Annotated in this window: 52 protein-coding genes, 1 tRNA gene and 1 pseudogene; 30 read left to right on the plus strand and 24 right to left on the minus strand. The window is 57.4% G+C overall.

The annotated features are described in order from the left end of the window. Positions 1-193: 193 nt before the first annotated feature. From JIO00_RS01265 to JIO00_RS01280, 4 genes are all read left to right on the plus strand, one after another. Positions 194-697 carry a polysaccharide deacetylase gene (locus JIO00_RS01265; RefSeq protein ID WP_200667467.1) on the plus strand — a complete coding sequence of 168 codons (504 nt, stop codon included), beginning with the start codon at positions 194-196 and terminating at the stop codon, positions 695-697. A gap of 260 nt (positions 698-957) precedes the next feature. After that, positions 958-2,892 (plus strand): RecQ family ATP-dependent DNA helicase, encoded by a 1,935-nt coding sequence (locus JIO00_RS01270; protein WP_102593426.1) that lies wholly within the window; start codon positions 958-960, stop codon positions 2,890-2,892. 231 nt (positions 2,893-3,123) lie between these two features. Further along, complete coding sequence (locus JIO00_RS01275) at positions 3,124-4,350, plus strand: 3-hydroxyacyl-CoA dehydrogenase (protein ID WP_077747509.1); 1,227 nt, start codon at positions 3,124-3,126, stop codon at positions 4,348-4,350. Between the two features lie 173 nt (positions 4,351-4,523). Continuing rightward, complete coding sequence (locus JIO00_RS01280; protein WP_010464723.1) at positions 4,524-4,955, plus strand: acyl-CoA thioesterase; 432 nt, start codon at positions 4,524-4,526, stop codon at positions 4,953-4,955. A gap of 68 nt (positions 4,956-5,023) precedes the next feature. Here the strand turns inward: JIO00_RS01280 and JIO00_RS01285 are convergent, their stop codons facing one another. From JIO00_RS01285 to JIO00_RS01300, 4 genes are all read right to left on the minus strand, one after another. Further along, positions 5,024-5,512 carry a glycine zipper domain-containing protein gene (locus tag JIO00_RS01285; RefSeq protein WP_010464721.1) on the minus strand — a complete coding sequence of 163 codons (489 nt, stop codon included), beginning with the start codon at positions 5,510-5,512 and terminating at the stop codon, positions 5,024-5,026. Positions 5,513-5,872: 360 nt separating this feature from the next. After that, positions 5,873-8,221: an FdhF/YdeP family oxidoreductase gene (locus tag JIO00_RS01290; protein ID WP_102593429.1), complete on the minus strand. Its 2,349-nt coding sequence runs from the start codon at positions 8,219-8,221 to the stop codon at positions 5,873-5,875. After that, on the minus strand, positions 8,218-9,057 hold the full coding sequence (gene fdhD / locus JIO00_RS01295; RefSeq protein ID WP_154502599.1) for a formate dehydrogenase accessory sulfurtransferase FdhD: 840 nt from the start codon (positions 9,055-9,057) through the stop codon (positions 8,218-8,220). Before fdhD ends, JIO00_RS01290 begins: the two co-directional genes overlap by 4 nt. Before the next feature lie 93 nt (positions 9,058-9,150). Then, entirely contained in the window at positions 9,151-10,038 is an 888-nt protein-coding gene (locus JIO00_RS01300) for a LysR family transcriptional regulator (RefSeq protein WP_200667468.1), read from the minus strand. A 137-nt stretch (positions 10,039-10,175) separates the two neighbouring features. Between JIO00_RS01300 and lysM the strand changes: the two genes are divergently transcribed. Then, complete coding sequence (lysM, locus tag JIO00_RS01305) at positions 10,176-10,616, plus strand: peptidoglycan-binding protein LysM (protein WP_010464714.1); 441 nt, start codon at positions 10,176-10,178, stop codon at positions 10,614-10,616. 86 nt (positions 10,617-10,702) lie between these two features. On the opposite strand, the gene yrfG is transcribed toward lysM, so the two are convergent. Continuing rightward, positions 10,703-11,320: a GMP/IMP nucleotidase gene (gene yrfG / locus JIO00_RS01310; protein ID WP_200667470.1), complete on the minus strand. Its 618-nt coding sequence runs from the start codon at positions 11,318-11,320 to the stop codon at positions 10,703-10,705. A 136-nt stretch (positions 11,321-11,456) separates the two neighbouring features. Here yrfG and nudE point away from each other — a divergent pair. Beyond that, positions 11,457-12,024, plus strand: a pseudogene (nudE, locus tag JIO00_RS01315) (ADP compounds hydrolase NudE). After that, complete coding sequence (gene cysQ / locus JIO00_RS01320) at positions 12,021-12,848, plus strand: 3'(2'),5'-bisphosphate nucleotidase CysQ (RefSeq protein ID WP_154502602.1); 828 nt, start codon at positions 12,021-12,023, stop codon at positions 12,846-12,848. Before nudE ends, cysQ begins: the two are co-directional and overlap by 4 nt. Positions 12,849-13,018: 170 nt before the next feature. Here the strand turns inward: cysQ and JIO00_RS01325 are convergent, their stop codons facing one another. The 7 genes from JIO00_RS01325 to rfbB are packed head-to-tail and all read right to left on the minus strand — an operon-like array spanning position 13,019 to position 20,113. Continuing rightward, positions 13,019-13,474, minus strand: a complete 456-nt coding sequence (locus tag JIO00_RS01325; protein ID WP_154502605.1) for a YiiD C-terminal domain-containing protein — start codon at positions 13,472-13,474, stop codon at positions 13,019-13,021. A gap of 40 nt (positions 13,475-13,514) precedes the next feature. After that, positions 13,515-14,909, minus strand: coding sequence for a sigma-54-dependent transcriptional regulator (locus JIO00_RS01330; RefSeq protein WP_200667471.1), 1,395 nt, complete (start codon positions 14,907-14,909; stop codon positions 13,515-13,517). After that, on the minus strand, positions 14,906-16,714 hold the full coding sequence (locus tag JIO00_RS01335) for a sensor histidine kinase (RefSeq protein ID WP_010464701.1): 1,809 nt from the start codon (positions 16,712-16,714) through the stop codon (positions 14,906-14,908). The genes JIO00_RS01330 and JIO00_RS01335 overlap by 4 nt, the downstream gene beginning before the upstream one ends. Before the next feature lie 36 nt (positions 16,715-16,750). Continuing rightward, positions 16,751-17,620 carry a dTDP-4-dehydrorhamnose reductase gene (gene rfbD / locus JIO00_RS01340; protein WP_200667472.1) on the minus strand — a complete coding sequence of 290 codons (870 nt, stop codon included), beginning with the start codon at positions 17,618-17,620 and terminating at the stop codon, positions 16,751-16,753. Further along, a complete protein-coding gene (gene rfbC, locus JIO00_RS01345) occupies positions 17,617-18,162 on the minus strand; it encodes a dTDP-4-dehydrorhamnose 3,5-epimerase (protein ID WP_102593434.1) in 546 nt (181 codons plus the stop codon). Before rfbC ends, rfbD begins: the two co-directional genes overlap by 4 nt. Next, the gene (gene rfbA / locus JIO00_RS01350) at positions 18,159-19,034 is read right to left on the minus strand and encodes a glucose-1-phosphate thymidylyltransferase RfbA (protein ID WP_042932450.1); all 876 of its coding nucleotides are present in this window, start codon (positions 19,032-19,034) and stop codon (positions 18,159-18,161) included. Before rfbA ends, rfbC begins: the two co-directional genes overlap by 4 nt. Next, positions 19,031-20,113: a dTDP-glucose 4,6-dehydratase gene (rfbB, locus tag JIO00_RS01355; protein WP_102593435.1), complete on the minus strand. Its 1,083-nt coding sequence runs from the start codon at positions 20,111-20,113 to the stop codon at positions 19,031-19,033. Before rfbB ends, rfbA begins: the two co-directional genes overlap by 4 nt. 176 nt (positions 20,114-20,289) lie before the next feature. Between rfbB and JIO00_RS01360 the strand changes: the two genes are divergently transcribed. From JIO00_RS01360 to JIO00_RS01375, 4 genes are all read left to right on the plus strand, one after another. After that, positions 20,290-23,202, plus strand: a complete 2,913-nt coding sequence (locus JIO00_RS01360) for an aminotransferase (RefSeq protein ID WP_200667473.1) — start codon at positions 20,290-20,292, stop codon at positions 23,200-23,202. 296 nt (positions 23,203-23,498) lie between these two features. After that, on the plus strand, positions 23,499-24,377 hold the full coding sequence (gene aguB, locus JIO00_RS01365; RefSeq protein WP_077747518.1) for an N-carbamoylputrescine amidase: 879 nt from the start codon (positions 23,499-23,501) through the stop codon (positions 24,375-24,377). Positions 24,378-24,381: 4 nt separating this feature from the next. Continuing rightward, positions 24,382-25,488, plus strand: a complete 1,107-nt coding sequence (aguA, locus tag JIO00_RS01370; RefSeq protein ID WP_145309138.1) for an agmatine deiminase — start codon at positions 24,382-24,384, stop codon at positions 25,486-25,488. 245 nt (positions 25,489-25,733) lie between these two features. Then, a complete protein-coding gene (locus JIO00_RS01375) occupies positions 25,734-25,946 on the plus strand; it encodes a hypothetical protein (protein ID WP_010464685.1) in 213 nt (70 codons plus the stop codon). A gap of 206 nt (positions 25,947-26,152) precedes the next feature. On the opposite strand, the gene JIO00_RS01380 is transcribed toward JIO00_RS01375, so the two are convergent. Then, positions 26,153-28,246 (minus strand): TonB-dependent receptor, encoded by a 2,094-nt coding sequence (locus JIO00_RS01380; RefSeq protein WP_083375265.1) that lies wholly within the window; start codon positions 28,244-28,246, stop codon positions 26,153-26,155. A 254-nt stretch (positions 28,247-28,500) separates the two neighbouring features. Between JIO00_RS01380 and JIO00_RS01385 the strand changes: the two genes are divergently transcribed. The 6 genes from JIO00_RS01385 to JIO00_RS01410 all read left to right on the plus strand — a co-directional run bounded on the left by JIO00_RS01385 (position 28,501) and on the right by JIO00_RS01410 (position 33,086). Beyond that, positions 28,501-29,115, plus strand: a complete 615-nt coding sequence (locus JIO00_RS01385; protein ID WP_077747521.1) for a DsbA family protein — start codon at positions 28,501-28,503, stop codon at positions 29,113-29,115. Between the two features lie 233 nt (positions 29,116-29,348). Further along, positions 29,349-30,635 carry an OprD family porin gene (locus JIO00_RS01390; RefSeq protein WP_010464680.1) on the plus strand — a complete coding sequence of 429 codons (1,287 nt, stop codon included), beginning with the start codon at positions 29,349-29,351 and terminating at the stop codon, positions 30,633-30,635. Positions 30,636-30,867: 232 nt separating this feature from the next. Then, the gene (locus JIO00_RS01395; RefSeq protein WP_102593439.1) at positions 30,868-31,617 is read left to right on the plus strand and encodes a 2OG-Fe dioxygenase family protein; all 750 of its coding nucleotides are present in this window, start codon (positions 30,868-30,870) and stop codon (positions 31,615-31,617) included. Between the two features lie 46 nt (positions 31,618-31,663). Then, on the plus strand, positions 31,664-32,077 hold the full coding sequence (locus tag JIO00_RS01400; protein ID WP_169857613.1) for a GNAT family N-acetyltransferase: 414 nt from the start codon (positions 31,664-31,666) through the stop codon (positions 32,075-32,077). Then, complete coding sequence (locus JIO00_RS01405; protein ID WP_010464674.1) at positions 32,074-32,790, plus strand: AzlC family ABC transporter permease; 717 nt, start codon at positions 32,074-32,076, stop codon at positions 32,788-32,790. The genes JIO00_RS01400 and JIO00_RS01405 overlap by 4 nt, the downstream gene beginning before the upstream one ends. After that, positions 32,769-33,086 carry an AzlD domain-containing protein gene (locus JIO00_RS01410; RefSeq protein ID WP_010464672.1) on the plus strand — a complete coding sequence of 106 codons (318 nt, stop codon included), beginning with the start codon at positions 32,769-32,771 and terminating at the stop codon, positions 33,084-33,086. The genes JIO00_RS01405 and JIO00_RS01410 overlap by 22 nt, the downstream gene beginning before the upstream one ends. Here JIO00_RS01410 and JIO00_RS01415 read toward each other — a convergent pair. Beyond that, on the minus strand, positions 33,003-33,929 hold the full coding sequence (locus tag JIO00_RS01415) for a LysR family transcriptional regulator (protein WP_042932449.1): 927 nt from the start codon (positions 33,927-33,929) through the stop codon (positions 33,003-33,005). The genes JIO00_RS01410 and JIO00_RS01415 overlap by 84 nt on opposite strands. 475 nt (positions 33,930-34,404) lie before the next feature. Between JIO00_RS01415 and JIO00_RS01420 the strand changes: the two genes are divergently transcribed. From JIO00_RS01420 to JIO00_RS01435, 4 genes are read left to right on the plus strand one after another with little or no spacing between them, the layout of a single operon-like run. Next, complete coding sequence (locus tag JIO00_RS01420) at positions 34,405-35,418, plus strand: 2-keto-3-deoxygluconate permease (RefSeq protein ID WP_077747522.1); 1,014 nt, start codon at positions 34,405-34,407, stop codon at positions 35,416-35,418. Then, positions 35,415-36,695 (plus strand): four-carbon acid sugar kinase family protein, encoded by a 1,281-nt coding sequence (locus JIO00_RS01425; RefSeq protein ID WP_200667474.1) that lies wholly within the window; start codon positions 35,415-35,417, stop codon positions 36,693-36,695. The genes JIO00_RS01420 and JIO00_RS01425 overlap by 4 nt, the downstream gene beginning before the upstream one ends. Before the next feature lie 5 nt (positions 36,696-36,700). Beyond that, positions 36,701-37,702: a 4-hydroxythreonine-4-phosphate dehydrogenase PdxA gene (gene pdxA, locus JIO00_RS01430; protein ID WP_102593442.1), complete on the plus strand. Its 1,002-nt coding sequence runs from the start codon at positions 36,701-36,703 to the stop codon at positions 37,700-37,702. A gap of 55 nt (positions 37,703-37,757) precedes the next feature. Then, a complete protein-coding gene (locus tag JIO00_RS01435) occupies positions 37,758-38,537 on the plus strand; it encodes a DeoR/GlpR family DNA-binding transcription regulator (RefSeq protein ID WP_145309143.1) in 780 nt (259 codons plus the stop codon). Positions 38,538-38,681: 144 nt separating this feature from the next. Here the strand turns inward: JIO00_RS01435 and JIO00_RS01440 are convergent, their stop codons facing one another. Next, positions 38,682-38,978, minus strand: a complete 297-nt coding sequence (locus JIO00_RS01440) for a DUF3077 domain-containing protein (protein ID WP_010464659.1) — start codon at positions 38,976-38,978, stop codon at positions 38,682-38,684. An 869-nt stretch (positions 38,979-39,847) separates the two neighbouring features. Between JIO00_RS01440 and JIO00_RS01445 the strand changes: the two genes are divergently transcribed. The 6 genes from JIO00_RS01445 to JIO00_RS01470 all read left to right on the plus strand — a co-directional run bounded on the left by JIO00_RS01445 (position 39,848) and on the right by JIO00_RS01470 (position 43,626). Then, a complete protein-coding gene (locus JIO00_RS01445; RefSeq protein ID WP_200667475.1) occupies positions 39,848-40,453 on the plus strand; it encodes a GAF domain-containing protein in 606 nt (201 codons plus the stop codon). Next, positions 40,450-40,677: a hypothetical protein gene (locus JIO00_RS01450; protein WP_102593444.1), complete on the plus strand. Its 228-nt coding sequence runs from the start codon at positions 40,450-40,452 to the stop codon at positions 40,675-40,677. The genes JIO00_RS01445 and JIO00_RS01450 overlap by 4 nt, the downstream gene beginning before the upstream one ends. Positions 40,678-41,088: 411 nt before the next feature. Then, positions 41,089-41,310 carry a tautomerase family protein gene (locus JIO00_RS01455; protein WP_010464654.1) on the plus strand — a complete coding sequence of 74 codons (222 nt, stop codon included), beginning with the start codon at positions 41,089-41,091 and terminating at the stop codon, positions 41,308-41,310. Next, the gene (locus tag JIO00_RS01460) at positions 41,307-41,963 is read left to right on the plus strand and encodes a DsbA family oxidoreductase (protein ID WP_200667476.1); all 657 of its coding nucleotides are present in this window, start codon (positions 41,307-41,309) and stop codon (positions 41,961-41,963) included. Before JIO00_RS01455 ends, JIO00_RS01460 begins: the two co-directional genes overlap by 4 nt. Before the next feature lie 43 nt (positions 41,964-42,006). Beyond that, positions 42,007-42,717 (plus strand): SDR family NAD(P)-dependent oxidoreductase, encoded by a 711-nt coding sequence (locus tag JIO00_RS01465; protein ID WP_145309145.1) that lies wholly within the window; start codon positions 42,007-42,009, stop codon positions 42,715-42,717. A gap of 66 nt (positions 42,718-42,783) precedes the next feature. Continuing rightward, positions 42,784-43,626, plus strand: coding sequence for an oxidoreductase (locus JIO00_RS01470; protein ID WP_200667477.1), 843 nt, complete (start codon positions 42,784-42,786; stop codon positions 43,624-43,626). A gap of 152 nt (positions 43,627-43,778) precedes the next feature. Here the strand turns inward: JIO00_RS01470 and JIO00_RS01475 are convergent, their stop codons facing one another. Then, positions 43,779-43,985 carry a hypothetical protein gene (locus tag JIO00_RS01475; protein ID WP_042932964.1) on the minus strand — a complete coding sequence of 69 codons (207 nt, stop codon included), beginning with the start codon at positions 43,983-43,985 and terminating at the stop codon, positions 43,779-43,781. Positions 43,986-44,731: 746 nt separating this feature from the next. Here JIO00_RS01475 and JIO00_RS30035 point away from each other — a divergent pair. Further along, positions 44,732-45,256, plus strand: a complete 525-nt coding sequence (locus JIO00_RS30035) for a DUF4365 domain-containing protein (RefSeq protein WP_191650605.1) — start codon at positions 44,732-44,734, stop codon at positions 45,254-45,256. Beyond that, complete coding sequence (locus JIO00_RS01485; protein WP_154911940.1) at positions 45,253-46,362, plus strand: hypothetical protein; 1,110 nt, start codon at positions 45,253-45,255, stop codon at positions 46,360-46,362. The genes JIO00_RS30035 and JIO00_RS01485 overlap by 4 nt, the downstream gene beginning before the upstream one ends. 1,227 nt (positions 46,363-47,589) lie before the next feature. Here JIO00_RS01485 and JIO00_RS01490 read toward each other — a convergent pair. Then, positions 47,590-49,941 (minus strand): ATP-binding protein, encoded by a 2,352-nt coding sequence (locus JIO00_RS01490; RefSeq protein WP_154911941.1) that lies wholly within the window; start codon positions 49,939-49,941, stop codon positions 47,590-47,592. Between the two features lie 283 nt (positions 49,942-50,224). On the opposite strand from JIO00_RS01490, the gene JIO00_RS01495 reads away from it, so the two are divergent. Beyond that, on the plus strand, positions 50,225-50,821 hold the full coding sequence (locus JIO00_RS01495; protein ID WP_224795495.1) for a BRCT domain-containing protein: 597 nt from the start codon (positions 50,225-50,227) through the stop codon (positions 50,819-50,821). A gap of 178 nt (positions 50,822-50,999) precedes the next feature. Here the strand turns inward: JIO00_RS01495 and JIO00_RS01500 are convergent. The 7 genes from JIO00_RS01500 to JIO00_RS01530 form a co-directional block, all read right to left on the minus strand. Beyond that, positions 51,000-51,075: transfer RNA gene (locus JIO00_RS01500), tRNA-Thr, on the minus strand. Between the two features lie 78 nt (positions 51,076-51,153). After that, complete coding sequence (locus tag JIO00_RS01505) at positions 51,154-51,978, minus strand: FkbM family methyltransferase (RefSeq protein WP_200667478.1); 825 nt, start codon at positions 51,976-51,978, stop codon at positions 51,154-51,156. Between the two features lie 343 nt (positions 51,979-52,321). After that, on the minus strand, positions 52,322-53,551 hold the full coding sequence (locus JIO00_RS01510) for a methyltransferase (protein WP_200667479.1): 1,230 nt from the start codon (positions 53,549-53,551) through the stop codon (positions 52,322-52,324). Then, positions 53,532-54,221: an ABC transporter permease gene (locus tag JIO00_RS01515; protein ID WP_010464640.1), complete on the minus strand. Its 690-nt coding sequence runs from the start codon at positions 54,219-54,221 to the stop codon at positions 53,532-53,534. The genes JIO00_RS01510 and JIO00_RS01515 overlap by 20 nt, the downstream gene beginning before the upstream one ends. After that, positions 54,218-54,913 (minus strand): ABC transporter permease, encoded by a 696-nt coding sequence (locus JIO00_RS01520; protein WP_010464638.1) that lies wholly within the window; start codon positions 54,911-54,913, stop codon positions 54,218-54,220. Before JIO00_RS01520 ends, JIO00_RS01515 begins: the two co-directional genes overlap by 4 nt. A gap of 78 nt (positions 54,914-54,991) precedes the next feature. Next, entirely contained in the window at positions 54,992-55,738 is a 747-nt protein-coding gene (locus JIO00_RS01525; RefSeq protein ID WP_200667480.1) for an ABC transporter substrate-binding protein, read from the minus strand. A gap of 13 nt (positions 55,739-55,751) precedes the next feature. After that, positions 55,752-56,525: an ABC transporter ATP-binding protein gene (locus tag JIO00_RS01530; RefSeq protein WP_007897462.1), complete on the minus strand. Its 774-nt coding sequence runs from the start codon at positions 56,523-56,525 to the stop codon at positions 55,752-55,754. Positions 56,526-56,751: the final 226 nt, after the last annotated feature.

The following is a 56,751-nucleotide window of genomic DNA, read 5'->3' on the forward strand; positions in this document are numbered from 1 at the left end:
GGGATTTGTAGGGGATTTACTTGCGTTGTGGCTTTTTGCCTACGTGTACCCCGAGGCTTTTTTCAGCAAATCCCCTAGAGGTCGAATTTCCTACGTGTTTGTCAGGCGCAACGCAGCAATCCTCTGTATGGTGCGCGCCAGAATCTGTAGGACGTTTCGAAAACGTCTGTTCAATGCTTAAAGGGAATTAGGTATGCAATGGCTACGTATGGCCTCGATTTTGTTGCTGTGGGCAGGTGTTTGTCGTTTGGCGGGTGCAGTTGACACGGATAACTCTTTGATCCTCGCCAATATGGATCGCACCGGTTGGCCAGATGCGATGACAAGCCAGGCCAATGTGGACACTGCGTCCCGCGCCGAAGTGTTGATGTTCGGTAAGGCGCTGCTGGCCAGCGAAATGCTCGACGAACAAAGTCTGAAACAGCGACTGGGCGTGCAGGATGTAAAGCTCAAGTCGGTCAGGCGAGTGCGTGACGGGTTGTGGGATCGGTTACTGATCACCTACCGCGGCGCCAGTCAGAACTGCGACGGCGAATCCTTCTGCCCTCGCGTGCGAAGCGTCGCCGATTTGCGTCAGTTGGCGGCGGCGTTCACGGGGGAAATCAGCCCGGCCCATGCGGTTTGGGTGAGCAAGAGCCAAACCGTTCACGAGCAAGCGCTGAATGATCAATTGCGTGTGGCGGTGTTGGTGCCCTGAGGGCTCTCGAAAGTCTTGCGGAGACTGCTCTGGTCTTTTCGCGAGCAGGCTCGCTCCCACACTATTTTGAAATGCATTTCCCTGTAGGAGTGAGCCTGCTCGCGATAGCGATCTGAACGCTGCCCAACCCTCATGCCTTGCCGTGTCCAGGTTGCATCCGCTGTATCATCCCGTATCGTTTTGGTCCCCGACCTTTTCTCGACTCGCTGCGTTTGCCGGCTAGGCTTTGGGCTTCGCAGCGGTCAACGGAGTGACAGCTTATGCACAACACCCTGGAACAGGTTTTCGGTTATCCACAGTTTCGGCCCGGCCAGGAGGCGGCGGTCAGCGCGGTGTTGGCTGGGCGTTCGGCAGCGGCGATTTTTCCCACCGGCTCGGGCAAGTCCCTTTGTTATCAATTGCCGGCGCTTTTGCTGCCGCACCTGACGCTGGTGGTCTCGCCACTGCTGGCGTTGATGCAAGATCAGTTGGCCTTCTTGCAGCGCCACGGTATTGCGGCGGGCAGCATCGATTCGGCCCAGAGTCGGGACGACGCAAGTGATGTGATGGCCCGGGCCAGGTCCGGCGAACTGAAGATTTTGATGATCTCTGTGGAGCGCCTGAAGAACGAGCGCTTTCGCAATTTCCTGCAGCAGGTGCCCATCTCGTTGTTGGTGGTGGACGAGGCGCACTGCATCTCGGAGTGGGGCCACAATTTCCGTCCCGACTATCTCAAGCTTCCCGACTACCAGCGCCAGTTCAACATTCCGCAGGCGCTGCTGCTGACCGCCACTGCGACGCCCAAAGTGATCGCGGACATGGAGGCCAAATTCGCCATCGCACCCGAAGACGTGGTGACCACCGGTTTCTACAGGCCGAACCTCAATCTGCTGGTCGAGCCGGTACGCGGTCAGGACAAGCGCCGACGTCTGGTCGAATGGATGAGCGAACGTCCGGGCCAGCCGAGTATCGTCTACGTCACCCTGCAAAAAACCGCCGAGCACATCGCCGAACACCTGGGCCGTAACGGCATACAGGCCGAGGCCTATCACGCCGGTTTGCCCCACGAACAACGCGAAGCCATTCAAAAACGGTTCATGGGCGGGCAGTCCAATTGCATCGTCGCCACCATTGCCTTCGGGATGGGGATCGATAAGAGCGATATCCGCAACGTCGTGCATTTCGACCTGCCCAAATCCATCGAAAACTACAGCCAGGAAATCGGCCGTGCCGGGCGTGACGGGCAACCGTCCGACTGCCTGGTGCTGGCCAATCGCGACAGCCTCAACGTGCTGGAAAACTTCGTCTACGGCGACACGCCGGAACTGGACGGCATTCGTTGTGTGCTCGATGAGATGCAAGCTGCCGCGCCAGAGGGGCAGTGGGAGTTTCTGTTGGGGCCCTTGTCGGACCAGAGCAACATTCGCCAATTGCCGCTGAAGACTTTGCTGGTGCAACTTGAGCTGCGTGGCTTGATTGCTCCGCGTTACGCCTATTACGCCGAATACCGCTTCAAGTATCTGCAAGAGCCGGAAGCCTTGCTGGCCCGCTTCGAGGGCGAGCGAAGAGACTTCGTTGCAGCCATCATTCAGACTTCCAGCCGTGCGCGGACCTGGGCTACGGTGAATTTCGACGCGCTCTATGAACAGCATCAGGCCGAGCGTAACCGGGTGGTCAAGGCCCTGGATTATTTCCAGGAGAAAGGCTGGGTCGAGCTGGAAAGCAAGCAGATGACCGAGGTCTACAGCCTGCTGCAAGCGAATGTCGACAGTCAGGCACTGAGCGCCGAACTGCACGCCTATTTCACCCAGCACGAACGTACCGAGATTGCTCGGATTCACGCGATGCTGGATCTGTTTGCCACCGACCACTGCCTGGGCTATCGCCTGGCCGAGTACTTCGGCGATGAAAACGCGCCTCGTCAGTGTGGACATTGTTCGGTGTGTCATGGGCACGTGGCGCGACTGCCATCGCCGCCGGAATTGCCGGCGCTTGTGGATAAAAACTTTGAAGCGCTGTGCGATGATTTTATCCACAGGCATGAACAGCACACCGGCAATGTGCCGTCGGCTGAACGCGTAACGCGGTTTTTGTGCGGGATCAGCGTGCCGCTGTTTACCAAGCTCAAGGCGCGTTCGATATCGGGATTTGCGGCGCTGGAAAATTATCCGTATGCCGACGTGCGGGAGTGGGCTGAACAACATCTCGCAGGCTGAACTGCGCCCCCCTGTAGGAGTGAGCCTGCTCGCGATAGCGGATTGTCAGCCGCTGTCGTTGTTGAATGTACTAACGCCATCGCGAGCAGGCTCACTCCTACAGGGGGCTCCAGTGTCTGGCTGAGGTAGATCCATCCGCTGAATGTTGCTCATCACAGGAATAAATTTCAAAAATGCCCAGCGGCTGACTATGGTGAGGACTGTCTTTGGATCGCCAACAAGAGAGCAAACATGAGCCAGACACCGTTCAACATTCAGCGCGCCGCCGTGATTGGTGCGGGCACCATGGGCCGTGGCATTGTCATGTGCCTGGCCAATGCCGGGGTGCCGGTGCAATGGGTCGATAACAACCCGCAGATGCTGGAACAGGCGCTGATTACCGTGGCGGACACCTACGCGCACAATGTGCGCCAGGGTCGCATCGATCAGGCCGAGGCGGATGCGCGCATCGCTCGGGTCACGGCAGCGGCTGATTATGCGGCGATCCGCGAGGTTGATCTGGTGATCGAAGCGGTTTACGAAAACCTTGAGCTCAAGCAAAAGATCTTTCGCGAACTGGACGGGCTGCTCAAACCCGAAGCCATTCTGGCCAGCAACACTTCAGCGCTGGATATCGACGCCATCGCCGCGGCGACTCGCCGTCCGGCTCAGGTCCTGGGGCTGCACTTCTTCAGCCCGGCGCACATCATGAAATTGCTGGAAATCGTTCGCGGTGCGCAGACTTCGCCCGCCGTACTCGATGCGGCGCTGGAGCTGGGCACGCGCATGGGCAAGGTCAGCGTGGTAGCGGGCAACTGTGAGGGTTTCATCGGCAACCGCATGCTCAATACCTACGTGCTTGAAGCGCGCAAGATGCTGCTTGAGGGCGCTTATCCCTATCAGGTGGATGCGGCGTTGCAAGGCTTCGGTTTTGCCATGGGGCCGTTTCGCATGTACGACGTGGTGGGCGTCGACCTGGGATGGCGGGCTCGGGAACTGGCAGGCACAGGCCAGGATGCGCCTGAGGTTCAGGTGGATAACCGTCTGTGCGAACTGGGGCGATTTGGTCAGAAGAGCGGCAATGGCTATTACCACTATGAGCCGGGCAGTCGACAGGCTGAACACGATCCTGAAGTCGATGCGCTGGTGCTAAATGTCAGCGAAGGGCTTGGCTTCCAGCGTCGGGAGATAAGCCCTGAGGAGATTCTTGAGCGCTGTCTGCTGGCACTGGTCAATGAAGGCGCGAAGATCCTTCAGGAAGGTATTGCGGGGTCGGCGCACGACATTGATCTGGTGTACCTCAACGGTTATGGCTTCCCGGCGGACAAGGGCGGGCCAATGGCGTGGGCGGATCAGCAAGGGCTGGCGGATATTCATCAGCGTTTGATGGCGCTGGAGACTCGCCAGGGCGATCACTGGAAGCCGGCACGGTTGATTGGTGAGTTGGAGTTGATGGGTAAAGGGTTTGCTGACAAGTAATTGATGCAGCGCCTGTGCCGGCGCTTTCGCGAGCAGGCTCGCTCCCACAAGGGATCTCGGTCGCCCACAAATTCTGTGTTCACAGAAGATCAAATGTGAGAGCGAGCCTGCTCGCGATGAATACAGCGCGGTATTCGCCTTAGACTGGCAATCCAACTCCAGGAATCGACACGATGTCCAACCCGATGCCCCAACGCACCGACTACCCGCACTTCCAGCCCATCACCACCCGCTGGCACGACAACGACGCCTACGGTCACGTCAACAACGTCACTTACTACAGCTTCTTCGACACGGCAGTGAACACCTACCTGATCGAAATCGGCGGCCTGGATATCCATGACGGCGAGGTGGTGGGTTTTGTGGTGAGTTCATCTTGCGATTATTTCGCCTCCATCGCCTTTCCGGAGCGGATCGAGATCGGTCTGCGGGTGGGCAAGTTGGGTAACAGCTCGGTGCAGTACGAACTGGCGGTATTCAAGGCCGGGGAAGACGAGGCCTGCGCGGCGGGGCGCTTCGTGCATGTGTTTGTGGATCGGACGTCGAATCAGCCGGTGGCGATCCCTGCCGGATTGCGTGGTGCATTGGAGCGTCTGGTGGTTTGACGGACAAAAAAAATCGCAGCCCTTGGGCTGCGATTTTTTATCTATCGGTCAGCGAAGCCGTTCAGGCCTCAATGATGACGATAGTGCTTGTTATGTTTGCGATGACCGTAGGCATGACCTCGGCCCGGGTGGCCGTCACGGTAGTAGCGACGATCATCACGGCCGCCGCGATAGGAGCGACGATCATCGTCTTCATCGCTCTTGTTGCCCATGTAGTTACCCAGCGCGCCACCGGCGCCGCCGCCTGCTGCGGAGCCGATCAGGCTGCCGGTGGTGCCGCCCATGCTGCGGCCGACCACGTTACCGCCTGCTGCGCCCAACGCACCACCAATGGCGGCTTCGCCACGGCTGCGTTTGTCTGCGCCGACTGCGCTACCACCCGCGCCGCCCAAGGCCGCGCCAATGGTGGAACCAGTATTACCGCCAAGCGACTGACCGACGACCGAGCCAAGAACCCCGCCCAATGCGCCGCCCACACCTGCTTCGGTGGTGCCTCCGGCAGAAGCGAAGCCACTGACCAGGCCAAGGGACAACAAGAGAATCGAGGAGAACTTCATAGAGGAACCTCAAGGGGATGACGGCGCGATCCTGAGGCTGTGTCGGGGTTGTGACAATCGAAATCCGACGAGTAACACGACTTGAGCACATTTCTATAAGTTGCTGTTTTTTGGGCGGAACTTAACGGTTTTTCGCCGGTCTTTAGCTACTTCGGATAGGCCGTTTTTGTGAAAAAGCGGCCTTTTTTGTGGGCGATTGGAAAGTACCGAGAGGGGCCCGATCATGTGTTGTCATGTCGGGACGCCTTCGCGGGCAAACCTCGCTCCTACAGGATTCGTGTCATGTACAAAAAAAATGCGTAAGACACCGATCCTGTAGGAGCGAGGCTTGCCCGCGAAGAGGCCAGACCTGCCGTCCCGTTAAGCCGACTTGGCCAAAATCAACCCGGTCTCACTCGCCATTTCCAGACGGATCGCCACAAACTTCGACGTCGGCGTATGGCTGCCATCCCCGGTGCTTTCCAGCGGCACCAGCGGATTCACTTCTGGATAGTAAGCAGCCGCCTGCCCCGCAGGAATATCAAACGCCAGCAGCGTAAAGCCCTTCACTCGACGCTCACGTCCATCATCCCAGATCGAAACGATGTCAGCCTTCTGCCCAGGCTTGAACCCCAGACGAATGATGTCCGCTTCATTGACGAACAACACATCCCGCTGACCCTTCACGCCACGGTAACGGTCATCCAGCCCATAAATCGTGGTGTTGTACTGATCGTGAGAACGCATCGATTGCATGATCAGGTCCGGCAACACGCCCGTGGCGCGGGTGCGTTCGTGCACCAGGTCCTTGGGCAGGGCGTTCGGGCGGAAATTGGCGCGCCCGGACGGGGTGTTCCACTTGCGTGCACCGGCGCTGTTGCCGAGGTAGAAACCGCCCGGATTCTTGATCTTCTCGTTGAAGTCGCGAAAGCCCGGAATGGTATCGGCGATCAGATCGCGAATGCGGCTGTAATCGGCCACGAGCCAGTTCCAGTCCACCGGTCTGCTGCCCAGGGTCGCGGCAGCGATGCCGGCGATAATCGACGGCTCCGAGCGCATCTGGTTCGACAGTGCCTGCAACTGGCCGTTGGAGGCGTGGACCATGCTGAACGAATCTTCGACGGTCACCGCTTGCGCGCCTTCGGCCTGGATATCGATGTCGGTACGGCCCAGGCACGGCAGAATCAGCGCATCTTTACCGTGGGCCAAATGGCTGCGGTTGAGCTTGGTGCTGATCTGCACGGTCAGGTCGCAATTGCTCAGGGCCTGGAAGGTGCGCGGGCTGTCCGGGGTTGCCTGGGCGAAGTTGCCACCCAGACCGATAAAGACTTTGGCGCGGCCTTCGGCCATGGCATGAATCGCCTCGACCACGTTATGACCGTTTTCACGCGGCACCTTGAACTGGAAGCGCCGCTCCAGGGAATCGAGGAACGCCACTGGCGGACGTTCGTTGATGCCCATCGTCCGGTCACCCTGCACGTTACTGTGGCCACGCACCGGGCACAGGCCGGCGCCCGGCCGGCCGATGTTGCCGCGCAGCAGCATCAGGTTGGCGATTTCCTGGATGGTTGCCACTGAGTGGCGGTGCTGGGTGATGCCCATGGCCCAGCACATGATGACGTTCTTGCCTTTGGCGTACATGCGCGCCGCTTGCTCGATTTCCACCAGGGGCAGGCCGGACTGCTCGACGATCTGCTCCCAGGAAGTGTCGTCGACGGTGCCCAGGTATTCCAGGACGTTGACGCTGTGCTCATTGAGGAAATCGTGGTCGAACACGGCCGGCTCACCCGCTTTCTGCGCGTCGCGCTCCCATTGCAGCAGGAATTTCGCCATGCCACGCAGCACCGCCATATCGCCGCCCAACGCCGGGCGGAAGTAGGCGGTGTTGGTCGGCTTGTCGCCGTTGGTGAGCATTTCGATCGGGTGCTGCGGGTGCTGGAAGCGTTCCAGGCCCCGCTCTTTCAACGGGTTGATACAGACCACCTGCGCGCCGCGTTTCACGGCTTCGCGCAATGGTTCGAGCATCCGCGGATGGTTGGTGCCCGGGTTCTGGCCCCAGACAAAAATCGCGTCGGCGTGTTCGAAGTCGTCGAAGGTCACGGTGCCTTTGCCGACACCGACACTTTGCGCCAACGCCACGCCGCTGGCCTCGTGGCACATGTTCGAGCAGTCGGGGAAGTTGTTGGTGCCGTAGGTGCGCACGAACAATTGATAGAGGTACGCCGCTTCGTTGCTGGCGCGGCCCGAGGTGTAGAACTCGGCCTGATTCGGGCTCGACAGGCCCTGCAAATGTTTGGCGATCAAGGCGAACGCCGCTTCCCAGCTGATCGGCTTGTAGCGATCGGTTTCGGCGTCATAGCTTAATGGCTCGGTCAGGCGACCCTGATACTCCAGCCAATAGTCGCTCTGTTCCAGCAACGAACTAACGCTGTGTTTAGCAAAGAAAGCGCCGTCGACACGCCGTTTGGTCGCTTCCCAGTTCACCGCTTTGGCGCCGTTCTCGCAGAACGCCACCATGCCGGCTTCGTTGGAATCGCCCCAGGCGCAACCGGGGCAGTCGAACCCGCCGTTCTTGTTGGTTTTGAGCATCATGCGCAGGTTTTTCAGCGCGTTGTCACTGGTCAACCAGGCCCGGGCAACGCTGGCCAGTGCGCCCCAGCCACCGGCCGGGCCTTTGTAGGGCTTGTAGCGAGGGACGGGTTTCTGGTCGGCTTGACGGTGTTGACTCACGCTTGATTCTCCAATGCCGGGCTGTAGACCCGCGGCGCATTCTTCTGGGGCAGATGGATGAGGTTGAGGTTGTGGCGACGGGCCCATTGCACGGCAAGGCCCGTGGGCGACGACAGGCTGACCAGGGTCTGGATGCCGGCGCGCAATACTTTTTGAATCAATTCGAGGCTGCAACGGCTGGTGACAATCGCCAGGCCGCCTTCAGTCGGGATCTTCTGGCGGATGAGCCCGCCAATCAGTTTGTCGAGGGCGTTATGCCGGCCGATGTCTTCACGGCCCAGCAGCAATTCCCCCTGACCGTTCATGAACACCGCCGCATGCACTGCGCCGGAGTACTGACCAAGAGGCTGGAACGCACCGATGCGCTGGCGCAAGCCATCGAGCCATTCGGCGGGGGGCAAGGGCGCGCCGGGCAATACCTTGAGGTCTGGCAACGCCTGTTCAACCGCTTCCACGCCGCAGAGCCCGCAGCCGCTGGTGCCGGCCATTTGCCGACGCTGCTGCTTGAGGTTCCAGAACGCGCGGTTGGCGATGGTCACTTGCGCGTATTGCGCCGAGCCCGAGCCGCTGAGTTGCAAGTCATAGATGTCAGAGGCGTCTTCGATGATGCCGCTGCCGAGGCTGAAACCGACGATGAAGTCTTCAAGGTCCGTCGGCGTTACCAGCATCACCGCCTGACTGATGCCGTTATAAGCGATCGCCAACGCGACTTCTTCGGCGAGCGCGGTGCTGGCCGATTCGGTTTGTTGAAGGTCGCTGTAACTGTAGGTCTGGCTGGCGGCGGGTGCGGGCGCTTCAGAGGCGGGCGCCGCGCAGGCAGGGCGCTTGGCTTTCATGGGCATCACCGACGGTTTAGTCAGCTTTAAGCCTAGGCGCGTCAACATGTCGCGTCTAATCGCTTATACCGATCTACCGATAGATGACATCGATCAAGAAGCTGTCAGCGATTTCTGATAGATCGCAAAGCAGGCTTCGGCCAGCGCCGAACGCGGGGCGCTGCGACGCATGATCAGCCCAAGCCGGGCAAGGGTCTTGGCGTTTTCGATGGGTTGCAGACGCAAGTGATCGGTGAGGTTTTCCAGGCCGCCATCCAACGGCATCACCGCGCAGCAGAGGCCGCCGTGCACCCCTTGTAACAATTGGTGGACCGCGTCGGTTTGCAGAAGCGGCTGGGGTGTCAGGCCGCGGCTGTGGAAGTTGTGATCGATGGACTGGCGAAAGTGCATGCCGCTGGTGAGCATGCCCAAGGGCAACTCGATCAAGGACTCCCAACTCAACGGCGCCTCGCCAAAGCTGAAGAAGCGCTGATCGTAGAGCAGGCCCATGTGGGTTTCGCTGAAGGCCAGGGAATCGAAACGCTCGTTGTCCAGTCGCTCCAGGTAAGACACGCCGAGGTCCAGGCGATTGTTCGCCAGTTGTTCGAGGATTTGTTCGGAGCTCAGGGCCGAGAGTTCAAAGCGCAGGTTCGGGTGTTCGGCATGCAGGCGTTGCATCAACGGCAGCGGATCGAAACTCGACAGCGGCACCACGCCCAACCGCAGCGTACCGACCAGATTGCCGCGACAGGCGGCCGCCTCGGCCTGCAAGCCGTCGTAGGCCGCCAGCACCGTGCGTGCCCACGCCAACACGCGCTCGCCCGGCGCGGTGAAGCCTTCGAAGCGCTGGCCACGATTGACCAGCGGCAGGTCGAGTTCTTCTTCGAGGCTGCGCAGGCGCATGGACAGGGTCGGCTGGGTAATATGGCAGCGCGCCGCGGCCTGGCCGAAGTGGCGGGTTTCGTCGAGGGCGATGAGGAATTTCAGCTGCTTGATGTCCATCTTCGCTCCAGGGCGCGGTGAAGGTCGGGATTCTAGCGCTTGTGCCGGATCAGCGTCATTGGTCGGGTTGGAACCGGGGGTTTCAAGCTTGGTCTAGTCTTTTGCGTCTGGAACCCTAAACCCAAGGAGCGTGCACCATGAGTATTTTTAGCTTTGTGAAAGAAGCAGGCGAAAAACTTATCGATCTACTGACACCGGGCAACGCCAATGCCAGTGAGCAGTTGAAGGAACACATCAGCAAGGTCGGCCTGGGTAACCCGAATGTGCAGGCTACGGTGGACGGCGACAAAGTCACCGTCACCGGTGATGTGGGCAGCCAGGAAGAGAAGGAAAAGATTCTGCTGGCGGTGGGCAATATCGCTGGAGTTGGCAGCGTGGACGATCAGATGACCGTGACCGGGCCGGTGGTAGTGGCCGCAAAGTTTGTCACCGTCGTGAAGGGCGACACCCTCAGCGCTATTTCCTTGCGCGTGTATGGCGATGCCAACAAGTATCAAAAAATCTTCGAGGCCAACAAACCGATGCTCAAGCATCCGGACAAGATCTATCCGGGGCAGACGTTGCGGATTCCTGAGTAATCCTTAAGTCCGTTTGATGGCCTTCGCGGGCAAGTCGGAGCGAGCGATGCGGCGTTCCGACTTGCCCGCGAAGCAGGCGATAAGGTCTAAAGCCCTGCAATAAGCTCCCGATAATCCCCCACCGCCGCAAACTCCGCCGTGTCCTTCGGCCCTTTGCGACTGTCCGGCTCACTCACCGCCAACAGGTGCGCCACCCCAAAACTCTGCGCACTGCGCAGGATCGGCAACGTGTCGTCGATAAACAGGCTGCGCGCCGGATCAAAACCGATGTCGGCCTGCAACGCCTCCCAGAACTGCGGATTCTCCTTGGGAAAACCATAGTCATGCGAGCTGATCAACCGCTCGAAGTAGGGCGCCAGTTCAATCCGTTCCAGCTTCAATGACAGCGAGTCACGGTGCGCATTGGTGATCATCACCACGCGCTTGCCCGCCTGTTTGATCGCCGCCAGAAACGTGTCCGCATCGGGCCGCAGGGCGATCAGGTGGGCGGTTTCCAGTTTCAGTTCGCGCACCGGCAGTTTCAGCTCGGCGCTCCAGAAATCCAGGCAATACCACTGCAGTTGGCCGGCGTTGCGTTCGAACAGCGGCTGCAATTCCATCTCGGCCATGGCCCGGCTGACCCCGTGCAACTCGGCGTAACGCTGAGGCAGGTGCTCCATCCAGAAATGGTTGTCGTAGTGCAGGTCCAGCAGCGTGCCGTCCATATCCAGCAGAACGGTGTCGATGTCGCGCCAGGGCAGCAGGGGACATAAAAAACTTCTCCAGCGGTAAAAAAGATATCCGAGGTCAACAATCAGGATAGGCCGGGTATAGTAACCCGCTTACGCCAAGGAGCCTTTCATGCGCCAGAAACCCACCGTACTCGCCCGCGAGATCGTCGCCACCAGCCGTTTGTTCTGCGTCGAGGAGCTGAAGCTGCGCTTTTCCAATGGCGTGGAGCGCACCTACGAGCGCTTGGTCGGCAAAGGCGCCGGCTATGGCGCGGTGATGATCGTGGCGATGCTCGATGCGGATCATGCCGTGCTGGTCGAAGAGTATTGTGGGCGGCACCGATGCTTATGAGCTGTCGTTGCCCAAAGGCTTGATCGAGCCGGGCGAAGACGTGCTGGCGGCGGCCGAGCGCGAACTCAAGGAAGAGGCCGGGTATGGCGCGCGGCAACTGGAGCACCTGACCGAGTTGTCGTTGTCGCCCGGTTACATGAGCCAGAAGATCCAGGTGGTGCTGGCCACCGATCTGTACGAAGAGCGCCTGGAGGGCGACGAGCCCGAGCCGATGGGCGTGGACAAGATCAACCTGCGCGAGCTCTCATCCCTGGCGCAGAACCCGCGATTCACCGAGGGCCGTGCCTTGGCGGCGCTGTATCTGGCCCGTGATCTGCTGACTCAGCGAGGGGTGTTTCTGCCATGACGTTCCCGCATCCATTGATGGCGCCTGTGATTGAGCTGGCGTTGAAGGCTGGCGAAGCGATTTTGCCGTTCTGGCGCATCGGCACGGCGGTGACCGCCAAGGCTGACGATTCGCCCGTCACCGCAGCCGATCTGGCCGCCCACCATCTGATCCTGGACGGACTGACGGCACTGGACCCGAGTATTCCGGTGCTGTCCGAAGAAGACGCCAACATTCCCCAAAGCGTGCGAGCCGGCTGGCAGCGTTGGTGGCTGGTGGACCCGTTGGACGGGACCAAGGAGTTCATCTCCGGCAGCGAAGAGTTCACCGTCAACATCGCGCTGATCGAGGAGGGCCGGGTGGTGTTTGGCGTGGTGTCGATGCCGACCAACGGGCGGTTTTATGTCGGTGGTGCCGGTCTGGGCGCGTGGCGCGGTGATCAAGGTGCCGAGGCGTTGCCGATTCAGGTTCGTGAGGTTCCTGCTGCGGGTGAGGCGTTTACCGTCGTCGCCAGCCGCCGGCATTCAAGCCCCGAGCAGGAACGTTTGCTGGCCGGTTTGAGCGCCAGTCTGGGTGAGTTGCAACTGGCTAATATCGGCAGTTCGTTGAAGTTCTGTTTGCTGGCGGAAGGCGCGGCGGATTGTTATCCGCGCCTGGCGCCGACCTCGCAGTGGGACACGGCGGCGGCCCAAGGTGTGCTGGAAGGGGCGGGTGGTGAAGTGCTGGATTTGAGCGGGAAGCCTTTTTGTTATCCGGCGCGGGAATCGCTGTTGAATGAGTTTTTTCTGGCGCTGCCGGCGAAGGCTGCGTGGCGAGAGAAGTTACTGGAACTGGCCCGATCCTGAGTTCACCCAAACCTGTGGCGAGGGAGCGTGCTCCCGCTGGGCTGCGAAGCGGCCCCAAAACCTAGACTCCGCGCAGCATCAGTTAAACCCGGCTGCCTGATGTGCGACTGCTGCACCCAAGCGCGGACCGGCCGGCGGGAGCAAGCTCCCTCGCCACAGGTTTTGTGTCTTTACCGGTGCAAGACGTACTGCCCGGTAAACCTCACCGCATCCTCATCACTATCGGCATTGACGATCCGCGAATGCAACGTCAGCCGCGCCCGTCCATAGCGCTGATACATCGCCAGAAACTTCTTCCACACCACCGCGCTCGGCGCCTGGCAAATCGCAATCGCGTCCATGGTCACCGGCAGCGGATAAGTGATGTGCCCCTCTTGAATCACGATGTGCCCGCCTTCAATCCCTTCTTCGTGCAAGCGCAAATGCAGCCAGCCCCAACCTGCCAGCACGGCGCCGCAGTACAGGCTGCCGCCGAACATGGTGCTTTTGTGATTGACGTTGGCCTCCAGTGGCAAGTGCAGTCGCAGTTGCTGGTCGTGCCAGTCGAGCACTTTGAGGCCCATGTCCCGGGTCAACGGAATATCGCGGTGGAGGACTGATTCCAGGTGACGACTGTCGCGGCTCATTCACGGGTCTCTTTTTTAAAGATGATGATGGGACGGTAGCTCAATCGAGTTCGTCGGTGTGGCTGCTGGAGCCACCGTCGGCGAAGTTCAGGCCGTGCTTGCGCAGTTTGTCGTGCAGAGTCTTGCGCGGAATGCCGAGGGCCTCGGCGAGGCTGCGCACCGAGCTGTGAGAGCGCGCCAGTTCGGCGGCAATCAACGATTTCTCGAAGTTTTCCACTTGCTCGCTCAGGCCGCCGCTGACCACTTCGACGGTCATGCCGGCAGCGCCCTCCGGTGTGTTGTTGTCCAGGGCCAGTTCCAGGCCCAGGGCAAAACGTTCGGCGGCGTTTTGCAGTTCACGCACGTTGCCCGGCCAGGTGTGGCGCAGCAGCAGGGCGCGTTGCCCCGGTTGCAGTTCATGGGGCGGCAAGCCATGGCGGGCGCTGGCTTCGTCGGCGAAATACTGGAACAGCACCAGCGCGTCTTCGCCGCGCTCACGCAGCGGCGGAATACGCAGCGGCGCGACGTTCAGGCGGTAATACAAGTCGGCCCGGAAGCGCCCTTGATCGGCGGATTGACGCAGGTCTTCCTTGGTCGCGGCGATGATGCGGATGTCCAACGGGATCAGTTGATTGCCGCCCAAACGCTCGACCACGCGCTCCTGAAGCAAGCGCAGCAGTTTCACCTGCACATCCAGGCTCATGCTTTCGATTTCATCGAGAAACAACGTGCCGCCGTTGGCGAATTCGAATTTGCCGATGCGACGCTTTTGCGCGCCGGTGAAGGCCCCCGGCTCGTGACCGAACAGCTCGCTTTCCACCACAGACTCAGCCAAGGCCCCGGCGTTGATCGCTACAAACGGACCGCTACGTCGGCTCGACAAATCGTGCAGCGCGCGGGCCACGACTTCTTTGCCGGCACCGGTTTCGCCAAGAATCAGCACGTCAGCCTTAGTTGCCGCCAGCGCACCAATTTGCTCGCGCAAGCGCAGCATCGGCGCCGATTGCCCGACCAGTCGGGTGCTCAGTTCATTGCGATCGCTCAGGGCCAGACGCAGGCTGCGGTTATCCAGAACCAGTCGGCGCAGGGCCAAGGCGCGGCGAACGCTGTCCAGCAGCGCGTCGCTGGCGAAGGGTTTTTCCAGGAAGTCATACGCCCCGGCACGCATCGCTTGCACGGCCAGCGGCACATCGCCGTGGCCGGTGATCAGCAACACGGGCAACTCAGGGTCCTGGGCATGCAGTTCGGTCAGCAGTTCGAGGCCGTCCATGCCCGGCATGCGGATGTCGCTGACCACCACGCCGGGCCAGTCGCGCTCCAGTTGCCCGGCCAGGCCCTTGGCTTCGGCCAGTGGCAGGATTTTCAGGCCCGCCAGGTCCAGCGTCTGGCTCAACGCCTGACGCAGGTGGGGATCGTCGTCGATCAGCACGACCTGGACACGGTTATCGATGGTCATGCACTTCGGTCCTCGGACGGTTGCAGGCTCACACCCGGTGCGCCTGCGCGCAACTTCAGGGTAATCAGGGCGCCGCCTTCCTTGTGGTTGGCGAACGACAGTTCACCGCCGAAGGCGCGCATCAGGGTTTCGCAAATCGCCAACCCCAGGCCAAGCCCCTGGGTGCGGGTCTTGGTGGTGTAGAAGGGCTCGCTGGCGCGACCAAGGGCTTCCATGCAGAAGCCGGGGCCGTTGTCGCGAATGTACAGCGTGACGCCGTCCGCGGTGGATTGGGCACTCAACCAGAGTTTACGCGGCGGGCCTTTTTCGGTCAGCGCGTCCAGCGCGTTGGCCAACAGGTTGCCGAGCACCTGGCGCAGGCGGGTTTCCCCGGCCTCGACCCACAACGTGGCCGCCGGCAAATCGCGGATCAGTTCGACTTCCATGCTGCGCCGACGCTTGGCCAGCAACGCCAGGGCGTCATCCAATGCTGGTTGCAGGGCGACACTTTCCGGCGCATGGCGATCGCGCCGGGCGAAGGCGCGCAAATGAGCAATGATCGACGCCATGCGTCCGGTCAGTTCGCTGATCAGCTTGAGGTTGCCGCGGGCATCGTCGGTGCGCTGATGATCGAGCAGCACTTCGGCGTTTTCCGCGTAGCTGCGAATGGCGGCCAACGGTTGATTCAATTCGTGGCTGATGCTCGCCGACATCGTCCCCAGCGCCGACAACTTGCCGGCCTGCACCAAGTCGTCCTGGGCGCGCACCAGTTCCTGCTGGGCATGTTCGCGCTCCAGCACTTCCTGTTTCAATCGACGGTTGAGGCCTTCGAGGTCACTGGTCCGCTCGGCGACCCGGCCTTCCAGCTCGCGCCGCGCCTTGGCTTCGAAGGCGATGCGTTCGAGGTAATGGCGGCGGCGCTGCATCATCAGGCCGAGCAGCAACATCAAGACCAGCAACGTCGCGCCGCCAATGGCGACAACGGTACGCACCGGGCGGTCGATCAGGGTGCGGGGGGCGAGGATGCTGACGTTCCAGCCGGTTTCGGCGATCTGCTGGGTTTGAGTCAGCCAGGCGTTGGGGTTGAGCCTCAATGGTTTCGGATCGCGGGTCGGGTACGGCTGGATCGCAGTGATCGCTTTGCTTTCTTCTTCGCTCAAGGGCCGGGTCGAGCGGAATCGCCACTCAGGCCGCGACGTGAGGATGACCACACCGTTATGGTCGGTCAGCAGCAGTTGTTCCGGGGTTTTACCCCACAGGCTTTCGGTGTGGTCCAGGTCGACCTTGACCACCAGTACGCCGATGATTTTCTCGCCGTTGCGCACGGCGGCGGCGAAGAAATAGCCGCGCTTGGCTGACGTGGTGCCTAAGCCGAAAAAGCGCCCGAGCCGCCCGGCCATGGCTTCGCTGAAATACGGACGGAAGGAAAAATTGCGGCCGACGAAACTGTCGTGTTTGTCCCAGTTCGATGCGGCCAGGGTCTTGCCCGTGGTGTCCATCAGGTACATGACTTCGGCGCCGGTCTGGGCGCTGATGTTTTTCAACAGGCGATTGGCATTGCCTTGGGTGACGCTGTCATCCGGCGCCCCGAGCACCGCGCGCAGGGCCGGCAGGTCGCCGAGGATCTGCGGCAACACTTCATAACGGTGCAGCGTGCCCAGCAGGTTGGCAACGTAAAGGTCGAGGGTCTGACGGTTCTGCCCGGCCAGCTCGCTGCGGTAGTAACGCTCGGCCAGATGCTCCAGCGGCCACAGCAACGGCGCCAGGCACAGCGCAAGCAGTGCGAGGCTGCGCCAGCGGGGTCTGCGGGGAAGGGTCGGAGTCATGAGCATCGGGCGCCTGTGGGTACAGGCGCATTATGCCTAGGCTTGCTCGTCAAGACACTCGCGCAGCGCGGTTTGCCAGTCAGGCTGACTGACGCCCCATTCGCGTTGCAGGCGGCTGCAATCCAGGCGCGAGTTCAATGGCCGGGCGGCCGGCGTCGGATAGTCGCTGGAGGGGATCGGCAGCAGGTTTGCGCAAGGCTTGCCCTGATCCCGCAGTGCCTGGCCGATGGCTTGGGCGAAACCGAACCAGGAAGTCTCACCCTGAGCGGTCAAGTGATACGTGCCCCAGGCCCCGGCCTGTCCCGCTTGCCAGCGTTCGATCAGTGCGACGGTGCTGCTGGCGATCGTGCCGGCCCAGGTGGGCGCGCCGATCTGGTCGGCGACAATGCGCATCTCCGGCTTTTCTTGCAGCAGGCGTTGCATGATCAGCAGGAAATTACGACCGTGGGTCGAGTAGACCCAACTGGTGCGCAGGATCAGGTGCTGGCCTTGTACCGCGCTGATCGCTTGCTCGCCGGCCAGCTTGCTCTTGCCGTAAACGCCGAGCGGGTTGGGCAAATCGGCTTCGTTGTAAGGCTCGGCTTTGCTGCCGTCGAAGACATAATCGGTGGAGTAGTGAATCAGCGGGATACCCAGCGCCGACGCTTCTTCGGCCAAAATACCCGGCCCGGTCGCGTTGATGGCAAACGCCAACTCCGGCTCGCTTTCAGCTTGATCGACCGCGGTGTGAGCGGCGGCGTTGATGATCAGGTCCGGGCGAACGCGCTGCACTTGCTGACGAATCTGTTGCGGCTGAGTCAGATCGAGCTGATCGCGACCCAAAACAACCCATTCGCCAACAGCACCCAGGCGAAGCTGCAACTCACGCGAAACCTGACCGTGCTGACCGCAGATAAGAATTTTCATGGAAACAGATCAGCCTCTTTCAGGCTTTTGCCGTTCTGATCCTTGGCCGACAGTTTGGGCGCTTCGTCCAGTTGCCAGTCGATGGCAAGCGTCGGATCGTCCCAGCGAATGCAACGCTCGGCGGACGGCGTGTAATAGTCCGTAGTCTTATAGAGAAACTCGGCGAAATCGCTCAGCACCACAAACCCATGGGCGAACCCTTCCGGCACCCAGAGTTGGCGACGGTTTTCTGCAGACAGGCGCACCGCTTCCCACTGGCCGAAATTCGGCGAGCTGCGACGGATGTCCACCGCGACGTCGAGCACTTCGCCGACGGTTACCCGCACCAGTTTCCCCTGGGTATTTTCCAGCTGATAGTGCAGGCCGCGCAGCACGCCTTTCTGCGAGCGGGAGTGGTTATCCTGAACAAACTGCGTGTCCAGGCCGGTCGCTTCTTCGAACGCCTTGGCATTGAAGCTTTCGTAGAAAAAACCGCGCTCGTCACCAAACACCTTGGGTTCAATGATCAGCACGCCGGGCAAGGCGGTTTCAATCACATTCATTGTTCTTCCCCGGCCAGTTTGAAGAGGTACTGGCCATAGCCGGTCTTGCCGAAATAGCTGGCGCGCTCCAGCAACAGCTCGCGGCTGATCCAGCCATTTTCGTAAGCGATTTCTTCGAGGCAAGCGACTTTCAGGCCTTGGCGGTGCTCGATGGTCTGCACGTATTGCGAGGCTTCGAGCAGGCTGTCGTGGGTGCCGGTGTCGAGCCAGGCGAACCCGCGACCGAAGCGCTCGACCTGCAGATCGCCGCGTTGCAGGTAAGCGTTGTTGATGTCGGTGATCTCCAGCTCTCCACGCGGCGAAGGCTTCACCGCTTTGGCGATCTCGATCACATCGTTGTCGTAGAAATACAGGCCGGTCACGGCATAGCTGGACTTCGGCTTTTTCGGCTTCTCTTCGATCGACAGGGCGCGGCCTTCTCTGTCGAAATCAATCACGCCGAAGCGCTCCGGATCCTTGACCCAATACCCAAACACGGTGGCGCCGGAAGGGCGCATGGCCGCGTTTTTCAACTGTTCGCCAAAGTGCTGCCCATGGAAGATGTTGTCGCCGAGGATCAGGCACACCGGATCGTCGCCAATAAATTCTTCGCCGATCAGGAAAGCCTGGGCCAAACCGTCCGGCGACGGCTGTTCGGCGTAGCTGAAGTTGACGCCGAACTGACTGCCGTCACCCAGCAGGTTGCGGTATTGCGGCAAATCCTGAGGCGTGGAGATCAACAAAATATCTTTGATGCCGGCCAGCATCAGGACCGAGATCGGGTAGTAGATCATCGGTTTGTCGTACACCGGCAACAGCTGCTTGGAGACGCCAAGCGTGATCGGGTGCAGACGCGTGCCGGAGCCACCGGCCAAAACGATGCCTTTCATCATGCGAGCAGCTCCTTGGTATTGAGGGCGCCCAGACGTTCGCCCTGATAACTGCCATCCTGAACGCGACGGCACCATTCCAGGTTGTCGAGGTACCACTGAACGGTTTTGCGCAGGCCGGTTTCGAAGGTTTCTTCGGGCACCCAGCCCAGTTCGCGCTCGATCTTGCTCGCGTCGATGGCGTAGCGCAGGTCGTGGCCCGGCCGGTCCTGGACGAAGGTAATCAGGTCAGCGAAATGAGCCACGCCTTCAGGCTTGTTCGGTGCCAACTCTTCGAGCAACGCGCAGATGCCACGCACCACGTCGATGTTCTTTTGCTCGTTGTGACCGCCAATGTTGTAGGTCTCGCCGACCACGCCTTCGGTGACCACTTTGAGCAGCGCCCGGGCGTGATCTTCGACAAACAGCCAGTCACGCACCTGCAGGCCGTTTCCGTAAACCGGCAGCGGCTTGCCGGCCAAGGCGTTGAGGATCACCAGCGGAATCAGTTTTTCGGGGAAGTGGAACGGCCCGTAGTTGTTCGAGCAATTGGTCAGCAACACCGGCAAGCCGTAGGTGCGCTGCCAGGCGCGGACCAGATGGTCGGACGCCGCTTTGCTCGCCGAATAGGGTGAGCTGGGCGCGTAAGGTGTGGTTTCGGTGAACAGATCATCAACGCCGTGCAGGTCGCCGTAGACTTCGTCGGTGGAGATGTGATGGAAGCGGAAGGCGCTTTTTTCCGGCTCGGCCAGCGTCTGCCAGTAGGCGCGAGTGGCCTCGAGCAGGCTGTAGGTGCCGACGATATTGGTCTGGATGAAGTCCGACGGACCGTCAATAGAACGGTCGACATGGGATTCTGCCGCCAGGTGCATGATCGCGTGAGGCTGGAAACGTGCCAGTACCGCACTGACGGTGGCCTGGTCGACGATATCGGCCTGGACGAATTCGTAGCGGGTGTCGGTGGCAATGCTGGTCAGCGACTCGAGATTGCCGGCGTAGGTCAGTTTGTCCAGGTTGAGCACTTCATGCCCGGTGTGCCGAATGAGGTGGCGAATCAGGGCAGAGCCAATGAAACCGGCACCGCCGGTGATGAGAATACGCATGTTGGCCAGCCTTTTTCTGTAAGACGATAAAGCGAATGAGCATAGCTTGTCGGCAGGAGCAGGGCGGTGCAAGAGGGTTGTTGGTCGTAATTGGCATTTGCCGCACCAGGGGGGGGTTGATTCTCGACCGATGCAGTGGCGATATAGGCGCCTAATAACATTTCAGGGGTCGTTGTATGCCGCTCGCCACGTTGATTCACCGCGCCAGTTTGCCCAGCCCGCAAGTGTCTGCGGAGCAAGCGCTAGAGCTGCTGGAAGGGCATTACGGGCTGAGTGGAAGGTTGCACGCCCTGGGTAGCCAGCAGGACCTCAATTTTCGGGTCGACAGTGATCAAGGGCGTTTCGTCCTGAAAATCTGCCGTGGCGACTATTCGGCGCTGGAGCTGCAAGCCCAACATGCCGGACTCAAGCAGTTGGGTGAACACTCCGGCGTGCATGTGCCGCGAGTGATTCCTGCAATAAACGGCGCTGAACTGCTCACGCTGGAAGTCGGGGGGCAGGCCGTGCATATGCGCCTGCTCGATTACATCGAAGGCCAGTCGCTGACGCACCTCGATCATTTGCCCGGTCCGGTGGTGGCCGGTTTCGGTCGGCTGTGCGGCGAAATGGACCTGGCACTGGCCGCTTTCGAGCATCCGGGCCTTGAGCGCACGCTGCAGTGGGATGCCCGCCACGCCAGCGCGCTGATTGGCCATTTGCTGCCGGTGATCAAGGATGACGCGCAACGCCGGTTGATCGCCGACGCGGCGGAACGGGCCGAGCATCATTTGCTGCCGCTGGTGGACAAGCTGCCGGTGCAGGCGATTCACATGGACATCACCGACGACAACGTGGTCTGGCAGCGTGACTCGCAACGCCAATGGCAGTTGCAGGGCGTGATCGATTTCGGCGACCTGATCCGTACCTGGCGCATCACCGATCTGTCGGTCACTTGCGCGGCGTTGCTGCATCACGCCGATGGCGATCCTTTCTATATTTTGCCGGCGGTCCAGGCGTATCACGCCGTCAATCCGCTCACCCATGAAGAACTGCGGGCGCTGTGGCCGCTGATCGTCGCGCGCGCGGCGGTGCTGGTGCTCAGTGGCGAGCAGCAAGTCAGCATCGATCCGGGCAATGATTACAGCCGCGACAACCTGAGCCACGAGTGGGAGATCTTCCGCGTGGCCACGTCGCTGCCGCTGGAATTGATGGAAGCGGCGATTCTGACGTCGGTCGGCCAGACACTGCCGAGCATTGGCAGCGAAGGTTTCGCGCCGTTGCTGCCGAGCCTGGTGGGGCGTGAATTTGCCTTGATCGATCTGGGTGTGCTGAGCCCGCATTTTGAGGCGGGCAACTGGGAGCAAGAGGGGGTTGATCAGCGTTTGCTGACTGAGGCCGCGGCGGCTCACGGCTTGGCGGCCAGTCGTTATGGTCAATACCGGCTGTCCCGTACTCGTCCAGATAGCTCAGGCGAACCCGACACCTGCCCGTTGCACGTGGAGTTGCGAGTGCCAAACGGCACGGCGGTCGAATCGCCGTTTGCCGGCGTGGTCCATCAGCCGGCGGCGGGTGTGTTGCAACTGGACGGTCCGCAACTGAGCGTGCGGTTGTGGGGCGTGACGCCGTCGCTGCACACCGGCGCGGCGCTGGTCAAAGGTCAGGTGCTGGGTGCGGTCAGCGGGCCGTTGATTGTGCAGTTGTGCCGAGGCGCTTCGTTCGATGCGCCATTGTTTTGCACCCCGTCTCGCGCACCGGCCTGGCAAGCGTTGTGCCCGTCACCGGCGGCGCTGCTGGGGCTGGCTTGCGATGCTGAAGCCGAGCTCGATTCGCAGACGTTGCTGGCGCGCCGTGACGCCAGTTTCGCGCGCACGCAGAAGCATTATTACGTCGACCCGCCGCGCATCGAGCGTGGCTGGCGCAATCACCTGATCGACATGCAGGGCCGCTCCTACCTCGACATGCTCAACAACGTCGCGGTGCTGGGCCACGGTCATCCGCGCATGGCGGCGGTGGCCAGCCGTCAGTGGTCGTTGCTCAATACCAACTCGCGCTTCAACTACGCGGCGGTGGCCGAGTTTTCCGAGCGCCTGCTGAAGCTGTCGCCGGAGGGCATGGACCGGGTGTTCCTGGTCAACAGCGGCAGCGAGGCCAATGACTTGGCGATCCGTCTGGCATGGGCCTACAGCGGCGGTCGCGACATGCTCAGCGTGCTGGAGGCTTATCACGGCTGGACAGTCGGCGCGGACGCGGTTTCGACCTCGATTGCCGACAACCCGCAAGCCTTGAGCAGCCGTCCCGATTGGGTGCATCCGGTGATCGCGCCGAATACCTATCGCGGCGAATTCCGTGGCCCAGGCAGCGCGCCGGACTACGTGCGCAGCGTCGAACACAACCTGGCGAAAATCGCTGAGCAGAAACGCCAGTTGGCCGGTTTCATCTGCGAACCGGTGTACGGCAATGCCGGCGGGATATCGCTGCCGCCGGGTTATCTGAAACAGGTCTATGCGTTGGTTCGCGCCCAAGGCGGTGTGTGCATCGCCGATGAAGTGCAGGTCGGCTACGGGCGCATGGGGCACTTCTTCTGGGGCTTCGAGGAGCAAGGCGTGGTGCCGGACATCATCACGATGGCCAAAGGCATGGGCAACGGCCAGCCGTTGGGCGCGGTCATCACCCGCCGAGAAATCGCCGAGGCGCTGGAGGCCGAGGGTTACTTCTTCTCGTCGGCCGGCGGCAGCCCAGTCAGTTGCCAGGTCGGCATGGCGGTGCTGGACGTGATGGAGGAAGAAAAGCTCTGGGAAAACGCTCAGGTGGTGGGCGGGTATTTCAAGGAGCGGCTTGAAGCGCTGATCGATATTCATCCGTTGGTGGGCGCGGTGCATGGTTCCGGCTTCTATCTGGGTGTCGAGCTGATCCGCAACCGCGAGACCCTGGAACCGGCGACCGAAGAAACCACGGCGCTGTGTGACCGGTTGCGGGAGTTGGGGATTTTCATGCAGCCGACAGGGGATTATCTGAACGTACTGAAGATCAAACCGCCGATGGTGACGTCGCGCCGGAGTGTGGATTTCTTTGTCGACATGCTTTCGAAGGTGTTGGATGAAGGGTTGTAAGGCTTGATATCGCCTTCGCGGGCAAGCCTCGCTCCTACAGAATTTGCGCGATTTCAAATTGGCGCATGGCCTGTAGGAGCGAGGCTTGCCCGCGAAGGAGTATTCGATAATGTCGATTGTTATCGGGATTAAGTGCGTAAAACTAGACGGTCGGAAGATTAATTGCTTTTAAAGCCGATATTTATCGGCTATAAAGTCGCCATTGCTCACGGCGTGCCTCATCGCGCCCGTGCTTCCCGTTTCTGTCATCGGTCGAGGCCATACTCGACCCATCAGCACTTGCCCGGAGATGATCCATGAGTCGTATCGTTACCGTCGCCGCCACCCAGATGGCCTGTTCCTGGGACCTTGAAGCCAACATCGAGACCGCTGAGAAGCTGGTTCGTGAGGCTGCAGCCAAAGGCGCGCAGATCATACTGATCCAGGAGCTGTTCGAGGCGCCGTACTTCTGCCAGAAACCGAACCCGGATTACCTGCAACTGGCCACGACGGTTGAAGACAACGTCGCTATCAAGCACTTCCGGAAAGTCGCCAAGGAACTGCAAGTGGTGTTGCCGATCAGCTTCTATGAACTGGCCGGCCGCGCCCGTTTCAACAGCATCGCGATCATCGATGCCGACGGCAGCAACCTCGGGATTTATCGTAAAAGCCACATCCCGGACGGCCCGGGTTACCACGAAAAGTATTACTTCAACCCGGGCGATACCGGCTTCAAAGTCTGGAACACCCGTTACGCGAAAATCGGCGTCGGTATCTGCTGGGACCAGTGGTTCCCGGAGTGCGCTCGCAGCATGGCGTTGCTGGGCGCGGAAATCCTGTTCTACCCGACCGCCATCGGCAGCGAGCCGCACGACAAAACCATTTCGTCCCGCGACCACTGGCAGCGCGTGCAACAAGGCCATGCCGGCGCCAACCTGATGCCGCTGATCGCGAGCAACCGCATCGGTAACGAAGAACAGGACGGCTACGACATCACGTTCTACGGCTCATCGTTCATCGCCAACCAGTTCGGCGAGAAGGTCCAGGAACTCGACAAGACTGAAGAGGGCGTGCTGGTCCAGAGCTTCGACCTCGACGAGCTGGAGCACATTCGCAGCGCGTGGGGTTCGTTCCGTGATCGTCGCCCGAACCTATACAATGCGATCAAAACCCTCGACGGTTCCCTGGAGTCCTGATCGCATGACCACTTTAAACAGCACCCCGCGCGCCGATGGCTTCTACATGCCCGCCGAGTGGGCGCCACAAACCCAGACCTGGATGATCTGGCCGGAGCGCCCGGACAACTGGCGCCTGGGCGGCAAACCCGCGCAAGCCGCGCACGTGGCCGTCGCCAAGGCCATCGCCCGTTTCGAACCGGTGACCGTGGCGGTCTCTGCCGGCCAATACGAAAACGCCCGTGCCCGTCTCGACGTGCCGAATATTCGTGTGGTCGAGATGTCCAGCGACGACGCCTGGGTTCGCGACACCGGCCCGACGTTCGTCATCAATAGCAGTGGCGAAGTCCGTGGTGTGAACTGGGACTTCAACTCGTGGGGCGGTTTCGATGGCGGTTTGTACTCGCCGTGGAACCGCGACTCGCAGGTGGGCGGCAAGATCCTCGAGATCGAGCGCAGCCAGCGCTACCGTACCGAGGGCTTCGTGCTCGAGGGCGGTTCGATTCACGTCGATGGCGAAGGCACCCTGATCACCACCGAAGAATGCCTGCTCAACCGCAATCGCAACCCGCACCTGAGCCGTGGGGAAATCGAAGCGGTGCTCAGTGCTCATTTGGCTGTGGATAAGATCATCTGGCTGCCGGACGGTCTGTTCAACGACGAAACCGACGGCCATGTGGATAACTTCTGCTGCTACGTGCGTCCGGGTGAAGTATTGCTGGCCTGGACCGATGATCCGCAGGACCCGAACTACCCGCGCTGCCAGGCGGCAATGAAAGTGCTGGAAAGCAGCACCGATGCCAAGGGTCGCCCATTCACGGTGCACAAGATGCCGATCCCGGGGCCGCTGTATGCGACCGAGGAAGAGTGTGCCGGCGTGGATCCGGTGGACGGGACTCAGGAGCGTAATCCGAGCGTGCGTCTGGCCGGTTCCTACGTGAACTTCCTGATCGTCAACGGCGGCATTATCGCGCCAAGTTTCGACGACCCGCTGGACGGTCCTGCGAAAGAGATTCTGCAGGCGCTATTCCCGCAGCATGAAGTGGTGATGGTGCCGGGCCGCGAACTGTTACTGGGGGGCGGTAACATCCACTGCCTTACCCAACAACAGCCGGCGCCGCACAAGGAGTGAGTGGGGTTGTAACAGCCTGAACCGGCTGAAAAATCACCAAGACGCCGGTTTATCCCCGCTCTTCACCCAGAAGCCCGCAGCCCCAAAGGACTGCGGGCTTCTTTGTATCCACTTGTCGACACTTGGGAAACATTGGCACAGCTCTTGTATCTGTCACGGAGTGAAACAGGGAGGGGGAGGACTTCGATGTTCTGTCATAAACCTTGGATAAGTTAGCCGCTCACGAACCAGGAGAGAGCGCTGAAATGAACGCCGAAGTGAACGTAGTGAGAGAGCGGGCGTTGCATCCCCTGGCAGTTAATAGCGAATCGCTCCAGGTCCTGGCGCACTGGTTGAAGTCCAATGGAACGCGTCAGATCAGAGAACCTGATCCGCGCCGGATGATGATCGAGCGCTACCCCGCTGGTTTATTCAGCGAGGCGGAACTGGAAGCGTTGTGGGATGTGATGGAAGGATAAGAAGAAAAAACAAAGGATTGATGAGAGCGCTGCCGGGATGGCGGCGCTTTTTTATGGGCGATGGATTTGTAAGCTACACCCTGACCATTGTAGGAGCGAGCCTGCTCGCGATGGCGGCCTGGCAGTCACATTAACGTTGACTGACCCGCCGCCATCGCGAGCAGGCTCGCTCCCACAGGTGATTGGTGGGAACACATCAGCAGTGTTTAGAAGCTGTAGGTCCCCGTCACCACCAGGCTGCGCGGTTCGCCGGGTTGAATCTGCGCCGCGCTGGTGGCCGACGAGTAATAGGTCTTGTCGCTGATGTTGTTCAGTGCCGCACGCAAGTCCCAATCCTTCTGCCGGAATCCGGCCAGTGCATCCCAACGGCCATAACCCGGCAGTACGACGGTGTTGAGGTTATCGGCGTAACGCTGGCCGACCAAGGTCAACCCGGTTTCCGCATACCAGCCCATTTCCGGTTTCCAGGTCAGGAACAGACTGCCGTTGTGCTTGGCCACGTTGCTGATGCGTTTGCCTTCAAAGCCGTTGTTGTCCTTCTCGACCGTCGCGTCCTGTACGCCCACGCCACCGCGCACGTACCAGTTGCCGGCAATTTTACCGGTGCCGGTCAGCTCGATCCCGCGGGAACGTTGCAGGCCCGAGAGCAAGGTGACGGTCGGGTTGAGGGGATCGCTGGTGCGGCGGTTGTAGAGTTCCAGTTCGTAGATTGCCAGGGTGGTGCTCAGGCGGTCGTCGAGCCAGTCGCTCTTCACGCCGATTTCCTTCTGCTTGGTCAGCTCCGGGCTCAAGTCGTTGCTGTTACCGGCCGCGCCGGGCGTGATGCCGATCAAGCCGCCGCCCACTGGCGAGAACGTCTTGGTCCAGGAGGCATAGAAGGAATGATTCTGCAGCGGCGTCCAGACCAGGCCTACACGCGGGCTTGTGCTGTGGCTGTCACGGTCTTCGGAAATGTCGCGCAGCTTGTTGGTTGATTCGATGTCGAACGTGTCGTAGCGCAAACCGGCCAGCAGTTGCCATTGATCGTTCAGACGCAATTGATCCTGCACGTACACCGCACGGCTTTCGACTTCGGTGTGGTTGTCGCTGGACACCTGCATGCGGCCGGTATGCCGCAGATCGCGATTCGGGTTGTGCAGGTCCAGCGCCGGCACCGGCGAGCTGCCCGGCCCGGAAGTGGCCGCGTTGTAAAGGGTCGGATCGCGGCGCTGGCTGCCGATCTCGATGCCGGTCAGCAGGCGATGCTCCAGGCCGAAGGTGTCGAAACCTCCCTCCAGTTCGACGTTGTTGTAGACATTGCGGGTGGTCAGGTCTTGCTGCCAATGCTGACGCGTGACCTTGTTGGTGGCCGGGGTGTAACCGGTCAGGTACGTGTTGTCGAAATCGCTGTCGAGCTTGAACACGCCCAGGGTGTGGCGCAGCTGCCAGTTGTCGCTCAGTTCATAGCTGAGTTTGGAGCGCAGGGATTGCGACTTGTCGTCGATGAAATCGTGCTCGCTGCCGTAGGTCGTATCGCGTCCTACGTCTGCCGGGCGCCCGTTTACGCCAGGAATACCGCGATCCGGCGTGCGGTTGTAACGGCTGTATTCGTATTGCACCAACCAGTTCAGGTCCGGCGTCAATTGCCAGCTCATGGAGGGCGCGAACAGTTGGCGGTTGCCGCTGACACCCTCGCGAAAGCTGTTCTGATCCATGTTGCCCATGTTCAGGCGCAGGCTGATGTTCTCGGACGGATCGGTGCTGAGGTCGGCATAAAGGCTGCGTAAATCATCGCTGCCGCCCTGGGCTTCGATGGTCGAACGGCGGCCGAACTCGGGCAGTTTGCTGACCCGGTTGACGATTCCGCCCTGGCTGCCACGCCCGTATAACACGGCGGCCGGCCCTTTGAGGACTTCGATACGCTCGATGTTGTGCAAGTCGCGCACGTATTGGCTGTCGTCACGAATGCCATCGAGGTAGAAGTCGTTGCTCGCATCGAAACCGCGGATACGCAGGCTGTCGAAACGGGTGTCTGCACCGCTGCTGACGTTGGGGATGCCGCTCAATGCAGTGCCCAGATCATTGGTGCCGTAATCCGAGACGTTCGAGGTTTTAATCGAGTCGATGGCTTGTGGCACGTAGCGCACCGGAGTCGCAGTCCGGGTGGCGGTGCTGGTTTCCTTTACTCGCGGATCGTCGGCTTCCGCTTCGGCACTGATCGAGGTTTCGGGTAAAACGGTGGTCGCGGCGCAGGTGAATCCGGCAGACAGAAAAGCAGAAAACCCAAGGGTGACGGGCATAAGGCGGAAGGGGGCAGGCATCTGAAGCGCATCCGAAAGGGTAGAAGAATTCGAGGGTGCGAATGGTAATGCTTGTTATTTACCTCCGTTAATTATTCTTGAAAAGCTTCGTTGTTCGATTGTTTCAAGTTGTGTCGAGATTGCTACAGAGATTCGTCGAGGCTATTCGACCGATTCATGAAACAGACTGAACGCCATTCCAGCGTTTTTCCGCAACGGTCCGAGGATTAGTCTGCCGGCACTGAGTTTCCCTGATTGATTGCCGGAGTCTTTCCATGATCCTTCACTACATTTACGACCCTTTGTGCGGCTGGTGCTACGGCGCCAAACCGCTGGTGCACGCCGCCCAAGGCGTGTTGCCAGTGATCGCCCACGGTGGCGGCATGATGAGCGGTGCCAACCGCAAAGCCGTTTCGCCACAATTGCGCAACTATGTGATGCCCCACGACCGCCGAATCGCCGAGTACACCGGCCAGCCATTTGGCGAAGCGTATTTCGAAGGTTTGCTACGCGACGACACGGCGGTGTTCGATTCCACCCCGCCAATCGCTGCGGTGCTGGCCGCCGAACACATCGCCGGCCGTGGGCTTGAGTTGCTGGGGCGTTTGCAAACCGCCCATTACGTGGAAGGGAGGCGGATTGCCGATGAGGCGGTGTTATTTGAGCTGGCAAAAGAGATTGGTCTTGAGCCTGATGCCTTTGCGTCAGCCTTCATAAGCACCGACTCGGATCGCCACATCAAGGACAGCCGCGCATTGCTGGCCCGTGTCGGTGGTCAAGGTTTTCCGACCTTGGCGTTGGAGCAAAATGGTCATTTCACGGTGGTCGATATCAGCCCTTGGCTTGGTAAGCCGCAAGCGTTCGCGTCCTGGCTTGCTCAGTCCGCTTAGATGTTTTTCGCCTATGGATAGACGATTCATCAAATTGACACAGCCTTCTGGGCGCGGCTACGATCGCGCCCAACGCCTGTGGCTAACCGCCATGACTCATAAAATAATAAAAAGGCCCGCCACGATTTCTTCGTGGGCGGGCCTTTTTGTTTTGGGGTGAAAAAAGAGTGCGATAGCGCCGTTTCAGCCGTTCGACACAGCGCGTATCAACCGGTAATAAGGAAAAAAACAAAATGTTGAATAAGCGAATCAGCTTGATCGCTCTGGGGATGTTGAGCGCTACACAGGCCATGGCTAACGACCAGGCCGAATCCAAGGGATTTGTTGAAGACAGCAGCCTCAAAGTGCTGCTGCGCAACGCCTACATCAATCGTGATTACAAAGACGGTCGTGCGGACAAAGCCGAATGGGGCCAAGCGGCCATCGGCACGTTCTCGTCCGGCTTCACCCAAGGCACCGTCGGTGTCGGTGTGGATGCTTTCGGTCTGTACGCACTGCGTCTGGATGGCGGCAAGGGTCGCACCGGCGCACAAGGCATCGACTTCTTTAAAAAGGGCGACAGCGGCAACGCGGCTGACGACCTGTCCAAAGGCGGTGCAGCAGTCAAATTCCGTGTCTCCAGCACCACGCTGACCTACGGCGACCAGATGCCGGCCCTGCCGGTGCTGAGCTACGACAACTCGCGCCTGCTGCCGGAAAGCTACACCGGCACCTTGATCACCTCCAAGGAGATCAAAGGCCTGGAGCTGAACGCCGGTCGCTTCACCGCCGAATCGCGCAAAAGCGCTGAAGGCCGTGACAGTGGTGGCCTGAAGTCGATCAACGTATTGGGCGGTAGCTACCAGTTCACCGAACAATTCAAGGCGGCGCTGTACGCATCCGACGTTGAAGACGTGTTGAAGAAGCAATACGTGAACGCCAACTACGTGTTCCCGATCGACAAGGATCAGTCCCTGACCCTGGACTTCAACGGCTATCGCACCAAGCTGGATGATTCCTACGTCCGCGAAAGTGGCGCTACCGGCGACGACAACAAAATCTGGAGCCTGGCGGCGACCTTCGCCACCGGCCCGCACTCGTTCACCCTCGCTCACCAGCGCAGCACCGGCGACAGCAATCTGGGCTATGCCTACGGCGGTTACCAGAAGGATCAAGGTCGTGTCGGCGACGGCGGCAACACCATCTACCTGGCGAACTCCTACTGGTCTGACTTCAACGCCGAAGACGAGCGCAGCTGGCAGTTGGGCTACGGCCTGGACTTCACCGCATTCGGCGTTCCTGGCCTGAGCTACAACTTCGCCTACGTGCGCGGTGACAACATCACCACGTCCACCAGCGAAGGCGGCACCGAGCGTGAAATCTTCAACCAGTTCAAGTACGTCGTGCAAAGCGGCCCGGCCAAAGACCTGAGTGTAAAACTGCGCAGCTCGATCCTGCGTGTCTCGCAGAAATCCAGCGAGTACAACGTCAGCGGTAACGAAGTGCGTGTGTTCGTGGATTACCCGATCAACATCTTCTGATGATCGACTGAGTGTTCAACACTCACTAAAGAACCCCGACTGGCTCGGGGTTTTTTTTCGCTTGAGAACCGTTGAAAAACGCATAAAAAGGCCATTTTCGATCGTAAAAAGTCAAACTAAAGCAACGTCATGCTTCGTTTCAAGCAGCGCTTGATATGCCTCAAATTCTTTCTCATGGACGTAAATCCTGTGCTCTCTAGATTAGGCAGCTAAATGCACGGAGATTTTTAAAATGATCGTTTTGAACAAAGAAGTGGGCGAGTTTCTACGGCGTGACAAATATGCGAACGTCCGGGGTGCTGACTTCAATCTTTTCGGTCATTTCAACGATTTCGTCAGATTGACCAATAGCTGGGAAAACATGGAGCCGGACAGTTACTACGGACAGTCCGAGGCGGGCATGCGCTACCGTCGCTACAGCGATTTCGAGTACAACCCGGTCACGCGCGATCTGAAGCAACTGGAACACCGCGCCTATGTTCAGTCCAAGGCGAACAACAGTTACGTTGGCGGGATGGTTCGGCACTTCCAGGACTTCTCTGATGAAATCATCAGTTCGCCGGTGATGCGCAGCCTGATCGACACCGACTTCGAAGTGTACAAAAACGTTTTGCCACCTGAGTTGCACGACGAAATCTGGCAGTGCCAGATTCATCAGATCCGCATCGAGATCAAGCCTGGCAAACAACTGGAAATCACCCCGGAAGGTATTCACTGCGACGGTTATCCGTTCAGCGGCGTGCACTTCTGGGGACGCAATAACGTTGAAGGGGCAGAGAGCCGTTTGTACGACACGGAAAACCAGGAGCACCTGGCCTCGACGACGTATCAGGAAATCCTCGACACCACCTACTTTCTCGATCGCGACATGCGTCACTACGTGACACCGGCACGCAATACCCATTCTCACGACATGGCGTACCGGCAGATTCTGGCGATCTCTTTCTCGCGGCCCGGGACCGCTTTCGACATTGTTCGCTGAACAGTACAACACCGTGACCAGCCTCGCCGAGTGCCCCGCACCGGTGATGCTGCGGCGCACCACGGCCAAGGATGCACAGCGCCTGGAACGCTTCTTTCGGCAATTCGAAGAAGTGTCTTTCTGTGAATGGCAGGACGCCAAATGCCTGCGCAGTGTGCTGGTGCAGAAGACCACCACCGCGTTTATCGCACTGGACGTCAGCGGCGAAATCGTCGGCGCGGTGTTGGGCGGAATGCTCGGCAGTCGCGGCACGATCAACCACCTCGCCGTGAGCCCGGATTACCGCAGCCAAGGCGTCGGTCAACGCCTGGTTGAAGCAGCGTCGTCAGACATGAAGCGCGTGGGCGTGCTGCGGATGTTCCTGTTTGTCGACGATGCTAACCTTGCCGGCCAGCGCTTCTGGAGTGCCCAGGGTTTTTGCGAGCCGCGCGGCGAAAGAACATTTGAGAGGGACCTATGAATGAGACGTCCAGCAGCCAGCCGCTGATGGTCGAGCCGCACGCTTCGCGCACCTTCGCCGAAGCCAGCCCGGTGGTTGCGGGTTACTTCACGGTGTCGTTTGTGTTCGGTTTGATGGCGGTGAACGCCGGGTTGCCTGTGTGGCTGCCGGTCGCCATGTGCCTGTTCGTGTATGCCGGCGCTTCGCAGTTCGCCGCCCTCGCGCTGATTTCCAGCGGTGCGTCGCTGACCACCATCATCCTCACCACGTTTCTGATCAACGCGCGGCACATGCTGATGTCGGTCTACATGGCCAAGGCGTTGCAGGCGATGGGCCTCAGCCGAATGGAGCGCTGGTGTTACGCGGGCGGGCTGACCGATGAGTCGTTCGCTTTTCACAGCGTCAAACTGGGCAAAGGCTCGCCCGTCAACGTGCGTTACCTGATCGGTTTCAATCTGTATTGCCACACCTCTTGGGTGCTCGGCGGTTTGCTGGGGGCGATTTGCGCGCAGTATGCGGCGCACTTGATCCAGTATCAGCTCGACTACGCGTTGACCGCGATGATGCTCTACGTGCTGGTGTCGCTGTGCAACACGCGTAACAAACTCATCGCCGCACTGGCCGCCGTCGCCTGCATGGGCGTGCTGAGCCTGGTCGGCAGCTCGCCCTTCAACGTATTCATCGCCACATTTGTGGGCTGCGGGGTGGGCGTATGCCTGACCAAACGTTCCTGATTCTGGTCGTTGTGCTGATGATGGCCGTGACCTTCCTGCCGCGCGCATTGCCGCTGCAAGTGAACACTGACCATTGGCCGCCCTTCGTCGCCCGGGCGCTGGAATACCTGCCGGTGGCGATCGTCGCTGCAATCAGCCTCACGCCGTTGTTGATCAAGGATCAGCACGTGCAGCTCGATCGCCCGGAATTTTATGCCGCGATTCCGACGTTGTTATGTGCGTATTTCAGCAAAAACCTCTTTCTCTCCGTTGCGGTGGGAACGGCTGCGTACATTGCGCTCGGCTCGTTCATGTAGCGGGAGGTCGACCACATCGTGCAAAGCCTGGCCCGACAACTCAGGATTATTGATCGCCAGCCGCACTTCAAGGGCATCCTCGAAGCCGGGGAAAATCGTCAGGCCATTGCGCTGGGCTGCATCCCGCGAAACCATGCCAAGGCCGTCCATCTGGGTGATCAACGACAGCGTCAGGGTTTCGCTGCACGAATAGACCATCCGCTTGCCCGACTCGTAATTGCCCAGACCCGCGTCGAGAAAGCGCAAGAAGCTGTGGGAATACGGACAATCGTCTGCCGGACGCACCTGAAACTTGTTGCCGAGCAGCACCAGCGGATCATGTTCCTGACCGCAATGCGCACCGACCACCTGCACCTGGACCTCGGGCAGGATGATGCTGGGCAATCCCGGCTTCTGCGGACCAATCAGCACCGCCAGGTCAAAGTCTTCGTTCTTCAGCTTGCTGAGGTTTTCCATCGACTCGGCGTAGCTGAATTCCAGCTGATAGTCGGGAAACACCTCAATCAGGCGTCCGATCATTCGCCGATTGAAGTCAGCCGACAGCGTCGTGTTCAGCGCTACCTTGAGCGTGCGCTGCCCAGGCACCTTCAACGCGGCGACTTTTTCTTCCAGTTGCCGCGTGGCAACCAACACCTTGTCCATGTAAGGCGTGAGTTCCGTGCCCTGCGTGGTCAGGGTCAACCCCTTGTTGGAGCGACGAAACAACCGAAAACCGAACTGTTCTTCGACCTTGTTCAACTGCGCGGCCAACGCCTGCACGGTTAAACAGGAATGCTCTGCCGCCGCCGACAAAGAGCCGGTCTGAACAATGCGCATGAGGTTGCGTAGGGTTCTGCTATCCATTGGGTAATGCCCTCTAAAGTGGGCTGGCTATTGTTGAGTACCTGGCCGCCGGTTGGGCGATACGTGCTGGCTATAATCCTGCACCTGAACACGCTTGTCCCGAGTTTAGTAGCGAATTGATGCTGCGTCCGATGGTTGGAGGCTTACATAGAGTCGAGGTTTTTTGGGAATGTTGGGTGATCAGGGTCAAAAAAATGCTCAGGCCGGGAGGTTTGGGCATTTTTTTTGGGGTGTGTGAATGCGCGACCTTGCCGCTTTTCTGTATCTGAGGGCGGCTACTGCGGTGGCTGGCAAAGGTATTTGTGAAAAAACAGGTTTCCTCCATAAATGATCAAAACGATCATTTGAATGATTGGTTTGCGCAATTAAGAACGAAAGCCTAAGATTATTTTGACTGACTCAATCGCTAAATGATCGAATCAGTCAGTTTCGAGGTGAAGTACGTCTTACCAAACAATTATAAAAGGAGACCCTCGTGGCCCAAATTCCTATCAAGCGCACCATTGAACGCATCCCTGGCGGCATGATGATTGTCCCGCTGCTGATTGGCTCACTGGTGGCTACATTCCTTCCTGACACACCGAAGTTTTTCGGCTCTTTCACCAATGCGCTGTTCACCGGGGCGTTACCCATCCTCGCGGTGTTCTACGTCTGCATGGGCGCGAGCATCAATATCAAGGCCACGCCGTATCTGCTGAAGAAGGGCGGCACGCTGCTCATCACCAAAGTCGGCATCGCCGTGCTTATCGGCATTGTGCTCGGGCATTTTCTCGGCGAGCAGCCGATTTCGTCTGGCCTCTTCGCCGGCATTTCAACGCTGGCGGTCGTCGCCGCGATGAACGACACCAATGGCGGCTTGTACATGGCGCTGATGGGGCAATACGGTCGATCCGAAGACGTCGGCGCCTATTCGGTCATGTCCCTGGAGTCCGGGCCTTTTCTGACCATGGTCACCTTGGGCATCGCCGGCCTGTCGGCTTTCCCTTGGCCGACGCTGGTGGGCAGCATCCTGCCACTGGCCCTCGGCATGCTATTGGGCAATCTCGACCGTGACATGCGCGACTTTCTGGCCAAGGCCGTCCCGGTGATGATCCCGTTTTTTGCCCTTGCACTCGGCGCCAGCCTGGACTTGCATAACGTCTGGCAGGCCGGTTTGCTGGGTCTCGGCATGGGCGTTGCGGTGGTTGTGCTGACCGGCATTCCGCTGTTCTTCGCCGATCGTTTGACCGGTGGCACGGGCGTCGCGGGTGTTGCCGCAGCCACCACCGCCGGGAATGCCGCCGCCGTCCCTGCACTGATTGCGGCAGCCAACCCGGTGTACGCCGAAGCGGCCAAGAGCGCGACCATACTGGTAGCCGCCTGCGTCGTGGTCACCGCGATCCTCGCGCCGTTACTTACCGCCGCCGTCGCCAAACGCGTGCAGCAGCGCAATCCTGTCGTCATACCTGAACCGGGGATCGAACCTCAAAAGCAGGAGGCTTTGCGATGAGGATTCTGATCATCGCTGACGATCTGTCCGGCGCGGCAGATTGCGCCATCGGCTTTGCCAGTGTGGGGATGCAAACGGTCGTCACCCTCGACCCCCTGAATGACGAGGCTGACGCTCAAGTGATTGCCGCGGATACGGACACTCGGCGCCTCCCACCCGCGAGGGCTGCCGAGCGCACGGTCGCGGCATTCAAAGCGCTGCACAAACCCGGGCAGCGGCTGTACAAAAAAATCGATTCGACGCTGCGTGGCAACTGGGCGGCTGAGGTTGCCGCCCTGCAACCGTTGGCCGGCCTGGCCATCGTCGCCCCGGCGTTCCCGGCCACCGGGCGCACGTTGCGCGGCGGTCGCGTGTTCGTCAACGGCCAGCCGCTGGAAACCACCGACACCTGGAAACTGGAAAACGCCGACCGTCCGGCCGATGTCGAAGCGATGCTGATTGCCGCAGGCCTGAGCACTGCGAAGCTCGACCTCGACACCTTGCGCGGCAACGAACAAGCGCTCGAGCGGCACATTGCTGAAATTGCCGGCAATGGCACGCAGGCGCTGATCGTCGATGCGCAGACCGAAGACGACCTGCTGACCCTCGCTCGCTTGACCGCGTCGATGGATCAGCCGCTGTTCTGGATCGGTTCGGGTGGTCTGGCACGGGAAATCGCCAGTCTTCCTGATTTATCCGAAGCAAGGTTTACGACTATCGAACCTGCGACCCTCGAAAAAAGCCAGGCGCCGATTCTGATCCTCGTCGGCAGCCTCTCCGGCGTCTGCGAGCGACAATGCGAGCGGCTCAAAGAGCGTGGCGGCGTCAGCGAACTGGTTATACCGCCTGAAGTCCTTCGTCAGGGCTCAACCCACGGCGATTGGTCGCTCTGGCAATCGCGCATTGGCGAGCAACTGGACGGCTGGAGTGACCTGCTGCTGCGCATCGGCCGCGATGAAGCGTTCGATCCCCAAGAGGGCGCGCAACTCTCGACCATGCTCGCCGTGCTGGTCGAACCGCACTTCGCCAAGGTCGGCGGCCTGATCGCCACCGGCGGCGAAACCGCGCGGGCCATATTGACCACCGTCGGCATCGACAGCCTGCAACTGCTGACCGAAATCGAAGCCGGCGTCGCCTTCGCCCGCCCGACCGTTTCCCGCCAGGGCCATCGTCCCGGCATCGTTACCAAGGCCGGCGCGTTCGGTACCGACAACGCCTTATATGCGGCATGGCAACACCTGAGCGACAGCGCCGATCGCTCCCCGCCCCAACGCACACGAATCCAAGGACTCGAATGAACACTATGAGCAATTACCTCCCCATCATCGGCATCACCATGGGCGACGCCACGGGTGTCGGCCCGGAAATCATCGTCAAGAGCCTGACTCACGACATCGTCTACCAACAATGCCGGCCCCTGGTGATCGGCGATGCCCGTCGCCTCGAACAGGCCAACGTCATCGTCGGCGGAAGTGCCAAAGTGCGCCGTATCGAGGACGCATCCCAAGCCTTGTACGAGGCCGGTACCATTGACTGCATCGACCTTAACCTGATCCCCGACGACCTGCCGTTCGGCGAGTTGTCGCCCATCGCCGGTGACGCTGCTTATCAATACATCGCCCGCGCCGTGCAACTCGCCGAGGCCAGCCAGATCGACGCGATCTGCACCGCACCGCTGAACAAGGAAGCGCTGCACGCCGGTGGCCACAAATACCCTGGCCACACAGAAATGCTCGCGCACCTGACCAACGTCGACGAAGTCTCGATGATGCTCGTGGCGCCGCAGTTGCGGGTGATTCACGTCACGACCCACATCGGCATCATCGACGCGATCCGCAAGATCGAGCCGGGCCTGGTCCAGCGCACCATCGAGCGCGGCAACGCGACACTGATCAAGGCCGGCATTGCTCGCCCGCGAATTGGAGTTTGCGGGATCAACCCCCATGCCGGTGAAAACGGACTGTTCGGTTATGGCGAAGAAGAGGAAAAAATCATCCCTGCGGTGAAGCTGCTGCAAGAACGCGGCCTCGACGTCACCGGCCCATTGCCTGCCGACACGCTGTTCTTCCGCGCCGGTCGCGGCGACTTCGATCTGGTGGTGGCGATGTATCACGATCAAGGCCACGGCCCGGTCAAAGTGCTCGGTCTGGAAGCGGGCGTAAACGTCACCGTGGGCCTGGACGTGATCCGCACCTCGGTCGACCATGGCACCGCGTTTGATATCGCCGGCAAAGGCATCGCCGATGAGCGCAGCCTGCTCGAAGCGCTGCGCCAGGGCGCCGAGCTTGCCACGCGACGGGGATGAGGCGCAGGGGCTCGGTCGTGTAAGATCGACCACCGTCCCCACAACGAGACCCGCCATGAAAGCCTCCGAACGCCACCGCGCCATCCTCGATCTCGTGCGAATTGGCGATGCCAACGTCGAGCAATTGAGCGCGGCACTCGGAGTCTCGGAAGCCACGGTACGGCGCGACCTGACCATGCTCGCCAAACAGCGGCACCTGGTGCGCACCTATGGCGGCGCAACTGCGGTGGTCGGCGTTCATGAGCCGGAAGCCTCGCTCGAAGAACGCAAGACATCCCAGTGGGAACAGAAAGATGCCATCGCCCAGGCAGCGGCGGCCCACGTTCAGGATGGTGATACCGTGCTGCTCGACGGCGGCACCACGTGCGCCGCACTGGCCCATCATCTGTGTTCGCGACAAGACGTGCATGTGGTGACCAACAATTTGCTCGCCGTAATGACCCTGGCCAATGCGCCGGGTATTCGGTTGACGTTGATCGGCGGCGATCTGCGCGGTTCGAGCATGAGCACGTTGGGGCCGCTGGCGGAGCTGACGTTGAGTCGGTTGAGTGTCGACAAGGCGTTTCTGGGGGCTGATGGTGTGGTTGCGGAGTTTGGGTTGTGTGAGGCGAGTGCGCAGCAGGCTTATTTGAAGGAGTGCATCATCAAACGGGCGGCGCAGATTGTTGTGCTTGCTGACACCGACAAGCTCGGGCGTGCCCGGCAACAGCATTGGACGCCGATTGAGCGGGAGTGGCGGTTGATTACCGGAGCTTCAGCGGATGAGGCGGCGCTTGCGCCGTTTTATGCGCTGAAGCAGATCACTGTGGAAACTGTGAGCGTCGACAACGCTTAAGGTTGTGAACGTTTTTATGCAAAAGACCCATTTTATGATCGTTTTTGTGCACGTAGATTCGTTTTTACGCACAAAGCATATGCCAACACCCTCTCATTGACGCAAAAAGCCCCGATTGATTCGGGGCTTTTTTATGCATGCGATTTAGATAGGTACGACGTTACTGGCTCGGTTGTTACATGGCGCGTCCAACACCTTCACCACATCATCAATGATCGCCTTGCTCATATCCTGCAAGTAATGCGATGCCCAGGCGTGCCGGTCGGTGTCGCGAACCATGGCCGCGTCTGACGCGAGCAGTTTGGCGACGTGGAGCAGATCGGAGGCGTGGGAGAGGGCTGCAATGACCGGGACGCCTGCGTTGATGCGGAAGAGCGGTTCGTTGGCGTGGTAGGAGAAGGGGGTGAGGCCGATGGTTTTAAGGTCTTTGGGGTTGGTCATTGGGCACCTCCGGTTTTTGGGCGGTGGTGGGTGATGGCAGGCGTAGCAAAGAGGGAAGTTTTGAACGGATCAATAGCGTGCATTTGCAATACTCCAAAATCAAAGTAGAGCTGCCGCGTTCGTTCTCAGGCGAATGGGTGGCAGCTGTGCGCAGGCTGAGAAACCGGTATGCACGACCCGGCAGACCCGAAGGTCTCCCACGCACAGCCGCCATTGCACGGAAATGCAGGCACAAAAAAACGCCGGCAATCGTGATTTAGGGCGCTGGTGCGCGCGCATATTACCCGGGTTCTCAGGCCCGGTCGCTGAATTGGCAGCGACGGTCTGAAGGTAGCTTGAGGGCGGCGGATGCGCAATCGTGGCTAGGTGGTGGCTTGTGTGCAAATTTAACAAAGGAGATTAATAAGAATTTTAAATTACACCTACGTCGGAAAATTCATTCGACTTTTTAGGAGGGATTTGTAGGAGCGCTGTGTCACTGAACTAAAAAAGTCAGCTATATTTATGGCTTGGATCGAGCCTTGAAAAAATGCGGGTGTATGTTGAAAAAAATAACAAAAAACAATTCAAAAAACAGATCGATTGAAGGTAGGGTTTTTTATTTTTCTGTAATGTTTTCCAATTTTTGGATGACGCTAATTTCTCCCGTTATCATTGGTGCGTTTATTAGTAAATATTTTGCGACTGGGGAATTATCTAAGTTTACGCTGGGTGAAACGGTACTTTTTTCATTAAGCGCTTTTCTGCATCTAGTGTTTACCAGTGTTTTATTGTCGTCGAGCACTCGTAAATCCGTGACTCAAGAAGTATAGAAGCTTATTAAGCAGAATAAGATTTTCAGAAAGATAGTGATTCCGAAAGCTTCCCAAATGTATCAAAACCTAAAGTTTCAACAAACTGTGTCGTATATTTCCACGTTGGAGTTGGAGAATTTAATCGATGAAATCAATGATTCTAATAATACTGACTGCACAAGCGCTCGGGTATCTGCTGATTTAGGAAAGATACTTTCGCCTCTAGTCAAATATAGAGCGGAGCTTTTTGGTTATAGCTCGACGGCTTTATATAACTTTGCATTATACCTTTATAATGAGAGCACAGCTCAGCTTGAGCTTAAATGGAGAAGCCATGATGACAGGCTCGTTACCACGGGGAGGAGCTGGAAACCGGGATTCGGCCATGTAGGATTAACATACATTTTGGATGAGATAAAAATTTGCCATGATATTACTAGGAGCACGGAGCTTTCGGTAAGCTCAAGTACTATCGGTGATGAGCATAAATATAAGTCATTTCTTTCTATGCCAATAAAAGACTCTGCAAAACTCAGCTCTGGCAGCAAACCGTTGGGTGTGCTAGTATTCACTAGTAATGAATCTAATCAATTTTCCTTGGAGAGAGATAAGATGTTAGGCCTGACAATAGCTAAACTCTTATCGATTTATCTGGATAAACGATTTGGAGCAAGACCATGAGAATATTTAATTTTCTTTCAAAGAAAAACAGCGAAATTGATAAAAATAGAGTTGCTGGTGGAAATGATATATATCATTCGTCGATATCTATGTTTTTTGAAGACGAGCTTTTAAAGGGCTCCGAAGAGAAAAATTCGTTTGTAGCGAGCTGGGTTGATTCTGAAATAAAAAATAGCGAAGATTATTTTAATAATGAGCTGAGGTCATCAGCTTCAAAAGAGTAGAGTCTTGTATTTGTTAATGACTAAGTAAGAGTTTTTTGAGTTTATATACTTACTTCGGTCCAATGTAGCATCACTATAATGAACTTAGGTGTCGAGGGCTCTAATTAGAGGCCGTCCTGAGTGGAATTATGAAATTACGATTTGTTGACGAGAGCCCGACCTGTTCGGGCTTTTTTACGTCCGGAAAGGTACTGGGCGCCCAGGAAAATGTGCCCCTAACAACAGATCTCTTAAATCTCTGCGAGAGCTTCCTGATTAGCGAAGAAGTCACGTCGAGCTCGGATTGTAATAATTACACCGCGTAACTAATGATGTTCCCGCCCCCACCTTTATCCCCTCCAGCTAACTCCCTACATTGAACTCCAACGCCGACCCATTCATCCCGAAGGGAAGGTCACTTGGAGATTCCTCATGCCTTTCGTAAGCGTACGCATCACCCGCGATGGCGTTACCTCTGAGCAGAAAGCTCAGGTGATCGCCGAAATCACTGAAACCCTGGAACGCGTCCTGAAGAAGGATCCGCACCTGACCCACATCGTGATCGAAGAAGTCGACACCGATAACTGGGGCTACGCCGGCATCAGTACCACTAAGTACCGCAAGCAACTGGCTGAGGCGGAGGGCAAGTCATGACCGCGTCCGTCTCCATCGATTTCATCTCCGACGTGGTGTGCCCGTGGTGTGCATTGGGTGCGACGGCGCTGGAGCAAGCAATCGAGAACGTGGCCGGTGAGATTTCAGTGGAGCTGACCTACAAGCCTTTCGAACTGAACCCGGACATGCCGGCAGTCGGCGAAAAAGCGGTTGAGCATTTGATGCGCAAATATGGACGCACCGCCGCAGACGTCGCCGCCGGCAAAGCGATGCAGATCGAACGTGGCGCGGCCCTGGGGTTCAAGTTCGATCTGGACAAGCGCACTCACTTCTACAACACGTTTGATGCGCATCGGCTGCTGTTGTGGGCGTTGCAGGAAGGGCGGCAGGTCGTACTCAAGAAAATCCTGTTGCGCGCTTACTTCACCGACGGCCAGAACCCGAGCGATCGCGAGACGTTGGTGAGTCTGGCTGCTGAAGCGGGACTGGATGCGGCGGCGGCTCAAGAGGTGTTGGCGTCCGGCGCATTTGCCAAAGAAGTGCGTGAGCTTGAAGCGTTTTACCGCCAGCACGGCATCAACTCGGTCCCGGCCATGGTGCTGAACGGTCGCCATCTGGTGTCCGGTTCGCAGTCGGTCGAGTACTACGAACAAATGTTGAGACAAATGGCCAAGACCCCCGCCGAAGCCTGATTACTTACTTATTCAAACCATTCTTAATTAGTAGAGGTTCATCATGAGCAATTCGAAAAAAGTCATCGTTATCACTGGCGCATCCCAAGGCCTCGGCGCCGGTATGGTCAAAGCCTTCCGCGACCTGGATTACAAAGTTGTCGCCACTTCGCGTTCGATCAAACCGTCCACCGATCCGGACATCCTCACCGTGGCGGGCGACATCGGCAACCCGGAAGTCGCACAACAAGTCATCCGTGAAGCCATCGCACGTTTTGGTCGCATCGACACCCTGATCAACAACGCCGGCATCTTCATCGCCAAACCGTTCACCGCGTACACCGCCGAAGACTACGCCAACGTGCTGTCGGTGAACCTGAACGGCTTCTTCTACATCACCCAACTCGCGATCAACGAGATGGAAAAGCAAGGCAAAGGCCACGTCGTCAACATCACCACCAGCCTGACAGACCACGCGATTGACGGTGTGCCGTCGGTATTGGCCTCGCTGACTAAAGGTGGTTTGAACGCAGCGACCAAGTCCCTGGCGATTGAGTACGCCAAGCGCGGGATTCGGGTGAACGCGGTTTCCCCGGGCATCATCAAGACCCCGATGCACGGCGAAGAAACCCATGCAGCGCTGGGCAGTCTGCACCCGGTCGGCCACATGGGCGAAATCAACGACATCGCTCAAGCGGTTGTGTATCTGGACAACGCCAACTTCGTCACTGGCGAAATCCTGCACGTCGATGGCGGTCAGAGCGCCGGTCACTAAGACCTCGTTGACTTGTCCACAGCGCCGTCGATCACTATCGACGGCGTTTTTATTGGAGAACGCAGCATGAACACCCACGCTCACAAGGTTTTCCTGATCACCGGCGTCAGTTCAGGTTTCGGCCTGGCCTTTTCGCAAGCAGCGCTGGCGGCGGGGCACACGGTGGTTGGCACGGTGCGGCGCGAATCCGAGTGCGCCGCGTTCGAAGCGCTGGACGCCCATCGCGCTAAAGCGTTCGTGCTCGACGTCACCAATTTCCCAGCCATCGAACCGCTGGTGGCTGACATCCTGCGTAAAGTGGGGCAAATCGACGTGCTGGTGAATAACGCCGGCTATGGTCACGAAGGCATTCTCGAGGAATCGCCACTGACTGAAATGCAGCGCCAGTTCGACGTCAACGTGTTTGGCGCGGTGGCAATGATCAAAGCAGTCCTGCCCGGCATGCGTGAACGGCGCAGCGGGCATATCGTCAACATCACCTCCATGGCCGGCTTCATCACCTTGCCGGGCATCGCTTACTACAGCGGCAGCAAATTCGCCCTTGAAGGCGTCAGCGAAGCGCTGGCCAAAGAAGTCGAAAGCCTGGGCATCCACGTGACCGCCGTGGCACCTGGCTCATTTCGCACCGAATGGGCGGGGCGCTCGATGATCCGATCCGGTCGCACCGTGAGTGACTACGACGCGGTGTTCGATCCAGTGCGCAAGGCGCGGGAAGAGAAGAGTGGCAAGCAGGCTGGCGATCCGCAAAAGGCTGCGCAGGCGTTGCTGACCTTGGTCGCCGCTGAAAAGCCGCCGGTTCATCTGTTGCTGGGTAAGGATGCGGTGAGGTTGGTGCGTGAAAAGATTGCGCGGTTGCAGGGGGAGATTGATGCTTGGGAGCATCTTTCGGTTTCTACGGAGTTTGAGTGATTGATGGCCGGTGTATAAAAATCCAGAACCCAGAAACAACAAAGCCCTCGTATTTCTACGAGGGCTTTGTTTTGTGGTGTCGGCAATAGATCTGAAAATCATCTGGGCGCCCCTCTCCTCTCGTAGGAGGCGAGTGATTCCATTCGCTACAGTCAGAAAAGCGCCACATCTTCGTCGTCGGGGACTTCGTCCGTAACAATCACTCGTGCGTGTGCGCTGTGCTCGTCCTCCATGCGCAACCCGAAGTAGCGGGTATCGTTGGCGTCCCAAAATGCCTCTATCTGCGCCATGGGTGCATGTTCAAGCAGCACCTCGGCACTGTGCTCCAAGATGATCGAGTAACGTCGTTCGGTGTTCATTACAAAGAGGCTCGCAACGGCGGAGTGAAGTGGCAGGTTGTGCATAAGCACTGCTTTCATTATGCCGCCTCACTGATTTTCGACTGTAACCGCTCATCGTTTCGGTGAGATATGTAGATGCGCGGTACCAGAATTGGCTGCGTCGATTCCGCACCTTTGATGAATATAACCGCCCTTCAGCGAGCGGGGCGCAAAAAGGGGCGAACACGAAACGGGGAGCGAGCAGAGGAAACCCAGGAGCGTAAGACCCATGAACGAAAAAGGCCCACCTTTCGGTGAGCCTTTTTCGATACTGCGTATGGTGCGGTACCAGACGAACGGTAGCTTTCGGCAGGGCTAGGTTTCCTGTGGGTCCGGAAGTCGGTGGAAAGTTGGGCGTACCCCGACAAGTAACTATAAACAAATCAGCTAGTTATGGCGCTCAGTGGAATCGAATCCGGATTCAGCAGCTTTCGGGACATTTGTGCAATTTGTACGCACGTCGTTCAACGTCCACGATGTAAGTCAAGTTTTCTAACTTCTATGGCGTCTAAGGCTCCACCGGCTTCCCATGAAGGGGGACGTGTTTTCTGCCCCGAGAGGGCCAAATCTCTGTGTGACCCGCCTTCCTCGCTAATGAAGGAAGTGTCGCTGCGCTTGCTCCAGTGTCGAACGTTACTTGGAGTGATGATGGCCTTATGCCGTTCATGACTGACGTTCAGCATTTTCATACGTTATGCTGTCAAAAAATTTGGTACGGCGGGGATATGACGGAGGCTCAGATCAAGGAAGCGATCTCGAAGGAATTTCTTCGAATCCTCGCTAACGGGCACGGATTTAAGGTTACGGAGCCCCCGCTTGACCATGGAGTGGACATGGTTGTCTGCCCTGTTACAGTGCGGCGCACTCCCCAAGGGGGGATGCGTTATCTTGACTCCCCCTACAAGCTAGATTTTCAGCTCAAGGCAACCACATCTGCTGGAGTCACGGACGATGGCGATCAGATCAGGTTTGATCTCGAATCCAAGACCTACAATGATCTCGTCGCCCGACGACCTCAGTTTTTGCCTATGCATCTAATCCTTGTAGTGCTCGATTCAGCCCCGCCGGACTGTATAGCTATAGACGAGTTCCAATTGTCTGTTGCTGGAAGCGCATACTGGTACCTACCAGATGAGGGGGTTACTGAGACCGAGAACACGCACCAAATTAGGATTTCGATTCCGAAGGCCAATCGTCTTGGGCTCGGTTTCGTTCGATCTTGCTACGAACAGCTGGGGATAGAGGTATGAGTCATAGATCTGAAGACCTGTCTATCCTCGCCGAAAAGCTCCAGACTTTTCTCACCGCCTCAGGATGGGTAGAAGGGCGCCAAGCCAAGGGACTTCGTTTTTTTTATCCACCGGCTGCCCTTGGGATCGAGGGGAAGTATTCCATCGCGCTACCCGATGACTCATCCAAGCCTGGTGTTGATACTCTTTTGCATGCAGCTGCTGACTCTCTACTGGATTTGTATGGTTACAGCCGCTTCGGCGAAATGGTTGAGAGCGCCGCTTCAAATGCAGATTCAAGTCCTGCTCGTATCTCAACACGATTCGTGGATTCGTCTACTCGGTGGGGTGCGATGCCGCTTTTGGCGTTTGGGGAGTTTTTGAATCATATGGGAGCAGGGTTATATGAAGGCGCCAAATTTAAGCTGGGTGGGGATAATAACTCTAATCGAGTAACAGCCAATACTTTCGCAAACGAATGTCTTTTGCTTCAAACTAAAGTCGGTAGTTTCATTGCTAGCATCGAGGTGCCGCGAACAACGCTCCGGCAGGCAGATTTATTCGGGCACGAGGCGATTGACTCGAATAAAGTTTGTTCGTCATTATTTTCGGCTATTGAATTCCTGAATGCTAGAGTACTCAACGATACAGAGTCCTTATACACCGAAGAGTCACTGGCGGATGCCATTTCACTATTTGATGTGGAACTGTTGGAAGCCTTATCGAAGATGATTTTGGGGCCTGGTATGGATACCATTGAATTTTCTTTAGACACAGGAGCTTCTACACGGACCTCTTCTACCGGTTGGATCACCGAAGATAAGATTACACGGTTAAAGGACTATGTCGCCTTTATCAAGAAGCACTTCCGAGGGGAAGACAATATAACGGTGACTGGCTCCATAGTCGAGCTTCGCTCGCGCGATCCTGAAGGTAATAGGAACTATATTCGGGTAGTCACAGACTTCCAAGGCGAACGAACTTTTATATCTGCGATATTGACTAATGAACAGTATCAACGTGCTGTAGATGCCCACCGTACCAAGCGATCGGTGACCATTCGCGGTAACGGAATGCGGTTGAAAACTCAGATTCGCATTACGAATGTAGCGGATTTTACTGTATAGCGGTTAAGCTGAGGCTATGCTGACTTCAAAAATTTAGCCGCAAGCCGTCATACGTTATGCCTCTGGTAATCTATTTATAATTAATCATTACATTTGAAAATATTTTATTTGGTGAAATAGATGACTGTACCAGTGAATACGCCATTGGCGGCGCTGCCGGCGATGCTTCCAGCGATGATCGCGGCGTATAACACACCGAACTCACGTACTGCTAACTATAATATTACATATGAAAACTTTATAGTTGGCAGAACACAAGGAATTGCTACCCATGGAAGCCTCGCAAACTGGATTAAGAATGGGAGCGCCGCTGCGGAAATTCATAATCTACTGACCGCCTTTGGCATGAGCGCACAACGTTCGATTCTCGTCGCTCTTCCAGTGCTACATAGGGTTCTAAATGGACTTCCTGCTGGGGTCATAAACTGGATACAAAATATCTCACTTCCATTGCCAACATCGCCTTGCACCATTATCAACTCCTCGACGCATTCTACTTTATCAGTGGAGTTGCAAGACCTCTTTAATGTATTGGCCGCACCGGGCTCAGTGACCTTGAGTGGCGGCTTTGTTGCTGCAAGCAAGACATTACATTGCTTGTTTCCAGATTTGGCCCCGATGATAGATGGGAGACACTCCGGGCTCTCGTACTTTCACATATCCCGAGCTACATATTTACCTCCACTCGGTTTGCGCACGTGGGACCAATGGAATGGCACTTTGCTTCTTGGTATACCAAATCCGAGCCCGCGGGGAGCCGGACGAGCAAATTGGGACTCTGCAAGATTCGTTGCGGCTATAGGTATTAATCAGCATATTTATGAAATTTGGCGAAGTAACAACCATAATCAAAATCTACGGGATTTTTTGGCACTAGACTCTGCGCGTGGGACGACTGGAATACCACGAATTGTTGATAAATTACTGTGGTAACGAACTATCTATTAATTACAGATGAACTCTACGTTGAGTCGGTGGTAAACTTATTTCCGGTGCTTTTTTAGTAGATCAGATTTGTTTTGGCTTGGTGGAGGTTTTCTGGTTGGCTGTGGGTTATGTTGGTTTGTAATGGGTGTTAAATACGGTAGCTCCGCGTTAGATAGTCTGAAAATAATGCTCAGAATGGACGAGTTTATTTGATTCTAAATTAGTCTGTTCAAGATTCTAAAGTTTGGATCAGTCTGAAACGGAAGATTCCACTCGCGCGTCAGACTGATGGTTATCCACCTAGCAATAGGTTTTTTGGTACTGGCTAATATCAAATCCCTGCTTTGGAAGGTTTGTTTTAGCAGTTTCTATAACCTCTGAAACTATTAGGCTGAGCTGTTCGCTGTAAACATGTTCCCTGGTTAAAATATGCATTTTCTTATATGAAAAGGAAAGGTAGTTGCATATTATGAACCAGCCTTTACCTCTGAGTTCGCCATGAAAATATTTTGCGTCTTCCAATACCCTGATAGCACGACTATATTCCTTAAGGTGTTGAGAAAGAAATATCCCGAACATCATCAAAAGAGAGGCGTGAGCCAAACTCCCTATTAGGTATCGATAATCATACTCTATAGATTCTACCGCTTCTTCATAAAGTCTTTCGACTTGCATTAAAATTGTGGGGTCATTTCTATAGAATTTATACATGCCTTCTTTGTATAGGCGCGCTTTTTGGAGTGGGACATAAGGGTGGCTAGTGATAAAAGAGTGTTCGTCAAACTCTTTGAGATATTGTTCGTATTTTCTTTTGTTGTTTTGGGTTACGCATTTTATGGCCTGGCCGTATATGGAGAACAATTCGGCAATTACAATTGTGTCTATATAGTTCCTCGGTTGCCACTCATTAACTATTCGATGCAGGACAGAGTTCGAGGTAAGTGTGGAGTCCAGTTGCGCCAACTTTAATTTCATTCTCTCTTTGTGTATTCTTATTTTTTCTTTTATAGCCCCCAGCTGAAATCGGTCGGGGAGCAGTTTAATAAATACGAACCGTTTGGCAAATTCATTAAGCTCGTAATACTCGCCGGTCTTCTTGAGAATTAGGCGCTCTAGTAAATAGTTGCAGGTTCTTTCTGCGTCAGCGATCCCTATACTCAGAAGCTTGCTAATCGAATAAAGTTCTATTCGTTCATCATATAAGGATATTACTTGCAGTAATTCGTTAATGGGGTGTCCGTTCGATGACAAATATTTAAGTGCAGCATCGAATGTATTCTTATACATGAAGTTTGCGATCATTTCCGAGTTTTTTGATCGCATACTCTCGAGTGAAGTGGTGATGCTTGTGAATGTTGAAACTTGACGATCTACAATATTTAATATTTGAATGATAATTAACGCGTTACCCTTCGATGCGTTTAATATCTGTCCGGCCATTCCTAATCGCAGATTTATATCGAACCCTTCAGATTCGACCATTTGCTCTACAAAGGTTACACCAGTGTCATCGTTTTTAAACTCTTCGACGTGGATTTTCTCCTCGCAAGACTCTTCATTTCGTGACGTGACTATAAACTGTACGTTTCTTGGTAGTGCTTTTATAAAGTCAATGATTTTTTGTTTTTCGGAGTTTTCAATGTTTTCAATGTTGTCAATCGCAATAATGCCACGCTCTTTTATTTCGTAGACATTTTCAATGTCTAAGCATTTGCAAATAAGCGATTGTAAATCTTCTAGTGTTGAGAACTCAGGCTTCGCCGAGTCGATATAAAGTTCGCCTGAAGTATTATTTGATCTTAGATATTCATCTTTGCTAGAAAAGAATAACAGGTAGCTTAGATCTTTGTGCTTGTTGTCTTTTCGGTCTCTAATCAGGCGATAAAGAAATTCAGTTGTGATAGCCGTTTTGCCAACTCCACCATAACCATATAATACGACAGAGCCGGCAAGTCTTTGTCGGACATTACTTCCTAACAGTGCTTCATATAGGTTAGAGATAACTGATTCGCGACAGAGAAGGCTTTTATGAGTTGAAGGCGCCAAGCCTAAATTATGATGTTTGGGGAATCCGTCATTGTCATGGTTGTTATAGTTTTTTATGTGCTCTGAAATGTATGCTTTAGATGCATACCAGAAAAGTTTTTCGTTTAGCGTTGCAATTCCGTTCTCGATGAAATATACAACTTTGTTTGCGTCAGAAATTGTAATTGGGTGGGATGCTGGATGGGATAGATTGTTTCTTGTCTTATGATATATAGTGCAGCAGTAGTGAAATTCTTCGATGGAACTGAAGGCCTTCACGATCTCTTTGTCAGAGAAGTGGAGACTGAAAAATATAAGCATCAGGTCTATTAGTTCAGATACATACGGCACGTCATTGTCAAATGTGTTGTTATCAAGCGATGCTTTGCATTTTGAAATTAGCGAATAAATTTCACTGGATGTAGACGTGAACTTCCTAAGCTTTGCAGAGAATTTTTTTGCGTAAATTAGATTATTTGATATCGATATTGATTTTAGTGTTTGATCAAATAAGGAGTGGCTTTGATATTTCCGGGCCATTATGTCTGATATGAAGCTGCGAAGTGCAACCTCATAGCTTTTTATTATCGTGTCCAGTTTGTGGGACTGCTCAACGGAAATATACATGTTTAACTTCTTCCTTGTATTAAGTTGTTTCAGCTGCGCTCAGATTTTTGCATGATAACCAAATGCCACTATTATGTCCATTTTGATATTTTGTGAATGTAAAGAGGGGAAAGGGGGCGGATCTAATTTCCGGATTAAAGAGAGTGTTCGCGCAGCGGTGCTAGCTTTAATCAGAATATTTACCCACTAATACTTCGTTATTGAGCCGGACCTACCCCAAGGAAAACCCGTAATGGATCTACACCACTAGTTCGAGAACAGTAAATTCTTCCACCGCGCCAGTATTGATCGACGCGCCGCCGATGCCTTGGTGGGGTTGGCCGCAGGGATTACGGCGGACGGTGCCGTGAACATCACGGAAGCGGTTTTTCTAAAACAATGGCTGGAAAACAATCTCGCGCATCTGAACGATCCGGTGATCAATCTGCTGTATTCGCGTTTGGCGCGCATGCTTCAGGACAATGCGCTAGACATGGATGAGTCCCAGGAGCTGCTTAACATCCTGCGTGGTTTTTCTGGAGTGGGCATTGAGAGACCGAAGGACGGCGGTGCTGTTGCTGTTGCCGTTACTCCTACGGACCTTCCTTTCAATTCACCAGCCCCTGATTTGGTGTGGGATGGCCGGATGTTCGTGTTTACGGGTGTCATGGCCTTTGGGCCGCGTAAGGATTGTCAGGCGCTGGTCGAAGAACGAGGTGGTTTGATTGGAGGCGGTGTGAGCAAGAAGGTGCACTACCTGGTGGTCGGTAGTGTGGGTAATGAGCAGTGGCGCCACAGTACTTATGGAACGAAGATCATGAAGGCAGTGGAGTTGCGAGAGGCAGGAGCTTCGATTGCCATTGTGGGTGAGGATCATTGGCAAAGGATGCTGTTTGGTTGAGGTTGCTTCGTTTTTTCGAAGCCTTGGGCAACGCAGCCCTTTGTTTGGGTCAGTAGATCGTCGTTGGGTCTGGCGGCCTCATCGCGAGCAGGCTCGCGCGGGCTCCAGAGTGTGGACAAAAAGTGGACGTTCCAGAAACAACAAAGCCCCTGCATTTCTGCAGGGGCTTTGTTTTGTATGGTGCCGGCACCAGGAGTCGAACCCGGGACCTACTGATTACAAGTCAGTTGCTCTACCAACTGAGCTATACCGGCGTGTTAGGGCGACGATTATAGCGATTGGGTTGGTTCTGTAAACCCCTGAATTCAGACTATTTTTGCGCAGGCGTCAGGTCAGGCGCGAAGCAGGGTTTTCTTGAGTTTCTGAAGGGCTTTCCAGGTGCGGCTGTTTTGCATCGCGCGCAGCTGTGCTTCGGCCTGTTCGGCGCGTTGCAGGGCGGCGGCGAGTTGGTGTTCGGCGTCGCTGACGGGGTGGCTGAAGTTGTGGCCTTTGCAGAACTGGAACTCGTCCAGATTGCACGGCGGGATGTCGAAGGCGGGTTTGAGGTTCAGGTGTTCGTTGGCCAGGTAGTAGGTGTTGATGCCGTCGAACAGGATGGATTGATAGCCGGCGTCGGTGACGAGGGTTTCCCAGGTCTGGTCGCGGTCCCATGGGGTTTCGATGAGGATGACCCACGGTCGCCATTGGCTGAAGTCCATGCCGCGCAGGACGGTTTCTTCGTGGCCTTCGACGTCGATTTTCAGAAAGTGGATCTCGCGGCCCTGGGCGTGTTCTTCGCAGATGGAGGTCAGGGTGCGGGATTGGACGGTTTGGCTGCGCACGTCCATGCCGGCGTCTTTGTGCATTTGCGCCATGGCCGGGTCGAGGGTGGAGAGGCCGGTGCCGGCGATGCCGTAGAAGGTCAGGTCGTCGGCGCTTTCACCGGCCACGCATTGCAGGTTGGTGTCGTTGGGGCGTTCCTGGCTCAGGGCGTCGTAGTAGTTGGGCATCGGTTCGATGTTGATGCCGGTCCAGCCACGGTCATAGAAAGCTTTGGTCACGGAGTCGTGTGTGGGGTGGTTGGCACCGACGTCGATATAGAAGCCGTTTTCGACGGTTTTGAGGGCGCGCCACAGGCGTATGTCTTCGAAATTCTGTGCGTAAGAAATGAACGTCACTGTGGCTTCCTGTCTGTCAGAGATTTCTTGTTCGTGGGCGCACTTTGGCGCTCTTGCCTGCCTGTATAACAAGGGTGGCCGTGACGTGCAATTTTCCGCCGAGCGCGACCGGGTTTCGGCGGTTATGTCCTTTTCGTCGGACGCTTATGCACAACGGCCGCACTCAGGATTGGCGCTCATGACTTTTTTGTGGACCCATTCTCATTTGTGCGCAAATGCCTGTTTTTCTCGGTTTTTTATCATGTGTACGAAAATTGAACAGTGGCGTTTCACCGCTGAAACAGGCGGTTATATTGGATCCATGATAATTCCATCAACAGAGTTATCCACAGGCTGTGGCTTTTTACGGACGTTCTGCCAGGAGCAGGAAATTGCGCGGCGTGAGCGGGGTTTTGCAGAAGGTACCGAGGCGAACGGTGTAGCCCTGATCGGCCAGGAAAAGTGCCCGATCGAGCACCAGCCAAAGCTCTAGCGGGCGTCGGAAAAGGCCACGCAGCAATTCCAGATTGCGCACTTCGGCAAGTCGCTGCCAGCCAGCGGCTTCGAGTGCTGACCAATCTTGCGGGCCGGTTGTGGATAACTCTTTCAACGCGGCCAAATGATGGCAGTAGTCGGCGAAGGATTTATCCAGCCAGGCACTCGGTAGGGAGGGAATTGGCAGGTACTCGTCAACGCCACGCAGTTGTCTTTGCAGCAAGTCGAAGCCGAGGCGCCGGGCCATGGAAGTGTCGCGCTGACGTCTGACGCGAGCCCCGGCGGTGACGGTTTCGCTCATCGGCAACGAGAGATCGTCGAGGGAGAGTTGTAGGTCGGATCGCAAACCGGCCGGGGAAAGCGGTTGGTACGCAGTAAGGCTGATTCGGTTATAGCAGCAGGGCGCGATCGCCAATTGTTTGCAGCCTGCGGCGCTGGCCAATTGAATGAGCCGCACGTGCAGATCACCACAAGCATGCAGCGCAACGGGCGTGTGATCGGCATTCAACATCGCAATGGTATCCGCCGCGAGCACATCCTGTTCGACATGCAGCGCATGCAGGTGATGGCGTTGACTGAGCGTCTGGCCGCTGGAAACCAGCGCAGGGTCGTATTCCAGGCAGGTCAGTTGTTGGCCGTGTTGCAGCAACCGTCGACCCAAATGGCCCTTGCCTGAACACCAGTCCAGCCAATGCCTGGGCGGCGTGGTAAACGACAAACGACTGGCGAACGCTTCAATCTGCTGCCACTTACGGCCCGGCACATCGACATTCAATCGATGCCAGGCCGCTTCCAGTGCATGCGCCGGCAACTCGCCCACCGAATCCAGCTCAAGGGAAAGCGCCGCCAACGCAGCAAATGGCTGCGGCGCATCCAGCAAACCGGGTTGGTTATGGCTGCTTTCCGCATCCTCCAGCGACCGTCCCCGTAGCCAAAGTGCCAGTTCCGGGTAGGACGCTTCCCAAGGAAGTTGCAGATGAGTAAACGGACGAGGTTTCCACAACGCCTGATGCTTTATCAGAAAAGCATCCAGCGCCGTGAAACGGGCGAGCAGGGCCTCGCCCGTCAGCACAGGAGAATCAGCGCCCTTGGCAGGCATCGACGCGCAGCCAGCGCTCCAGCAGCTTGAAGCCACGCACCAGCACGTAAGCCATCAGCAGGTAGAACATGCCCGCGGCGAAGAAGATCTCCACCGGCAGGTAGGTCCGGGCAATGATGGTGCGGGCCATGCCGGTCAGCTCCAGCAGGGTCACGGTGCTGGCCAGCGCGCTGGCCTTGAGCATCAGGATCACTTCGTTGCTGTAGGCCGGCAGGCCGATGCGCGCGGCACGGGGCAGGATGATGTAGAACAGCGCTTTCGGTCGGGACATGCCCAGCGCCCGCGCGGCCTCGATCTCGCCCGGCGGGATCGCCTGAATTGCACCACGCAGGATTTCGGCGATGTAGGCCGCCGTGTGCAGGGTCATGGTCGCCGTGGCGCACCAGAACGGATCGCGCAGGTACGGCCACATCGAGCTGTTACGGACCGCATCGAATTGCGCCAGGCCGTAATAGACCAGGAACAGCTGAACCAGCAACGGCGTGCCACGGAAAAAGAAGATGTAGGCGTAGGGAAATGCCCGCACGTACCAGAGCCGCGATGAGCGCGCGATGCCCAGCGGAATGGCCAGCAGCAAACCCGCAATGACGGCGATGGCCACCAGTTCCAGGGTCAGTGTGGCGCCCTGGGCCAGCTTCGGCAGCCACTTGATGATGACTTCCCAGTTCATTGGGTGCTCCTCGCGAAGCCGCGAGCGGCGCGTTTTTCCATGAAGTACATGCCCGTCATGGCCAGAATGGTCAGGCCCAGGTACATGAACGCGGCCACCATATAGAAGGTGAACGGCTGCTTGGATACGGTCACGCCGATTTGCGCATGACGCATGATTTCTTCCAGGCCGATCACCGACACCAGTGCCGTGTCCTTCATCAGGATCATGAACAGGTTGCCCAGGCCGGGCAGGGCGATGCGCCACATCTGCGGCATGATCAACCGGGTGAAGATGCGAAACTTCGACAGGCCCAAGGCGACGCCGGCCTCACGGTGACCTTTGGGAATCGCCAGGATTGCCCCGCGAAACACTTCCGTGGCGTAGGCGCCGAAGCACAGCCCCAGCGCAATCACACCAGCGGCGAAGGCATTGAGTTCGAGGTCGGGATTGCCGAAAAACTCGCCCAGGGCACGCATCAGGTTGACCGTGCCGAAGTAGATCAGCAGCACCCACAGTAATTCCGGGATGCCGCGAACCAGTGTCGAATAAGTGCCGCCAAGCCATTGCAACGGCTTGTACGGGGAAGTCTTGGCCAAGGCGCCGAGCAGACCGAGCACCAGCCCCAGGCACAGGGCCGAGAGTGCCAGTTTCACAGTCATCAGCGCGCCAGCGGCGAGTGCCGGGCCGAATCCGTAGAGATCGATAGTCATGGATTTCTTTTCAATGTGCAGCAGGCAATGCCAAGGGCTGGCGCCGTCAAAGAACGGCGCCGGCCAGGCAAGTCAGAATCAATAGATGCTGAACGGGAAGTACTTGTCGTTGATCTTCTTGTAAGTGCCGTCTTCGACGATTTCTTTCAGGGCAAGGTTCAGCTTCGCGCGCAGGGTGTCGCCTTTACGTACAGCGATACCAATCTTGTCGCTTTCTTCCACCGGGTCGCCCTTGAATTCATACGAACGACCGGCGTCGCTTTTCAGCCATTCGTAGTTGACGTATTTGTCGGCCAGGATGCCGTCCAGGCGCCCGGAGGTCAGGTCCAGATAAGCGTTTTCCTGGGTGTCGTAGAGTTTGACTTCGACGTCTTTCATGTTGCCTTCCATCCAGGTGCCGGCGAGGGTCGCACGTTGTGCGCCGATCACTTTGCCTTTCAGGGAATCCTTGTCGGTTTTGAACTCTTTGTCTTTCGGCGCGATGAACTGCAGTTTGTTCGAGTAGTACGGCTCGGTGAAGTCGACCGCTTGCTTGCGCTCGTCGGTGATCGACATCGAGGAGATCAGGAAGTCGAACTTCTTGGCGTTCAGGGCCGGGATGATGCCGTCCCAGTCGGACGTGACCACGGTGCAATCGACTTTCATCTTGGCGCACAGGGCGTCGCCGATTTCCTTGTCGAAGCCGACGACATTGCCACTGGCATCTTTATTGTTGAACGGCGGGTAGGCCGCTTCGATGCCCATCTTCAGGGTTTCAGCCATGGCACCGGCGCTGAACGCCAGGGTGACGGCGGCAGCCAGGAAGACTTTTTTGAAGTTCTGCATGCGGGTAGCTCCGTTAGCGGTTGCTGGACATGAATTGTTTGCAGCGTGCCGAAAGCGGGTTTTCGAACACCTGCTGTGGCGATCCTTGCTCTTCTACCAAGCCCTGGTGGAGGAACACCACCTCGCTGGACACCTGACGGGCAAAGCCCATTTCGTGGGTGACCAGCAGCATGGTGCGGCCTTCTTCGGCCAGTGCGCGGATGACATTAAGTACTTCCTGGACCATTTCCGGGTCAAGGGCGGAGGTGGGTTCGTCGAACAGGATCACCTTGGGCTGCATGGCCAGCGTGCGGGCGATGGCCGCGCGTTGTTGCTGGCCACCGGACAGTTGCGCCGGATAGGCGTGACGCTTGTCAGCGATGCCGACCTTGGCCAGCAGGGCTTCGGCGACTTCGATGGCTTCGGCCTTGCTCTGGCCGAGCACCCGGCGCGGGGCTTCGATGATGTTGTCGAGCACGCTCATGTGCGGCCACAGATTAAAGTTTTGAAACACAAAACCAATCTCGCTGCGCAGACGGTTGATCTGCTTGCCGTCGGCAGCCACCAGTTCGCCGTTCTTGGCGGCTTTGAGCTTGAGTTCTTCACCGGCCACCAGGATCTGGCCCTGGTGCGGGTTTTCCAGCAGGTTGATGCAACGCAGGAATGTGGACTTGCCGGAACCGGAAGAACCCAGGATCGAGATCACGTCGCCGTCGCGGGCGGTCAGCGAGATGCCTTTGAGCACCTCGAGCTGTCCGTAGCGTTTGTGCAAGTTGCGAATTTCAAGCGCGGGCGTGGCCTCAGCCATGTGCGTTCCTCATAGTGTTTCGCTCCTGCTGTTGGTTGGCCTTCCTGGCGAGGCGGCCAAGCTAGCATAGCGTTCGAATGGCAGCCAACAGCGCTACGGGCGGTAAACGGGTGGCATGTGGCAGGTTGTCGCATCGGTACAGCAGACTGTCGCGCTGCTATCAACCGAACAGCCGTTTGAACCAGCTGCCCCGCGGGTGTCGCGTAAAAAAGGGCGCGATGTTGCC

The organism is Pseudomonas sp. SW-3, assembly GCF_016615645.1.
GTDB lineage: Bacteria > Pseudomonadota > Gammaproteobacteria > Pseudomonadales > Pseudomonadaceae > Aquipseudomonas > Aquipseudomonas mandelii.

Excerpts from the sequence above, each read along its gene's own strand:
- JIO00_RS01265 (WP_200667467.1), top strand. The coding sequence starts at position 194 with ATGCAATGGCTACGTATGGCCTCGATTTTGTTGCTGTGGGCAGGTGTT.
- JIO00_RS01270 (WP_102593426.1), top strand. The coding sequence starts at position 958 with ATGCACAACACCCTGGAACAGGTTTTCGGTTATCCACAGTTTCGGCCC.
- JIO00_RS01275 (WP_077747509.1), top strand. The coding sequence starts at position 3,124 with ATGAGCCAGACACCGTTCAACATTCAGCGCGCCGCCGTGATTGGTGCG.
- JIO00_RS01280 (WP_010464723.1), top strand. The coding sequence starts at position 4,524 with ATGTCCAACCCGATGCCCCAACGCACCGACTACCCGCACTTCCAGCCC.
- JIO00_RS01285 (WP_010464721.1), bottom strand. The coding sequence starts at position 5,512 with ATGAAGTTCTCCTCGATTCTCTTGTTGTCCCTTGGCCTGGTCAGTGGC.
- fdhD (WP_154502599.1), bottom strand. The coding sequence starts at position 9,057 with ATGAAAGCCAAGCGCCCTGCCTGCGCGGCGCCCGCCTCTGAAGCGCCC.
- JIO00_RS01300 (WP_200667468.1), bottom strand. The coding sequence starts at position 10,038 with ATGGACATCAAGCAGCTGAAATTCCTCATCGCCCTCGACGAAACCCGC.
- lysM (WP_010464714.1), top strand. The coding sequence starts at position 10,176 with ATGAGTATTTTTAGCTTTGTGAAAGAAGCAGGCGAAAAACTTATCGAT.
- yrfG (WP_200667470.1), bottom strand. The coding sequence starts at position 11,320 with ATGGACGGCACGCTGCTGGACCTGCACTACGACAACCATTTCTGGATG.
- cysQ (WP_154502602.1), top strand. The coding sequence starts at position 12,021 with ATGACGTTCCCGCATCCATTGATGGCGCCTGTGATTGAGCTGGCGTTG.
- JIO00_RS01325 (WP_154502605.1), bottom strand. The coding sequence starts at position 13,474 with ATGAGCCGCGACAGTCGTCACCTGGAATCAGTCCTCCACCGCGATATT.
- JIO00_RS01330 (WP_200667471.1), bottom strand. The coding sequence starts at position 14,909 with ATGACCATCGATAACCGTGTCCAGGTCGTGCTGATCGACGACGATCCC.
- JIO00_RS01335 (WP_010464701.1), bottom strand. The coding sequence starts at position 16,714 with ATGACTCCGACCCTTCCCCGCAGACCCCGCTGGCGCAGCCTCGCACTG.
- rfbD (WP_200667472.1), bottom strand. The coding sequence starts at position 17,620 with ATGAAAATTCTTATCTGCGGTCAGCACGGTCAGGTTTCGCGTGAGTTG.
- rfbC (WP_102593434.1), bottom strand. The coding sequence starts at position 18,162 with ATGAATGTGATTGAAACCGCCTTGCCCGGCGTGCTGATCATTGAACCC.
- rfbA (WP_042932450.1), bottom strand. The coding sequence starts at position 19,034 with ATGATGAAAGGCATCGTTTTGGCCGGTGGCTCCGGCACGCGTCTGCAC.
- rfbB (WP_102593435.1), bottom strand. The coding sequence starts at position 20,113 with ATGCGTATTCTCATCACCGGCGGTGCCGGTTTCATTGGCTCTGCCCTG.
- JIO00_RS01360 (WP_200667473.1), top strand. The coding sequence starts at position 20,290 with ATGCCGCTCGCCACGTTGATTCACCGCGCCAGTTTGCCCAGCCCGCAA.
- aguB (WP_077747518.1), top strand. The coding sequence starts at position 23,499 with ATGAGTCGTATCGTTACCGTCGCCGCCACCCAGATGGCCTGTTCCTGG.
- aguA (WP_145309138.1), top strand. The coding sequence starts at position 24,382 with ATGACCACTTTAAACAGCACCCCGCGCGCCGATGGCTTCTACATGCCC.
- JIO00_RS01375 (WP_010464685.1), top strand. The coding sequence starts at position 25,734 with ATGAACGCCGAAGTGAACGTAGTGAGAGAGCGGGCGTTGCATCCCCTG.
- JIO00_RS01380 (WP_083375265.1), bottom strand. The coding sequence starts at position 28,246 with ATGCCTGCCCCCTTCCGCCTTATGCCCGTCACCCTTGGGTTTTCTGCT.
- JIO00_RS01385 (WP_077747521.1), top strand. The coding sequence starts at position 28,501 with ATGATCCTTCACTACATTTACGACCCTTTGTGCGGCTGGTGCTACGGC.
- JIO00_RS01390 (WP_010464680.1), top strand. The coding sequence starts at position 29,349 with ATGTTGAATAAGCGAATCAGCTTGATCGCTCTGGGGATGTTGAGCGCT.
- JIO00_RS01395 (WP_102593439.1), top strand. The coding sequence starts at position 30,868 with ATGATCGTTTTGAACAAAGAAGTGGGCGAGTTTCTACGGCGTGACAAA.
- JIO00_RS01400 (WP_169857613.1), top strand. The coding sequence starts at position 31,664 with ATGCTGCGGCGCACCACGGCCAAGGATGCACAGCGCCTGGAACGCTTC.
- JIO00_RS01405 (WP_010464674.1), top strand. The coding sequence starts at position 32,074 with ATGAATGAGACGTCCAGCAGCCAGCCGCTGATGGTCGAGCCGCACGCT.
- JIO00_RS01410 (WP_010464672.1), top strand. The coding sequence starts at position 32,769 with ATGCCTGACCAAACGTTCCTGATTCTGGTCGTTGTGCTGATGATGGCC.
- JIO00_RS01415 (WP_042932449.1), bottom strand. The coding sequence starts at position 33,929 with ATGGATAGCAGAACCCTACGCAACCTCATGCGCATTGTTCAGACCGGC.
- JIO00_RS01425 (WP_200667474.1), top strand. The coding sequence starts at position 35,415 with ATGAGGATTCTGATCATCGCTGACGATCTGTCCGGCGCGGCAGATTGC.
- pdxA (WP_102593442.1), top strand. The coding sequence starts at position 36,701 with ATGAGCAATTACCTCCCCATCATCGGCATCACCATGGGCGACGCCACG.
- JIO00_RS01435 (WP_145309143.1), top strand. The coding sequence starts at position 37,758 with ATGAAAGCCTCCGAACGCCACCGCGCCATCCTCGATCTCGTGCGAATT.
- JIO00_RS01440 (WP_010464659.1), bottom strand. The coding sequence starts at position 38,978 with ATGACCAACCCCAAAGACCTTAAAACCATCGGCCTCACCCCCTTCTCC.
- JIO00_RS01445 (WP_200667475.1), top strand. The coding sequence starts at position 39,848 with ATGTATCAAAACCTAAAGTTTCAACAAACTGTGTCGTATATTTCCACG.
- JIO00_RS01450 (WP_102593444.1), top strand. The coding sequence starts at position 40,450 with ATGAGAATATTTAATTTTCTTTCAAAGAAAAACAGCGAAATTGATAAA.
- JIO00_RS01455 (WP_010464654.1), top strand. The coding sequence starts at position 41,089 with ATGCCTTTCGTAAGCGTACGCATCACCCGCGATGGCGTTACCTCTGAG.
- JIO00_RS01460 (WP_200667476.1), top strand. The coding sequence starts at position 41,307 with ATGACCGCGTCCGTCTCCATCGATTTCATCTCCGACGTGGTGTGCCCG.
- JIO00_RS01465 (WP_145309145.1), top strand. The coding sequence starts at position 42,007 with ATGAGCAATTCGAAAAAAGTCATCGTTATCACTGGCGCATCCCAAGGC.
- JIO00_RS01470 (WP_200667477.1), top strand. The coding sequence starts at position 42,784 with ATGAACACCCACGCTCACAAGGTTTTCCTGATCACCGGCGTCAGTTCA.
- JIO00_RS01475 (WP_042932964.1), bottom strand. The coding sequence starts at position 43,985 with ATGAACACCGAACGACGTTACTCGATCATCTTGGAGCACAGTGCCGAG.
- JIO00_RS30035 (WP_191650605.1), top strand. The coding sequence starts at position 44,732 with ATGACGGAGGCTCAGATCAAGGAAGCGATCTCGAAGGAATTTCTTCGA.
- JIO00_RS01485 (WP_154911940.1), top strand. The coding sequence starts at position 45,253 with ATGAGTCATAGATCTGAAGACCTGTCTATCCTCGCCGAAAAGCTCCAG.
- JIO00_RS01490 (WP_154911941.1), bottom strand. The coding sequence starts at position 49,941 with ATGTATATTTCCGTTGAGCAGTCCCACAAACTGGACACGATAATAAAA.
- JIO00_RS01510 (WP_200667479.1), bottom strand. The coding sequence starts at position 53,551 with ATGCCTGCCAAGGGCGCTGATTCTCCTGTGCTGACGGGCGAGGCCCTG.
- JIO00_RS01515 (WP_010464640.1), bottom strand. The coding sequence starts at position 54,221 with ATGAACTGGGAAGTCATCATCAAGTGGCTGCCGAAGCTGGCCCAGGGC.
- JIO00_RS01520 (WP_010464638.1), bottom strand. The coding sequence starts at position 54,913 with ATGACTATCGATCTCTACGGATTCGGCCCGGCACTCGCCGCTGGCGCG.
- JIO00_RS01525 (WP_200667480.1), bottom strand. The coding sequence starts at position 55,738 with ATGCAGAACTTCAAAAAAGTCTTCCTGGCTGCCGCCGTCACCCTGGCG.
- JIO00_RS01530 (WP_007897462.1), bottom strand. The coding sequence starts at position 56,525 with ATGGCTGAGGCCACGCCCGCGCTTGAAATTCGCAACTTGCACAAACGC.